Consider the following 57,671-nt stretch of genomic DNA (forward strand, 5'->3'; position numbering starts at 1 on the left):
ATAGTGTCTTCTTACCCCAGAGTGATCGCAGAACGCATGCTGTAGAGATCATCGACTTCTTGTTGCAGCGCTAGTACCTGCTGATTCATTACGGCAATGTCTTGCTCAACCTGCTGAATTTCAGAAGAGCTTGCTTCTTGACGCTCTAACTGGGCCACTTCTTCATATTCGGTCACTGTTTTTTGCATGTTTCGAATATCGCGTCGTAGGATCTCGATATTACTGTCGATACCGGCTAAATCGTTTTGAGCCATTTCCTGGTTTATACGTTGCTCAGCCATTTCCTGCTCTAATCGTTCGATACGTTGGCGGTCTTCGGCCATAACTTGACGGGCCGTTTCTGTGCGGGCGATAACTTTCTGAGTATCTTGCTGAATATCTTTGCTCATCATCTGTAAGCGCTCTGCTGATGAAGCATATTCATTACGCCGCTGGTCTAAATAGTAGTTAGCACCCATGGCGACGCCACAGGCACTGATGCCTGCAATAATGGCACACTGAGCTTGGTTGCTAGAGCCACTGAGCATACATCCTATAACGCCAACAGCTGCACCTGCTGCGCAGGCTTGAAAACCAGATTTATTGAAAAACTGAGCATCGTTGCCTTGCGTTAAGCGTGGATCTGCTGATTGGTTGTCAGAACTGTTGAATAAGCTACTACCGGTGCTGGCGCAACCAGATAGAGCAAGTGTGCTTGCTATTGCTGAGCCAACGAGCAGCTTCTTAAAATAAGTGGTGTAGAGCGACATGTGTTGTTCCCTTGCGTTGTTTAATAGTGGTTATTATTTTGCCATGGCTTTACAGTTCTCAAGCCAAGCCCCGGCGGTAATGCTCTGATTGTTTAAAAACTGTTGCTGATGCCCCCAGTAAGTTTGAAGATAGGGTTCAAGCTCGCTTAACTGAGCGTTAAGGGAGAGAATTTCGCTAAATACTTGCACTTGTTCTGCTAGAGAATCGGAACTATATAGAGTGGCGGATTCCACCAAACTGCTTGCGTAATAACGGCTAAGACCTTGAAGGCGCTGTTCTTGATCCTCCAGGCGGGTTTGCCGCATTCCGCAACTGGCATCAGGGTTGTCGTTTTCACAGTTAACCCGATAGTTATCCGCCAGAAAATCATAAAAAATGCCATCGTCTTCTAACTTGGTGCATAGAAAAGCACCCAAGTTGAGGCTGGCACGAATTGCCTGGTTGCGTGCTTCTTCACGACGTTGGTTGCTGGCACGCAACTGGCGCTCTAGTGACTGAAGTTCTTCTTGTAAAGCATCATCTTGTACGCCAGAGGCCAGGGCGGCCAACTGGACTGCCGTATCCGGCGTGCCATCTTCTTCCTCTCCCAGTCCAAGCGCTGCCCACTGCTCTTCGATCTCTGCGATACGCTCTCGGGAGGTAAGTGTCGGTGCTACGACAGCCAGGCGCATGCCGGTAGCACGGCCGCGGGATTGGCCTTCACCATCATAGTACGGCTCTTCACTACGTAAGGCCGTGCGAATGTCTTCACGAGGGCTTAAATAATTGCCACCGCGCACGATAACGCCACCTGCTTGGCCATGCTGGCGGTCAAGCTTGTTAAGTCGGAAGGGTTCAAACATCATTTCACTGGCGTTACCCAGTATGTCATGTAGGCCTAATGGATTAGGGGCCAATAGGCCTGTTAGCTGGAGTCGTCCATTGGAAGACTGAGCGCCTGAAAACCATTCGTAAGCATTAATTCCTTCTGGCATGAGATAACGAGAATCACGATACTCCGCCGTACTTACTTCAAGACCGCCACGTGCAGCGAACTCCCATTCAGTTTCTGTGGGTAAACGCACGAAACCTAACGCACTGTCTTCCTGAGGAAGTGCATCCACCGCATTGTCACGCAGCCACAGGTTGTAAGTATCGCCAACCTGCATGGCATCAAACCAACTAATGCCTACTTTGGGAAGACGCTTACGATTAGAGAGGCCTGGGCATGTGTTTTCCATTAGGGCTTCGTACTGTAGTTCGGTTAGCTCGTACTTGGCCATTAGGTAGTACCGGGAGGTAGCTCCTTGGTCGTCTATAAAGCTACCCGAAATATGTGCTGGACGGCTTTGCTCCACGTAACCCCATCCTGTGCCGTCTTGCCCTACTTGAACGGGAAAGTCATCGAGTGGTTTGCTGACGGGCACATGTACCTGGCGAAACGTCATTGCACCACCGCACGGCATTGGAAGCACCACATCCCCACTCGAAGGGGCTGGGTTGTAGAGTCTTTCAGGCCATTGCTCCGCTTGGGCAATACTGGAAACGCTAAGTCCGGACAATAATAAGATAAGGCAACGTTCAAGCTTCACGTAGACTCTCCGCTGGTTGAATTCCGTAGGCACGTATCACGCCGACCATGACGACCAATAGCCCTACCGAAAAAGCGAGTATTAAAGCGATCACGGCATGGAGGGGGGTAATATGGCTCACAACGCCTGAGGCTAAATGGCTCGTGGCGAGGGCACGGTTAAAAACGACGGAACCCAGCGCAAATAGGCCCAGCCCTGCCACAAAAGCGATTAGCGTTAACACGCTCACTTGAGCGGCTATATAGGTGGCGATAGCCGGGCGTTGAAAACCAAGCAAGCGTAAAACAGCATACTCACGGCGTTTTCGATCAATGTTGGCTAAAAAAGCACCACTCATGGAGGCCATGCATCCAATAATCGCTGTTACGGCAATAACACCGAAAACGAGTTCTAGAACTCTATTGATGGTGCGTACATTTTCAATATCAGCAAGCTGGCTTGCAGTATCAATACGCTGGTTCTCCAACCACTCCACTAATCCCTGTACTGAATCGCCATCCTTGGCGTAAACACGCGCCCGGGCGTATCTCAATGGGTAATCATCTCGCGCTAAGCCATTATTTATGCCTAAAAGGGGACTTGCTTGACCGTCTCGAAAGTGTTCCAACTCAATAAGCAGTGAAAGATCCACAAAAGCAGCCGGACGCGAAAAGCGGGCAGGCTCTAGTACACCCGCAATTTCTACGTTCAGGTGACCACGCTCAAGCTGTTCATCAAGCCTTCTGTTAACCGCTAAAGTAAGAGATTCGCCCTCGATGACGTCAAGGCGCCTGGCCGCTGACTCACTTAAGATGATGCGTGCCCCTTCAGGGTAGCGATCCAGGGTGTTTAGCAACGGGTCGCCAGGTGCCGAAGGAATCAATTCGATGCCCTCCAGGAAGTGCTGACGATCCTTCAGCAAATTGGCTTGAGTATTCAGTGAGCGTGTTTGCCCAATAGCGAACCCTACCTCGGGATGTTCGCGCAGTTTCGTCATCCAGTGATCGTCATAACTACCGCTTGTCAGCATGCGCACTTCGAGGTTTCGTGGGTCATCAAGTAGCTCGCTTTGAAGCTGGCTAACAACGCCATGTTTGAGTCCGAAAAGCAGCAACAGCGGCGCAATCACTGCTACTAAAGCGGCCGCGATACATAACGATACTTGGCGATCATGCCAAAGATCCTGCAACGCTAAACGAGTAATGAGAAAAAATCGGTTACTGCGCGAAGGCAAAACAACACCCCTCTGGCGTTAAGGAGGCTGCCAGTCTTGGCAGTTTGAACTGATCAACCAGCGTGTAGTCATGGGAGACCACGAGTGCAGCCATATCGAGCTCTTTCACAAGCGATACCATAAGGTCAAAAAGCTGAGCCCCTGCGTATGGATCAAGAGCTGCCGTGGGTTCATCGGCCAGTAATACCTGCGGCTCATGTGCCATCGCTCGCACGAAAGCAGTGCGCTGGCGCTCTCCAATGGAAAGCGCACTAGGGCGTTTATCCAACAGAGCGTCCAGGCGCAGCTTGGCACAGGCATGCTGAATGCGTTCACTACTAGCGGGTAGGCCCAATAAGCGCCGGGGGAGCGTAATATTGTCGCGTACGCTCAAGTACGGCAGCAGCCCACCGTTCTGTAGTAAGAAGCCAATGTCTTTCGAGCGAATGCTGGCCAGGGTGTTTTCGTTCCTGTTATGCAGCAAGGCGGCCACGTCGGTCTTTGCCTTCCCAAGCGAATAGCTTTGCAGCGTGCTGGGAGCGAGCAAAAGCCCTATTGCTTCTAGCAGGGTGCTTTTACCACAGCCGCTAGGGCCGACAATTGCCGCTACTTGTCCCGAGATGAGAGCAAGTTCTGGCAAATAGACTTCGTGACGCTCATCGCCCTCACCACGTGCCACACGTAATTCCTTTAGATTCAGCACAGGCTTAAGGCATCATTTCTAGTGGAATCGGATAGACATCATCTCTAGGGTCGGCGCCTTCAGCGAGAGATACCCACCTATCAACGTCTTCGTTATAGCGCTGGTAATGACGTAGTTTAGTGGCGAGGCGTCTGATAAAGCGTTCTTGCTGCAAACCATCCCAACTCAGCCAGGTTTCTTCATCAAGATTAAGCACTTCGCTTTGATAGGGGAGGTCGTCAAGGTACTCGCCCATAAGTCCTAATTCGCTTAAGTGCTGCCCTTCGCTTTGCTGTACTTGATTAGGATCCGCACCCATTGCTGCAGCCACAGAGCGGAGCCGATCAAACATGTCGGTCGGCGAAATAAGCCCAGCATTTGCTGCGTTAAGAATTTCACTGACCACGTCACTCAAATCGCTAAGCTGCCCTTTGGTAAGCAGTACGCGCACGTCGATGGTTGGCACATGTTGAGCAATGAGATCTCGGTCGCTAATCCATGCTTCAAATACGGGTGGAGCTTGGCTTCCCGTTACTTGGCCAAGGTAAGCAAGGCGCATTGCATGGCCAATGACCTGCATATCATCCATCAAACGTTGCTCACTTGGGTCTTCAGTGGGCTCGGCGTTTAAAGCGCTACCGATGGCCTCATCGCCTAAATATGCCGCTTGAACCTGGTCCGTAATCGCGGAGGCTAAAGCATCAACACGCTGTCCAAAAAGTGTTACATCGCCTGTATTAACAGGGTAATAGAGTGAGGTGCCCGTGCCTGCGAACGTAGAGAGGTTGCTGTATTGTGCTTCAGCTTTAGCATGGTCCCCGTTGCTCTCGCCGCCAGGGGTTTTTAAATGCAAGGTATAGACTGCAATACCTTGACGGGCGGCTTCCAGACGAACCTGGTCTGCACTAAACCCTGTCGACGAGCGCTCGCTATCACTGTCAATTGCACTGGCGTCAGTGATTAAAACAATGTAGCGCGCGCCAAAATTACTCCACTCAATCTCTTCGACTGCCTGCATGATGCCCGCATAAGCATCTTCCTCCCAGCCAACGGTAGAAACCTGGGCTTCGCTGAGGCTTGCCACCCGGGCCATAAAATCGTTGCCGCTTTCAATATCAGCAGGATTAGCGAACATACGGGTGACATACTCAATGCCGGGTGCTGCGTCTACGCTGTCGCGATAGGAAACCAGGCCAAATTTTACCTGGTCTGTGAGCTGTTGGTCCTCAATCCTCTGGTATATACGCTCAACGGCTTCACGGGTACGCTCAATGTAGGGTCCCATGGAAGAGGTGGAGTCAATGACAAATACAACACCGGCATTAAACTCACGTAACTGCGCTGAAGGATCCTTCTGGGTATCATCCTGCTGGCCTTCTTCAGCCGCCTCACTGACAGAAGCAACACGCAGCAAGCGTGTCATAAAGCCAGCCTCAGTCATGATCTCTTCGCCTTCAAGAATAGGCAGTAAATAAAACTGTTCTTGAAGATCGACAAAGTACTCAGGCTCTTGGGCGACGATCCCCGAAGCCTCACCATCACGGCGTAGCTGAGCACGTAAGGGAGCTACTTTTCCGGAAGGCTCAAAGTCGTCAAAAATTTGCATCAGTCCGTCACGTTCTTTAAAGAACATCAGACGTTCACGATTAGCAGGATTGGTAAATGACAGTGTGAGCTGCATTTTCCAATCGACCGTACAGGATTCAGGCAGCCAGCCAATGGCGCTGCCATAACTATCGGGGCCCACCTTTAGCCAGTTTTCGCCACTCTTCTCGCTCAACTGATACACATAAAAACGGCTAAAGGCAGGTTGGAGCTCGCCCCCTGCACCGCCTGCATCTTGCACGAGGTGACAGCCTGGCGTTGTCAAAACGCGTTGGTAAAGTGTTTCCTTTCCTTCTTGTAATAAAGGTCGGTCGTCAGCGAGCGCTTGAGTAGCTGCCAACATGCCTACCGTCAGGCTCAGCAGTATCCTGTGCAGTGTCATGGCTGAAGTTCCTCAAGTCGCTGATTAGCTTCTGGATTTGTGGCGTCAATGCCTTGGGCGGTCTCGTACCAGAAGATAGCGGTTTCAGCATCCGCTTCTGGGAAGCAGGTACTGGATGCATGCTGTTCAGGATCAAATTGGCGGGCATAGCCAAGCGCGGCGTCAATATCGCCATTAAGCGCCTCATGGGCGTAAAGACGACGTGCTATGCCGCAACGCTCATTCGCTAGCGCGTCGTCAATCACGCTCAGCATGACGTCAGAATCAATCCCAGCAGAGGTGCAGCTCTGAATAAACTCAAGTTCGCCCTGTTCGGTCATACGCTGAAGAGAGCAGGGAGCGGCAATCCCTTCTGCCGGGCCCTCTTCACCGACCGGAGCTATTTCAGCTTCAGGTTCAGATTCAGGTTCAGGTTCAGGTTCTGGGGCAGCAGGCTCTTCTTCCAACGGCTGTTCAGGCTGACTTTCCTCCTGCTCTGCTTCGCTGGCAGCGTCTGAAGGCGCATTGCGCATCGCTAGGCCGAACCAGGCGGCGGCTGCAAGAAGTGCCAAAAGCACAATAGCCAGTACTATCCAAAGCCATCGCTTATTGCCCTTTTTTGCTGTCTGGGGCGCTTCTGGCGCTGGCGTTGTAACCTCGGCGGGTGATGGCTCAACCGGTATGGGGTCAGGCTCTGGTTCGGGTTCTGGCGCCGCCGGTGAATGTAGGGCCGCTCCTGCGGCTAATGAGGGCGTACTGCCACTGGCGCCGGATGGCATCAGGTCACGGGCTAGCTTTAAACGTGCGCGCCCCAACTCCGTGCCATCAGCAGCGTAAAACCGAACCATATTGGTGGCATGCGGATTTTCGATTAGTGGGTCAACGATCTGCTCATCGACCACAGCCGTCGAGTGGCCGTCCGCATTGGTTTGCAGCGTTGGCAGCGTGAATTTAAAAGAGTGGCTTCCCCACTTTCCATCGGCTTGTAAAAAGTGTTCATCCTGGTTGCGCTGAATGTCTACCGACAGACCTTCGCTCGGAGGAGTGCCACCGATCATTACTAGCTGGGCATAACCGGGTTTAAGATCAGACAGGGGGCGAAGCTCAACTTTACGCATACGCCTTCTCCTTGGTAGTGAATAACGCAAGTACCTCACCGAGGCGCTCATTCTGCTCAATGGTGATTTCGCGACCGCCGCTATGCCCGGCATTTTCTTGAGTCATGAGATAAAGTCCGGATAGCCAGTTGCCAAAATACACCTGCGCTTGATTGACGGGCTGGTCAGGTAGTTGCGGTAATTCGCCGTTGGGTAGGTGGTCACGCTGATAGCCAAATAGGGGACCTTTTCTACCCACAAGGCTTGCAGGCCGCTGATCCACAGGAAGGTAGTGAAAACCGAGCCAGGCAATGAAATCACGCAGCACGAGCTGGGCCGTCAATACTTGCCGTGACACGAGCCGATCCCGGCGGGCGCCGCTTTGAATGCGTTGCAGCAGGGCTTCTTGCAGTTTCTCTTGTACCTTTGACCGGCTGGCACCTGTAATCAGTTCATCGGCCAATAGCTTCATCAAATCACGATCCAGCCCCAGCATGCGTAACAGCCCTTGGCGCTGGGGAAACTCACGCAAGTGACCTACCCAGGCGTGATAGACGGCCTTGGCAAAGCGGTGATCAGCACTTTGCAGCACGGGCGCTCTTGGTGCCTGGGCGGGTATATCGGTTGGTTCGCCAGGACTGTCGCCAAAAGGAAGCGCTCCAAAGTCAGCTTCCAGGCCAGCACTACTGCTGCCATATAGCCCACCATTGTCGACGCTAGCGTCGTCGTCATCTTCTGTGGATGATGACAGGCTGTCTTCGCTGTCACTGAGGTAGAGGTCGCGAACGGTTTCGTCGGGCAGTTCCAGGTGATATTGCAGCTCTCCCATTGATTGCCAGCGCACCTGAAGCTCTTTCCAGAAACGGCCTGCAATGGCGCGCTTCTGCTCTACTTCACCATCGGCGTCATTGAAGTGCCAAGTAGCAAGACGATCCGTGACCAGCGTACGATATGTTTCCTTGAGCTGGCTTTCGATCCGGCCTAATTTGTACTCCAAGCCTGCAATGCGGCCCAGGTAGTCGCCAACGTGGGCCATGCCACCATCATCTAGCGTCAGCATTGCTTGCCAGGCATCGGCGGGTTGCTGAACGTGCTGCTGTACCGTCGGGCTTTCAATGAAGGTATTTTGCATGCTTGCCAAGGCTGCTTGTGTTGCTTCGTTTATGGCAACTTCCCGGCCTTCTTCACTTACCAGGAACGGCACAGGCAAACGCGGTTTGCGCACCAAGAAAGTATTATTAAACGCTTGGCCGGGTGACCACTCCTGCATCCACTCAAAGCTTCCGAAACGCTCCAGCATGGTCATTTTGATCAGACCTTCCCAGCCTTCACGCAACTGGCTTTCGGTTTGTTGCAACGCGCCGGAAATACGCTTATCGAACATGGTGAGCGCCCAGATCAGCCCAGGATCGCGCTGGCCGCGTTCGGCGGCTGTTTCGCCTTGGGTTTTTTCGATCCAGCGGGTTAAGACCGGGCCAACGCTTGTCACATCGCTCTGCTTGTCTGAACTTGTACAGACCACCAAGCCGTTCATTTCCTGGCTGTCCGTGTAGCGCTCGAACAGGTAGGCCACCTTGCCACGCAGCAAGAGTTGAGAAAGGCCTTCCTGGCTTCCTGATTCACCAATATTACGTAGGCTTAAACGGCCGCGATAACCGGGGAAGTCCAGCAGGTCCACCTGCTCTACCCGCGGGTCACGGGTAGGCTCGATCAGAGGAAAGGTCAGTTCCGCCGTGAGTGCTGCGAGTTGGGCAACCGATAAACTAACCGGCGCGGCCAGGGTATCGCCAATTGAGGGGCAAACCTCAAGCGTATAATCCTTTGCGGTACCCAGGCGCTCCAGTATGTCGACGTTCATGATGCTGTCGCGCTGACTAAAGCCGTCTCCATCGCTCACTACCAGGCAGCGAAGCGGGGCATAAACGCGAGCGGCGTGGCCCAAGGCATCCAGGGTCTGGGCGAGTTGGCGATAAAGGTGGGTAAGTTCGGGTTGTTCGCCCCATAAAATGGAGAACAGCTCAGCCCGTTGGTGGCTGGTAAGTTGCGGGGCAAGCTTGACTACCTGCGGCCAGTAGCGGGCGTTGAGTTTGCTGACGGATTTAGGAAAGCTCGCCTGTAGGTAGTCCCAAAGCTCTACCACATTTTCGGGCGTTACACCTTTCGGCGTTATCCCTGATTGGCGCTTTTCATCAGATTCAGCAGCGTAAAGCGACAGCAGGCGCGCGACTTTGCTTTCATCAATTTCGTAAACGTCTTCGCGTTCGTGGTCGAAGTCGTTGAACCAGGCATTCGCCAATACTTTCGCTACTTCCACTTCGCTGAACAGCTTGAGTTCAACCGGGAATTCGCTGGGGCCGGAGCTTGCCGTGCGGCTAAATCGTGTGACCAGGCCGGTCGCTTCCTTACCACCACCGACAGGGTTGATGTGTTCGATAAAGTCTAAACGAGCCGAGCCATAACGCGTTTCCAATTTGCCGTTTTCGCCAGCCGCCAGTGCGGATATAAGATACGACTTACCCGCTTGAGAGAGCCCAAAAAAGCCGACGGTCATTGGTGTCGTGGCGGCATGCGATAAGCTTTTCGCAAGGTTACGGGATCGATAAAGGGCAAGCCCCAGCGTGTCTGCTTCACTGTCGAGGCTAGGGGCGCTTTGGCGCACTGAGTCAATCCACTCCAGGGCTTCACCTGCGCCCTGATAAAAGGACTTCCAGCCTTCGCTGAGCTGTTTCTGTTCTGGCGTCAGCTGTCCTGGTGACAACTGTTCGGGTGTCAACTGGTTCATGTGCGTTTTACGCTCCCGCTGTCCAGCCAGTAGTTGGTATCGCCCAGTCCGGCATCATTAAGTGTATTGAGCTGCAGCTTCAGGTCACGTGAGCTAAAGCTGCCTTCACCGCTCGTTTCAACGCTGGCGATCTTCAGGCGATCACTGATCAGGCTGCCTTTGCTGGCCCGTTCATCCACCGCTAAACGTACCTTCAATATGAAAGCGTGGCCCGTATTGGCTTTGGCTTTTTCGAACTTCTCCGTCCCGGTCGGGGTAAACGTCAGCGTATAGAGCGGAGACGCTGACCAACGCTGAGCGGCTAGCTGGCGAAAGCCGATTCGAAGTGCACCGCGCATTTCGATTGCGGGCGTTTCCCCTGTTTCATCTTCTTGCAGATGAATCATGGTGCCGTCTTCGGAGGTTGTTATATCGCGATAGGTGATATCGGCATCAGGGATCGTATTATTGTTATCAATCAAACCAATATGACGAATCGTTGAATAGGGTTTCAGCTTCGCAGCATCGAAAAAGAAGTTGGACAGATCATGGCGGGTGCACAGTGAGCACAACATCGCGCCTACGGAAGCCGTGGTTTTAGGATCGTCTATACGGCCGTTGCGATGGAAGGGGTACCAACTGCCTGTGCGGTAACCCTGCAGTGGCAGGATGCGCCCCGGTGGTAGTGGCAGCATTTTGCGCAAATAGGCTTGGACACCCGGTAAACGTGATGGGCGGCCGGTAATCAAGAGCATGTCGCACTGATATTGGAAAACCACTTCACACAGCGATGCCAGGGTTTTGCAGATGTTGAAGCGATCTTGCAAAAAGGCACGATGAACGTCCAGCAAGTTGAACGTAAGCGGAATGCTCATCAAATCAAACGTAAGGTCCATGCCCAGCTCGTGCCTTAGTGCCGTTTCGACATAACGGTGCACCGATGTGCTTACCTTGTGCTCGCCTAAGCGTTCACCGTAGGTGAGTGTCTCTGAGCCACAAGGCTGCTCGGGGTTAAAGCTTTCATAGGCCTCAAGTAGCGCTAGGCCGAGCGGGGTGAAAACCTGCAGGTTAAGCTGTTGGCGTAGAACCTGATTCTGGGCATTAGCGTTGTCCTGCCCGCATAGTTGCGACATCATCGAGTCAGGCGATGCTACTCCTGCCTGCTTGAGCGCGGCCTCAAAACTGGGAAGTACGAACAGCTGAATGACATCAAGCAGGATGTCATCTCCGGCGACGCGGAAACCGTCACGAAAGCGCTGCTGTGGTACGACGGAGACATTACTGCCTCCGCTCGTTGATCCACTGCGGTCAAGATGGTAGTCGGTAATGACCAGGTCCGTGGTGCCGCCACCAATATCAATAGTGGCAAGGCTGACCTGCTCACGATGGGGTTTATCAGGGCGTGCAAGCGTTGCGAAGAACTCTTCTGGATGCCCGGCAAAGTTCTCCTTGATTTCCGTATAGAGGTAAACCAACTGGCCGCAGGAGGCTTCGTCCCACTCTACACGCAAGCTCGGCATCGGGACGCGTAAGGTGCCGTCAGCTTCTGCTTCAAACGGATTACTCTCTTCTTCACCGTGATCCCAGCCCAGGCTTTTCCAGATCAGGGCAACCGCTTGCTCAAGCCGTGATACCAGCAGGCTGCGTTCTGCCTGTGGCAGCGCTGGAGGCACTGTCAGGGTGATAGAGCGTAGCTGGCGAGGGCGGTTGGTATGCCCTTGCCGGGCACGCTGAGCGGGGCTGTTCATCTGCATCAATGCTTGTGCCAGCACTTCTGACAGCATGAAGGTCATCAGCGAGCTGCGCGAGTAGTGCGGCTTGAAGACAGGTAGCTGATCTTCTTCATCCAGCGTGTAGAGCGCATCCCCCAGCTCGTTAATCAGATGAGAGAAGGGGGCGGCGGTGGCATGTGGCTCCGTGTCGGTACGCACATACGCACTGTTAAAGCGCCAACCGTGGTGATATGTCTCATCGTCCCACAGGTAACGTTTGGGGCTGGATAGACCTGTGGAGCCTTCGGTGCCCCGCCGCCGTCCGGCCAAACGTCCTGCTTCCACGCCAACCCGGGCGATGGTAGGCCATAAGAAAGCGTCATGACGGCCACTCTTGACGGATAAGTGGTCTTTGCCAAAAAAGGTCTGTGAGAATTCAATACGACTATCAAACGGGTCTCTATAAACCCGCTCAGGATCGACAAGGTCACGCAGCTCAAGCACATAGTTGTGTCTCAGCCCCATGCCCGACTGGCCGTGATCTTCTATCAGAATCCCGCACGTACGCGAGTTGCCGACATCGAGCACTAGGTCGACGGGAATTACCCCTTCTTTCTGGGCGATAACCTTGATGTCAGGAATATGAACGCGTTTGCCCTGCTTGCTGTGCTCTTCTTCGATAGGCTGGCGCAGCAGGCTAAGTACGTTCAGGTAATGTGCAAAATGCTGGCACTCTTCAAGAGCGTCACGCATTTCCTGGCTATCAAGCTTGGGATTGGCTTCGCGGAAAAGCTCTTCAAGCCATTCTCTTACCCAGGATTGGTCAAGAAACCAGCGCATGTTCGACGTGCTGGTGGCCAGGCGGAAGTTGGTGCCTGAGTTGACGTCATCCGTCGTTGGGCAAAGGTATGCGGTGTTATCACGACGCGGCAGCGTTTGTGTATCAAAGGCTAACGTCAGGCGATGAGTATGGCCGTCGATATCGGGCTCATCCAAGGCCGTCAAGCGCATGCGGGCCCAGTTGGCAGGGCCTTCATCAAACTTGCTTGGCGGCCGAAAACGGAAAAAGGGGAGCGGGAGCCAGGCTTTATCCAACTGCTCAAGACTTGTCGACATCGCCATGTCGAATTGAGGGCGTTTAACGATTTCAAACTCGCCAGGCTCTACTTCATGAAATAAAGAGCCATCTTCTTCATTAACCAGCAGGCGAGTCAGCATCTTGTCCGTAGTGGCCAGATACATGAACTCCCCAGCTGGCTCCTTGCGAGGCTCCAGTGTTAAACCAAAGTCCAGGAACTGAACGCCGGAGTGGCTAACCAGAGTTGCCACCTCTTCGAAATTAATAATCTCAGGTAACATAATCCGTTTACCGTCCTATTCGCTGGCTTTCTGAAGCCGCATGGGAAAAGGTTCATCGTCATAGCTGGCTGCGCAGTCGGCCATTTCGCCCTCGTTTTGATGGCACTCTACGCGCGGCATTTCGTAATTACTGCCGTCTTCACAGCGAGCACGCTCTTGGGCTTCAACCTGGAGTTCACCACTTTGCATCACGGCAGTCACAGGACCTGAACACATCACACCAGCCTGCCCACCGCGGCGAATAAACATCTGTCCTTCGCCTTGGTTGAATGCGTAGCGTACTTGAAGAGGCTGACCACTCTGGCTATCCATTACGCCTGCGCCTTGCCAATTACCGTCGAGAAAAGCAGCTGTTCCATCTGGCGTGTTGGCAGGAAGGTTTAGTGGCTCAGGGAGGGCTGTTGGGCTCTGGGCTGTATTGGCTCTGCCTGCTGGCGGCTCTGTGGCACTGGGTGATAACGCGTTGACGGGCAGCTCACTGACAGGTGGCAATGGCTCAGAAAGCGCTAAATCCATATTTGATTGAGATGGCATCGTGTTTGCCAAGCTGTTATCAGATAACGCTATAGCAGGCGTTCCAGTTGAGCTTCCCTGGGCTGGCATGCTGGCTCCAGCGTTTAACCCAAAAACGCCATTTGGCAGCGCAAGATTTTTAGGGCCGATACTAAAAGGCCAAGTATTCAAGCCCTGCGAGGGCAGTTGAGGAACAGCAAAAGAAGGCGTTTGGACCGTCGGTAGACTTAGCTCAACCTTGGGTTCTAGCGGCGGTGTAGAACAGCGTTTCAATCCCAGCAGCAACAGCAAGCCTAAAAGTAAAGCCAAGGGCAATAGCCACCATAAACGGCGCCACCAAGGGCGCGGTTTCACAGCAGTGGGCTCATTGCTAGGCACGGCAGCCGCTAGTGGAGCTAGAGGCGGGGATATGGGCGCAGGAGCCTGTGCTGGCTCAGTCTCGGGATAGAGGCACTGCAAAGGATTAGCGTGCCGGTCGGCTTCAGGATGTATAAAGCCCCAAAAGGTGAGTACCGGAGTGCCGTCCACCAAATAAACATGGTTTTCATCTGGGAAGTGACAAGACCATTTGACTAAGCGTGCGAATACTTCGTGGTCACCGCCCTGGCCGTCACCGGGCATTTCGACAGCTTGAATCTCTTTTTTAAAAGATTCCAACTGAATACGCGCGTCCTCTCGTTCACCTTCAGTAGCATTCTTCCAAGGCACTACGTCACCGGGGATGCCACTGTACCAATCGACGCCTTCTCCCTGCTGGTCGCGTTGTGGTATAGCAAGGTGGCGCTCTTTTCCTTTTAGGCGGCGTGCAATAGTTTTACGTAATTGAAGCGCAGAGTGAAAAACCGGCTGCCCCGTCTCGCCAAGGGCGCGATATTGGTCTGTCTTACCGCTATGCAGCAACAGAGATGTCATGCCTATACCTTACTTTGAGGAACCACTCATTGACTGGTTCAGATAAGCCAGCGTTAAAAAAGTGGTTTCAATAAAGCAAGATCAAAAGAAGCTTGGCATGGAAGTGAAGTTGAATTTTTCAAAACCAGCGTTCCCTAACGAATTTTAATCGATTTGATTAGTTTTCTAAGCATCTTAACAAGGTTAATTTAGTAAAAAAAGGAAAGTTAGATTGGCAAGCGAGATGCTTTCTAAAAAGCCTGTTAATAGCGGATTTTAGATAGGATTTTTTTCGGGAAGGAAAACGCTGAAACGTGCACCAAAATCTCTTTTGCGTCATGTTTTTGAAACAAATTTTTAAGAGCCTTGGATTGGAAATAGACCATAAAATTCGCCCTTCTTGAGGACCATGAAGGGCGATAGTTCTTTATATCAACTTTTAGCAGTAAGTCGGTCGACATACCGCCACATACCGGTGTGCCGGTGCACGGTGCAAATGCGGGGTCGAGCCTATCAATACCTGCGCGGCCGAAAAACTGCACTTAAGCCAGTTAGCGCTCAGCCATGCACTAAAGCGGCTTCGCGAGGCGCTGACTAGCGAGTACTTACGAGTTAGTGAATAAAGCGAACATAAATATAGCCCAGTGACAGAAGCGCCAGGGTAGCGATTGCTAGCCAGCTCCAGGCATTAATCAGGCGTGAAGGGCGCTGGGACACCGGCACGGTTGAGCCGTTTGCCGTCAGGTGGTTGAGGGTAGCCAGCACCGGGCTTATCAAAAACGCCACGACCATGACAAAGTCCATAAACAGCCGGAAGCTGCCCATCAAGGTATACAGAATCACCACGGCCAGTAGTGATAAGCCCACCATGCATACAAAAAATGCGCGGCTGCCCTCAATCGTACGGCTCTCTTCCGTGGCGCCTTCCGGGCGTGTAAACGTATAGTAAGAGGCCGTGATCATGCGTGGAAAGCCATCCAGCACGGTCAGCAGTGTGGTGAGCATGACGGTAAACGCGGAAATACCCACGACCACGCCGCTCCACTCGCCCAAGGTGTTGGTATAAAGGCCAATCACTTGGCTTGCAAAAGCGACGGCGCCATCGGCGGGCGTTATTGCTTGGCTGTGCATCACGCCAGCGCCCATTACGACAAAACAGGCCGCCAGAACGGCCGCGCCGATATAGCCGATATTGAAGTCGATTTTTTCGGCGGCAGTGCCACTGCGCACGCCCTGATTTTTATTACGCGCCTCTGACCACAGTGAGTTCATCACCGCGAGCGTAATATCAGATGGCATCAAGCCAAGCACCGCTACCAGGGTAATAAAGGTGGCTGTGCTAAAAAGCGGAGAGACGGCTGTCGCGGGGTAGAAGGTCCAGTCGACCAGGGGCACGGCCACCAGGGCGGCCAACAGGGTGGTGACGCTTAAGATGACAATAAAGACTTTATTGACCCAATCCAGTAGCTTGTAACCGCCTGCAAATGTCAGCACGCAGCACAGGGCAATCAGTATCACGGCGATGGCTGGCGGGCTTAACGTCATAGGCACGATACTGCCGGCAAGACCTGCCGTGGTAATCGCAATGGCGGCAATAATAATCGCCGAGACAGGTATTTGGACCAGCGCAAACAGCGCCACCACGGATTTACCAAAGGTCTGGCGGTAGCCCTCAACCAGCGACTTGCCTGTGACGCTGACATAAAATGGCCCGAAGAAAAAAGACGGATACTTAAGCAGTATGGCAAGTAAAATAAAGACCAGTAAGCCGATGCCATACTCCGCCCCAGCACGCGTTGATTGAACAACGTGAGACGTGCCAATGGCTGCCCCCGCAAATAAAAAGCCGGGGCCAAGCGCGGCCAGGTATTTGGCATACATGGATGTGACCGGAGGAGAAGCCGTCAGCGTGCTGGATTCTTGAGGGGGCATGGTGGGCTCCTTGTGAGCGAGATTTTATTGAAATGTCATTATTGTTTTAAGCGATTCTGATCGCGGGCCGCTATGTTAGCTCAGTCTTTGATGGCTTTCATGCGCTATGCGCTGTATGACGCTACTCACGTATAGCAAAATCGTTAAGGCTGGCTAAATGGCGAAGGTGTTACGCTAGCCGGGTTTGCTTGCACTGGGTCAGCCTTTAAGCTGATATGTATTTATCGTAACGTTCTGAGTCTGTACTGAAACGGCAGTGCAAGGCAGAATTCAAAAACGCACAGATGGCGAGCAGGACATTCGTTAACCAGACGTCAGGCTGTTAGGGTAATAAAACGTTTAAGAGGCGCGCTACTATGCTGACTGTTTTCATTTATTTTATGATTTTTATAGGTGTCACGGCCGCTTTATACCAGGTGTATGAGGTTAACTATAATATTAATTTTGCCAATGACTTGAAGCTTTCAAGCGGCGATAAAGTGCGCTTAAGCGAGCTTTCTCATAAAGCATTGTTGGCGAAGCAAACAGGCGGGTCAGCCGATTTTGACCAAGCGGTCGCCCACACATTTGGGCCTCAGATGAATCATCATATGGCGCTCCTGGCGTTTACAGAGGAAAAAGCGGGCACCTATGCCATTCCTCTTCTACGCCGCAGGGGGCAGCTTGATGTCAGCGGCGAATTGCGCGTGCGGCATTTGTCATTCTGTAAAACCCGGCTGCCAACATGGGATGCCCGCGTGCTGATGATTTCACTGGTGATTGTGAACAGCATGCTGGCGCAGTTCCTGGGTGGAATGAGCATCTATACGCTGCTATACCCCTTTTCATCGGCCGCCTTTACCTGGCTGAATGAACCCCCGGTGCTGATGCTATTAACCTTCGTGTTGATCGCCATCTCTCACGGCATTTTCCGGCTTGATATGTATCTGCACGACCTGTATCAAATTGGAAAGCTTGCCCGGTTAACATCGGCAGACAACCGTCATCTGCATAGCCAAAAGGCGTAAGTCGCTAAAACGAGCGCCTGAAAATGAACACCTGAAAAGCAGCGCTTAACAAGATGCCAGCATTGCTCTTAGCTGCTCGCCCAAAAACGCCATGGCCTCTTCGCTGCGCGGTGTCCATGGGTGGCCATAGCTTAAGCGGGCGCAGTTTTGATACCCCTGCGTGGCAGAGAAGATAGGCCCAGGTGCAATGCTGATCCCTTGCGCCAGGGCTATTTGAAACAGGCGCAGCGAGTCCACCGGCTTGGGAAATTCAAACCACAGAAAGTATCCGCCAGCCGGGCGTGTTGCGCGGGTATCCTTGGGAAAGTAGCGTGCCGCCGCCGAGAGCATACGGGTTTGCTGAAATTCCAGTGCCAGGCGCAGTTTGCGCAAATGGCGGTCGTAGCCGCCGTGCTGAAGGTAATCTGCAATGGCTACCTGAGCGGGCACCGAGGGTGAAATTGTCGTCATCAGTTTCAGCCGGGAAATGCTTTCGGCGTAGCGCCCTCCGGCTACCCAGCCGACCCGATAACCGGGCGCCAGGCACTTTGAAAACGACCCGCAGTGAATCACCAATCCTTCATCATCAAAGTGCTTAACGGGTACGGGGGGCTTGGAGCCAAAATAGAGCTCGGCATACACATCATCTTCGATCAGCGGCACCTGATGCTGCTTCAACAGCCCATACAGCGCCTGCTTTTTGGCCGTACTCAAGCTCGCCCCAAGCGGGTTTTGCAAATGGCTCATCAGCCAACAGGCTTTAATCGGGTACTTGGCAAGGCTGTCTGCCAGCTTGTCCAGGTCGATTCCTTCCCGCGGATGAACAGGAATCTCGACTGCCCTTAACTTCAAACGCTCCAATACCTGAAGGCTTGCGTAAAAGGCCGGTGACTCGATGGCGACAAGATCACCAGGTTCGGTCACGCACTGAAATCCCAGGTTCAGGGCTTCCATGGCGCCATTGGTAATCACCAGTTCCTGGGGCGGTAGGTGCACGCCAGCCAACCGGTAACGCAGAGCGATCTGGCGGCGCAGTGCCGTATCGCCTGCGGTCATATCTGTGATGATGGCGTTGGGAGAAAGCTCGCGTAGCCCTTTGGCCATGCTGCGCGCCAAGCGGGGAAGCGGAAACAGCTCAGGGCTTGGAAAGGCCGAGCCAAAAGGCACCGTATCGACATTTTGAAGCGACCCCAGCACCGAAAAAACCAGTTCACTTACCGCAATGTCGGCCGTTTCAGGGTGGCCTTGGGTCATTTCGGGCTCGTTGAGAAACTGCTGCGCCTGTTCGCGGACAAAGTAGCCCGAGCGTGGCCGCGACACGATTAGCCCCTGCTTCTCCATCAGGTAGTACGCCTGAAACACCGTCGATGGGCTAATGGCGTAGTGGCGGCTGGCCTGGCGAACTGAGGGTACACGCTCCCCTGGCGCCAGCACACCACTGCGGATAAGTTCGGATATTTCCTCGGCAAAGCGTTCGTAGCGTTTCATGTTCTTCCACCGCTAAAAGCAGGCCAAGAGGATACGCGAACGGCGGTTAAAAGCCGACGGCCAGGCGCTACATCTGACTGATAATCAGCGCCGCGTTGACGCCGCCAAAACCAAACCCGTTGCACAGCACATGCGGGGAGGGCTGGGTGCGCGTTGTTAACGGGATGAAGTCCAGGTCCCGCATATCTTCATCGCAGTGCGTCAGGTTAAGTGTGGGCGGCAGCTGGCCCGTCGTGGCAGAAAGCGCTGAAAATATACTCTCAACACCGCCCGCCGCCCCCAGCAAATGGCCCGTTGCCGATTTGGTGGAAGAGATCGGAATGTGTGGCAGTTTGCTACCAAACACACGCCGTAAGGCGGCAATTTCTGCCCGGTCGCCCACGGGCGTGGAGGTGGCGTGAGCATTGATATAGCCAATCTCATCCGCGTTAAGCCCCGCCATTTTCAGCGCCGAATGAATCGCCGCGGCGGCGCCGTTACCGTCCTCTGGCCCGGCAGTAATATGGTAGGCATCGGCACTGGTGCCGTAGCCGCTAATGACGGCCAGCGGCGTGGCGCCGCGCGCTTGTGCATGTTCAAGTGTTTCAATCACCAGCAGGCCCGCACCTTCGCCCATCACAAAACCGTTGCGGGTGCTGTCGAAGGGACGCGACGCACTTTCAGGCTGCTCATGCTCGGTGGAAAGCGCTTTGAGCGCGTTGAAGCTCGCTAATGATAGTGGGTCAATACACGCCTCGGCGCCGCCCACTAACGCCACGTCGGCTTCACCGCTACGGATTAGACGCATGCCGTCGCCAATCGCTTGCAGGCCCGCCGCACACGCCGTCACCGGACAGCCCAGCGGGCCCTGAAAACCGTAGCGAATCGACAGATTGCCCGCCGCCATATTGGCCAGAAACGCGGGTACGGTAAACGGCGACACCCGACGGTAACCTTTCTGCTGTAGCGTTTGCTGGGCCTCGGTAATCGTGGGGAACCCGCCAATGCCGGAACCGATAATGGTCGCCGTGGCGCGGCGTTGTGCTTCGTCCGTTGGCTGCCAGCCAGCCTGCTCAAGCGCCTCTTTTGCCGCTGCCATGGCGTAAAGGCTGAACAGGTCCAACTTGCGGCGCTCTTTGGCATCCGCGATATCATCCAGACAAAGCCCCGCCTGCGGGTCATCAGTTGAGTGGGCAACCGCACCGGCAATTTTGATAGGCGTTTGAGCGGTATCAAAGCGGGTAATCTGGCGAATCCCTGAACGGCCTTGCAGCAGAGTGTCCCAACTTGTCTTGACGTTATATCCCAGCGGGCTGACCATGCCCATGCCGGTGATAACAATAGGTGAGTGCATAGCGGCTCCTCAGTGCTTTAAATACGGCTACGCTAGCAGTACGCATTATATGATCAAGATAATATTTAGCAGGATTATTTAGCCAAACAATTTAGCCGAACGATTTAGCAGTACATAACGAGGTCAACATGCCTTATCCCAAAAGCCATAAGGCCAAAACCAGAGAGCGTATCCTGGCGTCAGCCACTGAACTGTTCAGCCGATACGGCTTTAATAAAGTCTCCATCGGTCAGGTCATGAAGCTGGCCAGAATGACCCACGGGGCTTTTTATTCCCACTTCGCCTCCAAAGAGGCGTTGTATGATGCCTCTGTGCGTAAAGCGCTGGATGGCAGCCGGGCGGCACGCTTGGTAAAAGGGCCGCTCTCCTTGCAGCACCTAACGGAGCTGGTCTCTAACTACTGGAATCTCCAGGAGCTTGAGCGTAAGCAACAGCCAGGGCCGGAAGCGGTGCTGTTTAATGAAATAGGCAGCGAGAAAGCCGAGATTCGTACCATGTTTGAGGCGTCTTACCTGCGGATGAAAAAGATGCTTGAAATGCGCTTGCTTGCCTTGAGCAAGCTAAAAAAACTCCCCTTTGCCCACGACCGCGAAGTGATTGCCGGTAAGTCGCGGGTTATTCTGGCAGCGCTGGTGGGGGCCGTGGCCATTGCCAAAAGCCTACCCGGTGAGGAAGAGCGTCAGCATGTGTTATTGGCGACCCAGCGCCAGATTTTGTTAATGCTGGGGGTGAGCGAAACGGAAGCAGAAGGGATGCTGCAACGCGTTATGTCGGCCTAGGCCCGCCAGTGGGCAGGGAGAGTCTCGGTGAGAAACTGCTGAAACGCCAGGACCTTGGGCGTTAATTCACGCCGATGCCGGACACAAAGATAAAACTCTAGTGGGTCAACCTCCAGGGGCTCATCAGCCGCAAACGGCGGCGTAAACAGTGCGACGAGCTTGCCCTGCGCAATTAACGGTTCTGCAATAAACGCCGCTAACCGTGTGATGCCGCCACCTTCAATGGCCATCTGGGCCAGTGCATCAATGTCGTCGCTGATCATACGTGCCTTCACCGGCACATCGAAACGTATGCCGTTGCGTACCGCACCCCAGCCGAGATAGCGCCCATCCAAAGGAAACCGAAATACCAGGCAGTCATGCTCCTTAAGCTGCTCCAGAGTGTGCGGGTATCCGGCCTGCTCAAGATAGCGAGGTGCTGCGCAGAAGATGGATGGCACCCGCGCAATAGGACGCGCCACCAACCCCTCTTCCAGCGCATGACGAATGCGAATGCTGGCGTCAACCGATTCGGCGATATGGTCCACGTGGCGGTCGGCAATGCTGAGCTCGACCGTGATGTCGGGATAACGGCGATTAAAGGCTGGGATCATGGGGGCCAATAGGTGCCGGGCAAAGGCACCGGTTGAAGCGATGTGCAAACGCCCTCTGGGTGCGTCATGCAGCGCGCTGACGGCCTGACCGGCAAGCTCCAATTCCTGTACCAGTTCACGCACTTTTGCGTAATAGGTAGCACCGCTTTCCGTCGGCGCTAAACGGCGCGTAGTGCGGGTGAGCAAGCGCACCCCCAAGTGGGTTTCCAGGCGGCTGATGTTTTGGCTGGCGGCTGCCGCGCTAATACCCAAACGGCGCGCGCCGCCCGCAATGCTGCCGGCTTCAACTGCTTTCACAAAACTCTCGATACCGCGTAACGCAACCATAAGCCATACCTTAATCTTTAGCGCCATTCGTAATATTAACTTATGGCTGTGCTTATCGTGAACCTGCTTCTGAATTGGTTCAAGTCACTGTAGAGTGCGCAAACACGTTTGATAGATAAGGTAATTCACCCATGACAACCCGCCGCTACCCAGAACAGCGCCTGCTGGCAGCGCGCAAGCTGCACCCACGTTTTACGCCGGTCATATTTGCATTATACATGTCGACGATTATGGCGTTCTTAATGACCCTGATTATTACCGCCGTTAATGCGGGAGTGAGTGATCACTATTTTAGCCAGGTATGGCACGCCTATCGGGTAGCCATGCCCAGCGCCTTTGTGTGCATTTTGGTAGTACGGCCACTGGTTGCCCGTCTTGTACAGCTTACGATCAGGTCGCATTGAGGTAATTATGCCGCTTGATTTTTGCGCATACTGCTCCTGCCGGTGACGATGTTTGGAAAAGCTCATGTCATGCATCAAAGGTTGAATGGCTTTATTAAAACGCAACATGAGAGTCTGTAACGTTTTATAAAGATGTGGTGGTCGAAACCAACTGCCGTCAAGCGGGCTGTACTTGGCATCAAAACAAACCATGACAGCTTATTGTCGGCTTTCAAACCGTAGGGAGTACCCGTGTGAGAATAGGCGCACCTAAGGAAACGAGTCGGGGAGAAGCACGTGTGGCGCTTACCCCTGAAAGCGCAAAGCAGATCCAAAAGCTGGGCCACGAGTGTCTGATTGAAACAGGCGCTGGTCTTGCGGCGGGCTTTAATGACAACGCTTATCGTGATGCTGGCGTTACCGTAGTGGATAGTGCTGACGCTCTTTGGCAGGGCGCTGAGGTGGTCATTAAAGTCCGCGAGCCTTCTGATGAAGAAGCGGCACGACTACGAGAAGGACAAACGCTGATTGCGTTTTTCTGGCCCGCTCAAAACGAAGCGCTGCTTGAGAAGTGCCGTGCCCAGGGCGCCACCGTGATTGCGATGGATATGGTGCCGCGCATTTCTCGTGCCCAGAAGATGGACGCGCTCTCCTCCATGGCCAATATCGCCGGTTACCGCGCGGTAATAGAGGCAGGCAATAACTTTGGCCGCTTCTTTACCGGCCAGGTAACTGCTGCGGGCAAAGTGCCTCCGGCTAAGGTGCTGGTAATTGGCGCAGGCGTTGCCGGGCTTGCGGCCATTGGTACCGCCACCAGCCTGGGTGCTGTGGTGCGTGCCTTTGATGTGCGTCCGGAAGTCTCCGAGCAGATCGAGTCGATGGGAGCTGAGTTCCTGTTCCTGGATTTTGCAGACAGCGAAGACAGCCAGGATGGCTCGGCAAGCGGCGGTTATGCCTCGCCTTCAAGCCCCGAGTTTCGCGAAAAACAGCTGGCTTGTTTCCGCGAACAGGCGCCTGATGTGGATATTGTCATCACCACCGCACTGATCCCCGGGCGCCTGGCGCCCAAGCTGTGGCTTGAAGATATGGTCGCGGCCATGAAGCCCGGCTCGGTGATTGTCGATCTTGCGGCTGAAAAAGGCGGCAACTGCGATTTAACCCAGCCCGATGAGCGTATCGTCTCCGATAACGGTGTGATTGTGGTCGGCTATACCGACTTCCCCTCACGCATGGCGACCCAGTCATCCTTGCTGTATGCCACTAATATTCGCCATATGCTGACCGATTTAACGCCTGAGAAAGATGGCGTGATCAATCACAATATGGATGATGACGTGATTCGTGGCGCGACGGTGACTTACCAGAACGAAGTGACCTTTCCGCCGCCTCCGCCCAAAGTAAAAGCGATTGCTGCGGCCAAACCGAAGAAGAAAGAAAAAGAGCCGACGCCTGAAGAGAAAAAAGCCACAGAAGCGGCGGCGTTTAAGTCCCAGACCAAACGCCAGGTCGGCATATTGGCGATCGGTGGTGCGCTGATGCTGTTGCTCGGTCAGGTCGCGCCCGCCTCTTTTATGCAGCACTTTATTGTCTTCGTGCTGGCGTGCTTTATCGGCTTCCAGGTGATCTGGAAAGTTAGCCACTCGCTGCATACGCCGCTGATGGCGGTGACCAATGCGATCTCCGGCATCATTATTTTGGGGGCGATTTTGCAGATTGGCTCAGGCAGCGCGGTGGTTAGCGTGCTGGCGGCTATTTCGGTACTCATCGCAACGATCAATATTGTGGGTGGCTTCCTGGTGACACGCCGGATGCTGGCCATGTTCCAAAAATCCTGAGCGGCGGAGAGACGATATGTTAGGTCAAGGATTCGTATCTGCCGCGGCGATTGCGGCAAGCGTACTGTTTATTTTATCGCTGGGTGGGCTTAGTAATCAGGAAAAAGCCAAGCGCGCTGTGTGGTACGGCATTGTAGGGATGGCCGTTGCGGTGTTTTTCACCGCCTTTGGGCCGGGCATTGGCGGCTACTGGTGGTTGATCCCGATGATGATTATCGGTGCAGGCATCGGTACCTATATGGCGGGTAAGGTCGAAATGACCGAAATGCCCCAGCTGGTTGCCGCCCTGCACAGCTTTGTGGGTTTGGCTGCCGTGTTTGTGGCATGGAGTGCGGACCTGGAGCGCCGCCGAGTGCTGGCTGCCCGTGCGGCTGATGGTGCCATGCAAGAGTTTTCGGCGTTTGCCGCGCTGGTGGCTACCAAGGCCCCCGATGAGCTGACGTTTTTGCAGATTGAGGTCGTGCTGGGCATCTTTATCGGTGCGATCACCTTTACAGGCTCCGTGATCGCCTTTGGCAAGCTGGCGGGCAAGGTGGATGGCAAGCCGCGCCAACTGCCAGGCGGGCATCTGCTGAATGCTGGGGCGGCAGTGCTTTCACTGTTGTTGGCGGTGCTTTATCTCAACGGTGCAGGCTTCTGGACGTTGATTTTGCTGGCCGCACTGGCTTTCTTCATCGGTTATCACCTGATCATGGGGATTGGCGGTGCGGACATGCCGGTGGTGGTGTCGATGCTCAACAGCTATTCCGGCTGGGCGGCGGCGGCTATCGGTTTCACGCTCTCTAATGATCTGTTGATCGTGACCGGCGCGCTGGTCGGCTCCTCCGGGGCGATTCTCTCTTACATCATGTGTAAAGCGATGAACCGCAACTTCGTTAACGTGATTCTGGGCGGCTTTGGCGGAAGTACTGGGCCAGCGGCAGAGATCGAAGGCGAACAGGTGGCGATTGATGCAGGTGGCGTGGCCAGTGCCCTTAACGATGCCGATAGCGTGGTGATCGTGCCGGGTTACGGTATGGCTGTCGCGCAAGCTCAAGGTGCGGTCAGCGACCTGGTGCGCAAGCTGCGCGCGGCAGGTAAGAACGTACGCTTTGGCATTCACCCGGTGGCGGGCCGTTTGCCGGGGCACATGAATGTGTTGCTGGCCGAGGCCAAGGTGCCTTACGACATTGTATTGGAGATGGATGAAATCAATGACGATTTCGCTAGCACCGATGTGGTGATCGTGATTGGCTCCAACGATATCGTCAATCCGGCCGCTGAAGAAGATCCGAACAGCCCCATTGCCGGTATGCCAGTCTTGAAGGTCTGGGAGGCCAAGCAGGTGTTTATCTCCAAGCGTGGCCAGGGCACCGGCTACTCGGGCATCGAAAACCCGTTGTTCTTCAAGGAGAACAGCCGGATGTTCTACGGCGATGCCCGCGATAGCCTGACCGCATTGCTACCGCTGGTCGATTAACGCTCCACAACGCAGTGCAACCCAATGAACAGGGCGCCCAAGGGCGCCCTGTTCGCGTTTAATCGGCACGTCTCGATCACTGTCATGGTTACCGGGAAAGGGCCTTGTTGCTTGTGGATTAAAAATTACTATCACGTTATTTGCTAAATGCAAGTTGTAGCTATAGCTAATGTGCTTTAAAACAGTCTCATGTCAATGAGTCACCCGCTCGCGCGTTTTGAAGGCGTCATGCCGAGAGACGTCATTGGGTGTTCCTCTGGTTACGCCAGGGGGAAGAGCAATAAGGGGAGATGAACGCATGAGTGGTAAATGCCCGGTAATGCACGGCGGTAACACAGCCGCCAGCAAGTCCAACACCGACTGGTGGCCTTGCGCCCTGAACCTGGACATCCTGCACCAGCACGATACAAAAACGAACCCGCTGGGTGAAGATTTTAACTATCGCGAAGCGCTGGAAACGTTGGATGTAGAGGCACTGAAAGCGGACCTTCGCGAACTGATTACCCAGAGCCAGGAGTGGTGGCCAGCGGACTGGGGCAGCTACGTAGGCATGTTTGCCCGGGTGGCCTGGCATGCAGCAGGTTCTTATCGCCTGGCGGATGGCCGTGGCGGTGGTGGTACCGGCAATCAGCGTTTTGCACCACTGAACTCCTGGCCGGATAATGCCAATACCGATAAAGGCCGCCGCCTGCTGTGGCCGATCAAGAAGAAGTACGGCAACAAGGTTTCCTGGGCCGATTTGATGATTCTCTCCGGCACCATGGCCTATGAAGTCGCGGGTTTGAAAACCTTCGGCTTCGCGTTTGGTCGCGAGGATATCTGGCACCCGGAAAAGGACACCTACTGGGGCGCTGAAAAAGAGTGGCTGGCACCTTCGGACGGCCGCTATGGCGACGTGGCAAAGCCCGACACCATGCATAACCCGCTGGCCGCCGTGCAGATGGGCTTGATCTACGTGAACCCGGAAGGCGTGAACGGCCAGCCTGACCCATTCAAGACGGCCGCCCAGGTGCGTGAAACCTTCAAACGCATGGCGATGAATGATGAAGAGACGGTGGCCCTGACGGCGGGTGGCCACACTATCGGCAAGTGCCATGGTAACGGCACGCCCAGCGATCTAAGCCCGGAACCCGAAGCGGCTGGCCCCGAGCTTCAGGGCCTTGGCTGGATGAAAACCAAGGGTCGTGGGATTGGCCGTGACACCCTGGTAAGCGGTATTGAGGGCGCCTGGACCAAGAACCCGACGCAGTGGGACATGGGCTACTTCGAGATGCTGTTTGGTCACGAATGGGAGTTGAAGAAATCCCCCGCCGGGGCTTGGCAGTGGGAGCCTGTCGACATTAAGGAAGAGGACATGCCGGTAGACGTGGAAGATCCTTCCATCCGCTGCATGCCGATAATGACCGATGCCGATATGGCCATGAAGGTCGACCCAATTTACAACGAGATCTGCCAGCGCTTCATGGCGGACCCGGCGTACTTTGATGATGTCTTCGCCCGCGCCTGGTTCAAGCTGACCCACCGTGACATGGGTCCGAAAGTGCGCTACGCAGGCCCAGATGTGCCTCAAGAAGACCTGATCTGGCAAGACCCGGTGCCCGCTGGGCCGGCCGATTACGACGTTGACGCCCTGAAAGCGCGTATCGCCGCTAGTGGTTTGAGTATCAGCGACATGGTTAACACCGCCTGGGACAGCGCACGCACTTATCGTGGCTCTGACATGCGCGGTGGCGCCAACGGCGCACGCATTCGCCTGGCGCCCCAGAATCAATGGGAAGGTAATGAGCCCGAGCGCTTGGCCCGCGTGCTGGCAGTGCTTGAACCTATCGCCCAGGAAAGCGGCGCAAGCCTTGCCGATACCATCGTGCTGGCGGGTAACGTAGGTATCGAACAGGCAATAAAAGCTGCTGGCTTACGCGCCACGGTGCCCTTTGCCCCCGGCCGTGGTGATGCAACGGATGAAATGACCGATGCCGAGTCGTTTGAGGCGCTTGAGCCTTTGGCGGATGGCTTCCGCAACTGGCAGAAAGATGCCTACGTGGTTAGCCCCGAAGAGATGCTGCTGGACCGCACGCAGTTGCTCGGCCTAACGGCTGCTGAAATGACCGCACTGATCGGTGGTATGCGCGTATTAGGCACCAACCACGCAGGCACCCAGCATGGCGTGTTCACCGAGCGCGAAGGCGCATTGACCAACGACTTCTTCGTGAACCTGGTGGATATGGCTAATACCTGGCATCCGGCGGGCGACCATTATGAGATTCGTGATCGTCAAACGGGTCAGGTGAAGTGGACAGCCAGCCGTGTTGATCTGGTGTTCGGCTCCAACTCGATTCTGCGTGCCTATGCCGAAATCTACGCCCAGGATGATCACGTCGAGAAGTTTGCCAGCGACTTTATTGCCGCTTGGACAAAAGTAATGAACGCTGATCGGTTTGATTTAGCGTAATGCCATGCGTCCCATAAGGGGCGCGTGAGCAGTCATTGTTATTGGTGTACCCCCTCTTGCCCGCATCGAAAGATGCGGGCTTTTTTTATTGCCTGAGAAAGCATTAGTTATGCAATTAGTCTTCAGGAGACGTACACAAGATGCAGGCAAATCGCTACTCTGACAAACCCGGGCAGTGCGTTGGAGTGGCTTATAAACCATAGTGGCGCTGCATACGTCTTCTCCCAGCTTTGACAACCCAAGGTGAACCGTGAAACGAGGCAAGTGGATAGTGGCCGTTTGGCTAGTGGTACTGCTCAGTTGCGTAGTGCCCTACACCCTTCTAACAAATACCGCGGCCTGGTATGGCAGCTTTCTTTTCTGGGCGTGTGCTGGGCTCGTGGTGATTGCTCTCAATATCTTTATTACCCAAGATTTTAAGGAACACGATCGTGACTGAGGCGATGATCTGGGGGGCTATTGCCCTTTATCTACTGGTAGCGGTCGGGATTGCGGTTCTCTCGCGGCAGGGGGCTGCGAACAGTATGTCGGGCTATTTCCTGGGTAATCGGCAGATGAATGGGTTTGTCTCGGCGCTAAGCTACAGCGCAACCACGTATAGCGCCTTTATGATGGTGGGGCTGGCGGGGCTAACCTACGCCGGTGGTGTCGGTGCACTAGGCTTTGAAATTATCTATTTTGCGGGTGTTTCTTTGGTGGCTGTTTTCGGTCCGCGTTTTTGGGCTGTCGGCAAAAAATTTGGCTTTGTTACTCCCAGCGAAATGTTGGGGTATCGTTATCACAGTAAGCCTGTCGCCATGGCCGTTGCTATCACCAGCTGTATCTTTCTGATCCCTTACTCTGCTGTGCAGCTGGCCGGCGTGGGCTATCTGCTGGAAGGCATGACGGATGGCGCCATCACGTTTACCGCCGGGGTGGTAATGGCGACGTTAATCGCCGTTTTCTTTTCCTATATTGCGGGTATTCGTTCGGTGATGTGGACCGACTCGTTACAGGCGCTGATGATGATTGTCGCCTCAACGCTGGTCGCATTGTTGGTAATCCAAGGGCTGGGCGGTTTCAGCGGCCTGTTTGGCACGCTTGAGGCGGAGCATCCTGCGGCCCTCACCGTTCCTGGCACGGGGCTTTTTAGCCTGGTGACCTTTTTGGGGCTGAGTATTCCCTGGTTCTTTTTTAGCCTTTCCAACCCGCAGGTCAGCCAGCGTCTGTTTATGCCTGCGTCGTTGCGCGCCATGCGCCAAATGCTGATTGGCTTTTTGGTGTTTGGCTTTCTCTATACGCTGGTGTCCGTGCTGTGGGGATTCTCGGCACTGGCAGCGTTTCCTGATCTTGCGCGGGCTGATCTCGCTACACCCACACTGCTGGCTTCTGACTTTGTGCCCCCCGTGTTGGGAGTGATCGTGATGGTGGGCATTATGGCGGCAGCGGTCTCAACGATTGATTCCATCATGTTAACCCTCGCCGCCATGTTTTCTCGGGATGTTTACGCCAACGCCAAACCCGGCGTAAATGAAAAGCGCCAACTGCTGGTGGGCAAGATCGTTGTGCCGGTTATTGCTCTGCTGGCGCTTGGGTTTGCTGAGCTGCAGCTGGATTTAATTGCGGTACTCTCCGTGGCAGCTTCGTCAGGGTTGGTCGCCATGGTGCCCGCGATTATCGGCGCTTTTTACTGGAAGCGAGGCACCGCGGCGGGGGCGTTGGCAAGTATCGTGGGGACCAGCGTTTTTGTGCTGTTAATGTACGCCACGGGTAATTCGCTGCTGGGGTTGCCGGCCGGTATTTGGGGCATCGTGGTCGCGGCAGCGCTTTTTGTGGGCGTAAGCTTCATCACCACCCCTCATGCCGCCTCAAGGGATGCTTTTTTGGCGGCAATCACAGAAGTGCTGGAGCGCAATAAGCGTGTGAAGGTTGACGCATCCTCGGCGTAAAAGTATCTGCCCAGGTATAAGCCCGGTGATTAACGCCATTCTGCCAACTGCTGGCGATGGCTCACCTGAGCCTGGGTAGCGCTAACCGGCTGTAGCCACACCTCGGTGCCGGGCAGGCACTGGGAGAGCAGGGCACAGGCGCTGGGGGTAATCGCGCCCATGCGTGGGTAGCCACCAATGGTCTGGCGATCATTCATCAAAATGATCGGCTGGCCATCGGGCGGTACCTGTACAGCTCCCAGTGGGATGCCTTCTGAGATCACGCCGCTTACTTTACTTTCAAGCGCTTGCCCAGTAAGTCGAATGCCCATCCGGTCAGCGCGCTGATCAACGCGCCAGGGCTGATTAAATAATTGATAGAGGCTGCGGCCCGCAAAGAGGGCCGCCTGGGCACCTAGTACCATTGGCAGCCAACAGCGACCGTTGGGAATCGGCAACTGAGCGCTTGCTGGAAGTCGGCGTGGCGTCACGGACGCGCCCTGCCAATACAAGCGGTCATTGAGCTGTAAGGGTCTGCCATCCTCATAAAGCCCGCCCAGCTGCTCTCGGGCCGTGCAGGCGCGGCTACCCAATACGACTGGCGCCTCAAGCCCACCGGGGAAGGCGAGGTAGGCACGCAGCCCGGCACGTGGCTGGCGAAACGTGAGTGCTTGCCCAGGGCGTAGAGTGAAGGGCGCGTTAACTGCCAGCGGCTTATCATCAATACGCGCGTCAAGGTCGGCACCGGCCAACGCCAGGCACACGCTTGCGTCGGTTTCCAATGTCAGGTTGCCGCCCATCACAATCTCTAGCGCGGCGCTCTCAAGCGGATTGCCCAGCAGCCAGTTGGCCCAGCGAAAGGAGATCCAGTCGGCGGCGCCGCTTTGGGTAACGCCCAGGTGGCCGACGCCGAAGCGCCCGTTATCCTGAATAAGCGCAAGGGGGCCTGCCTGCTTTACGGTGATGCTAGCTTGGCTCATACGCGCTCCTCTAGCGGGGTCGTATCACCACCGGCAGCTTCAAATTCGGCTTGAGAGATGGCCTTGAAGCGTACCTTATCGCCGGGTCGCAACAGCGGTTCGCCGCGTTTTGCGTACTCAAAAAGCGGTACCGCCGTGCGGCCGAGAATATTCCAGCCGCCAGGCGAAAGCAGCGGGTAAATCGCCGTTTGGCGCTCGGCGATGCCTACGCTCCCGGCTGTCACCCGGCGTCGCGGGGTTTTCAGGCGAGGGGTGGCCAGGTCTTCATCCACCAGCCCCATAAAGCCGTAACCCGGTGCAAAACCAAGCGCAAAAACGCAGTAGTCGTGACCGCAGTGACGCGCAATCAACTGCTCAATACTTAACCCGGCGCCTTGGGCCACTGCCGGTAGTTCAGGCCCCACGCTTACGTCGTACCACACCGGGATCTCATGCAGTTGACCCTGCTGTGTATCGGCAGGCTGAAGACCCTTGAGAGCTTCGCGGATTCGTGACGTTGCCTCAACGAAGGTCATGCGTTGGCAGTCGTAGTGAACGAGCAGGGTCGTATAAGAAGGAATGAGATCGATCAGCGCATCGCTAAAGGCGTGGCGCAGGGCAGTGTCTGCGGCCATGATCCAGCCCATATTGCGCTCATCAATCTCATCAAAAAGACGCACCGTGAGGGCGTCCATGGCAGCGGTTTCCAGACGCAGTTTCACGCGATCTCCAACACCTTGAAGGCTTCACGGATCGCACGTACGGCGGCAATCGACTCGGGGTTGTCACCATGAACACAGAGCGTGTCGCAGGGAAGTCGCAGCGATGAGCAGTCGCGGGCCGTTAGAGCGTCGCCTTTAGCAAGCGCTATGGCCTGGGCCACGATAGTCGATTGGTCGTGGTGAACGGCACCCTGCAGGCGTCGCGATGCCAAGTGGCCGTTAGGCTCATAGGCGCGGTCGGCGAATGTCTCAAACCACAGTGTCACGCCCATGCTGGTGGCCAGTTCACGAAAGGGTTCAGGCATGGCCGTTGCCATGACCACTATCGGTAGGCGGGCATCAAAGGCTCGCACGGCGCGCATTGCACCTTCCAGCAATTCAGGGTTGGCGGCTATGTCGTTATACATCGCCCCGTGGGGTTTGATGTAGGAAAGCTCAGCGCCTTCCGCACGGCAAATACCGGCCAGTGCGCCGACCTGGTAGAGCATCATATCTTCAACTTCTGCCGCCGAGCAGGCCATGGAGCGTCGTCCAAAGCCGATTAAATCCGGATAGCCTGGGTGCGCGCCGATCCGCACCCCATGCTGAACAGCCAATGCCACGGTACGACGCATTACGTGAGGGTCGGAGGCGTGGTAGCCACAGGCGATATTGGCGCAGTCAACAAAAGGCATGACCTCAGCATCCAGCCCAAGTGTCCAGTTACCGAAGCTTTCACCCATGTCGCAGTTGAGCGTGGGGAGCTTTTTATCGGTCATTATTGACTCTCCTGGTGAGCGGTCGATCAGCATGGCGTGTTGGGCAAGGCCATCGTTTGGTAGCACTGATAAGCGCTTAAAATAGTTTCGTACTGCACTTGATGTGCCATTACGAAGTCGTCGCCATAAATCGTTTCGTCGGGATACTCGGTAATCAGTTGCAAAGGGGTTAACTGCTGCTCGTCACGTGTCAGTAAATAAGGAATATGGCGACGCGTGGAAAATTCCAGAGGACCAGCATGGGCTTCAAAAGCCTTAATCTGTCGTTGGTTATAGGCGACAAGACCCGGTACGTTTGCCAAGTGAGCGGTTACGCTCTCAAGCAGTGCGTTGGCTTGGGTTTCCCACTTTTGATGATAGCGAATGACCAGGAAGAACCCTTTCGGAATGGACCATAGTTCAAAGTTACGCGGCACGTAGCCGGTCAATGGGCGAGTCCACTCGTGGGCGGGATAGCCGTGCAGGTTAATGTGCAGGTAAGCATCACTTAATGCTTTGGCACGCTCGCGGATAGCTAGCTCAAACTCGCCGTTGGCGGGCTGTGCCTGGAGGTCGTTGCCAAAGGCGGTATATCGAGCAGCATGATGCATATGGGTCGGTTGCTCGGCGACCAGGCGCTGTTGCAAGCGATAGCCATCAGGGTTCTCAAGCGGTGAAAGTACAAAGTGCGCCTCAGCCTGCTGCGCCAGGTCGCGCCCGGCCCGAAGTGCGCCAACAATACCAGACGGCTCGTTGGCGTGCTGCGCTGCGCTAATCATTACTGCACGATCGCTGCCTTGACGGTAACGTGCAGAGAGTTGTCGTCCGCTGCGGCTTTTTGTGTGGATTGCTTCGCCGTCTAAAGCCTCCAACTGTGCGCTGATTTGGCCAACGCTCAGTGGGTGGGAGGCCGTATCGAGCTCAACCTCTGCCTTGGCGGGTGCCTCTGTGGTATTCAGCGGGCGCAGGGTAATGTTCAGGGAAGGAGATGCGTCCGGGCGAGTCTTGATTTCAGGCACAATTTGGCCCGGCTGAATTGAACGGTCGCCGAGCGGTAAGCCTGCAAGATGCTGATAATACTCAAGAAGAGAAAAGTATAATTCCTCATGCAGAGCCTCGGCCAAGCTGATGTGCTCTAGCCCAAAGGGTAAGCGTGTATCCTGGCTTGGCAGCGTGACACTGATATTTAGCTCTTCAAAGAACGGTTGCTCGGTGGGCCAATCAGTTCGGGTGACAGCTTCTATCGCCGCCTCAAACAGCTTGGCGTAGTCACAGGCGTAAAAAGCGCTTTCGGTGTTGCCATCGCCAGTGCTCCACTCGACCCAGCCGCAAGGAGAGAGTTGCCAGGTATTGATGTGGTCCAGATGGTGGCGGTTAGGGGCCGCGACACGGACCTGTTCCTGTGTGCCATCGCTGTCGGTAAGTGTCAGTTCGTAGTGGTAACGTCGGGTTTGCGTGTCACATGCTACGGGTTCCCAGTTGAGTGCTACGTTGGCATCAAGCAGTCCTGCCAGCGGGTAGGCTTCCAGCAAAAAACGCTGAGGCGTTTCCAAAGGTGCTGGGTAGCGGATATGAATAGCCCGTAGCGACCGTTTGGGCAGTACCTCAATAACATAGTGCACCAAGGGCTTATAGGCGCTATAGAAGTGCGCCTTAATACCATGTTGGGCAAGTGTTTGCTCAGCCTGCTGACGTGCGGCGAGGTCATCAAATACCCAAGCGTTAAGCGTATCGCCTGACGACAGCACTGCCTGGTATTGTGAAACGATGGCATCTACGCTGCGCTCAAACGAAGTCTCCAGTAATGTGATCATCGTGATGTCCGCCCAGTAGGATCAAGGGTATCGCGTAGCCAGTCTCCCAGTAGATTGAGACCCAGCACGGTGAGCAAAATCGCCACACCAGGAAATACGCTGACCCACCATGCGGTTTGCAGATAAGTACGGCCCTCTGCCAGCATGCCACCCCAGCTAGGAATAACGGGGTCAACTCCTAAGCCAAGAAAGGTCAGGCTGCTCTCCAGAAGAATGTTATTGGCGACGTTAAGTGTCATTAGTACAACAACCGGGCCAAGTAAGTTCGGCAGCAAGTGTTGAAAGAGAATTCGCCAGTCGCGCACGCCAATGGCCTGTGCCGAGAGAATAAATTCGCGATCTTTAAGTGATAGCACCGAGCCGCGTACCAAACGAGCGTACTGCACCCACTGTGAGATGATGAGCAGAATGATCATGTTGGTCAGCCCACCACCGATGACGGCGATGAACGTAATGGCGAGCAGAATAAAGGGCAGCGCAAGCTGCACATCGGCAAAGCGCTTTCGGTGTTGCCATCGCCAGTGCTCCACTCGACCCAGCCGCAAGGAGAGAGTTGCCAGGTATTGATGTGGTCCAGATGGTGGCGGTTAGGGGCCGCGACACGGACCTGCTCTTGTGCGCCATCGCTATCGGTAAGTGTCAGTTCGTAGTGGTAACGTCGGGTTTGCGTGTCACATGCTACGGGTTCCCAGCTGAGTGCTACGTTGGCATCAAGCAGTCCTGCCAGCGGGTAGGCTTCCAACAAAAAACGCTGGGGCGTTTCCAAAGGTGCTGGGTAGCGGATATGAATAGCCCGTAGCGACCGCTCGGGCAGTACCTCAATAACATAGTGCACCAAGGGCTTATAGGCGCTGTAGAAGTGCGCCTTAATGCCATGTTGTGCAAGTGTTTGCTCAGCCTGCTGACGTGCGGCGAGGTCATCAAATACCCAAGCGTTAAGCGTATCGCCAGACGACAGCACTGTCTGGTATTGTGAAACGATGGCATCTACGCTGCGCTCAAACGAAGTCTCCAGTAATGTGATCATCGTGATGTCCGCCCAGTAGGATCAAGGGTATCGCGTAGCCAGTCTCCCAATAGATTGAGACCCAGCACGGTGAGCAAAATCGCCACACCAGGAAATACGCTGACCCACCACGCGGTTTGCAGATAAGTACGGCCCTCTGCCAGCATGCCACCCCAGCTAGGAATAACGGGGTCAACTCCCAAGCCCAGGAAGGTTAGGCTGCTCTCCAGAAGAATGTTGTTGGCGACGTTAAGTGTCATCAGTACAACAACCGGGCCAAGCAAGTTCGGCAGCAAGTGCTGAAAGAGAATTCGCCAGTCACGCACACCAATGGCCTGTGCCGAGAGAATAAATTCGCGATCTTTAAGTGATAGCACCGAGCCGCGTACCAAACGAGCGTACTGCACCCACTGTGAGATGATGAGCAGAATGATCATGTTGGTCAGCCCACCACCGATGACGGCGATGAACGTAATGGCGAGCAGAATAAAGGGCAGCGCAAGCTGCACATCGGCAAAGCGCATCACGAGCATATCGACAATGCCGCCATAATAGCCCGATAAAAGCCCCATAATAATACCCAGCACTACAGCACCTAACGCGGAGTAAAAGCCGACCTTAAGCGATATTTCACCACCGATGACCACGCGTGCTAATACATCGCGTCCCAGTGGGTCAGTACCTAACGGAAAGCTACCGTCGACCAAGGGAGGCGTGAGGCGCATGGCGAGATTGATACCGCTGCCGCCGTCTGGAAATAGCCAGCCTGATAGCAGAACGGCCAAGGTGATGCCGCCCACCAACAGGGCGCCCATGATAAATTCAATACTTTTAAAATGTCTTAGATCCAGAGAGTTTGCCGACATAATGATACCTAGCTCTTGCGCACGCGGGGATCAACAAAGCCATAGGCGATATCGACCAGCAGGTTGATTGAGATAATCATCAGCGAGAGGACGGTGATAACGCCCTGCAGTACGGGGTAGTCGCGGGCAGCAACAGCATCAAAGGCCAGCGTACCCAGCCCAGGCCAGTTGAAAACACGCTCAACCACAACAATACCGCCCAGTAGGCCGCCGAATTGCAGGCCGAAGTAGGTAATCAATGGAATAGAGCAGTTGCGCAGTGCGTGCTTATAGAGCACTACAGAATTGGATAGGCCTTTAGCACGCGCCACCATGATGTACTGAGAGCGTAGGGTTTCCAGCATGGTTGTTCTGACCAGACGCACGTTGGTTGCGGTAAGAATAATGCCCATGGTCGCCGCCGGCATAATGAAACTCTGCCAGCCCTCCATACCGCTGGGGGGCAGCAGATTAAAGGTAATGGAGAACACTAATACCAGCATGATAGCTAGCCAAAAGTTGGGGAAGGAGAGCCCCACCAGCGAAACAATCCGAATGACCTGATCGGGCCATTTACCGCGTGAAACAGCGGCCTTTACTCCTAAAGGAATCGACAGCGCAATTGAGATGAAAAGGGATGCAAAGGCCAGCGCCAGGGTGGCTGGTAGGGCGCGGCTAATCAGCTCGCTTACGGATGTGCCGCCCATAAAGCTGCGTCCCATGTCACCTGTAAACAAACCTTTTAAAAATTCCAGGTACTGCACTAAAAACGGTTGGTTGAGTCCAAGAGCCTCGCGAATACGCTCCAGGTCTGCTTCGGTAATGCTGCCTGCACCTTGGGCGAGCATAACGGCCGGGTCGCCGGTGAGGCGAATCGCAAACGACACGATCAACGTGACGGCTACAAGCACAAACAGCGCCTGTAGCAGTCGGTAGAAAAGAAACTTGGCCACGTGGCCTCCCCACTCAAAATAGGCACCGCCGCCCACAAGGACGACGGCGAATTAGGCTTACTCGCTGACGTCGACGTTAGTGAGACGTATCCGGTTGTCAGGGGCTGGCTCAAAGTTCGTCACACGGCTACCCACGCCGTACAGCGCATTTTGGCTATACAGAGGCATCTCCAAGGCACGCTCTTTGGTATAACGTGCGATGAACTGAAGCAGGGTTTCGCGCTCTTCGCGGTTAGTAATGCCGCGTTGAGTGTTCAGCATCTCATCCAACTGGGCATCGCTGTCGTAGGGGTTCCAACGTTCGCCAGTGTGGTACATCAAATACGCAGTGTTATCGAAGTCAAACGTCCAGCCTCCCCACTTTTGCTGGAACATTGCGCCGGTACGTCCCGCTGGAATAATGTCATTAAGCAATACGTTGGTTTCGTAAGGTTGGATAGAGACATTAAGCCCAACGCCTTGCAGGTAGGAAGCTACTACTTGAGCGACTTCGGAAAAGGTAGAGTCGTTTCCGCGTACATCAATCTGCAGTGAGGTGCCAGGTTCAACACCCGCTTCGGCGAGCAGTTGCTGGGCGCGCTGCGGATCGAAGGGGTAGGGGTCAAGCGAGGGATCAAAGCCAAACGACTGGCTGCCTTGGAAGCTGGCGATAACATTGCCTTCACCTGCGAGTACGGCGTCGACGATCGCCTGACGGTCAACCGCCATGATAATCGCCTGACGTACTCGCTCATCGGCGGTAATGCCTGACTGGGTATTAAAACGCAGAGCTTCTACCGTAGGAGAAGCGACGCTGACAATCTCCGCATTAGGATGATTATTGATGGATTCGATCATGCCGATCGGAATAGTGGGCGGTAGTACCAAGTCGACTCGGCCGGACTGTAGCTCGGCAACGGCAGTGGAAGGCTCAGAGATAAAACGGTAAGTCACACTGTCGAGCTTGGGTGCGCCACCCCAGTGATCCGCAAACGCTTCCAGCTTCACATCAGAGCGTGGTGTGTAGTCGACTAATTTAAAAGGACCGGTACCGACAGGATGAGTATTAAAGTGGTCGTCACCATGCTCTTCAATATAGCCAGGCGGTACGATCATCGCGCCATACCCGGCCAACTTGGTGAGCAGCACGGGATCCGCATTATATAAGAAGAAATCAACGGTATAGTCGTCAATGATCTCTACATGAGAAATAGCCGTGTAGTTAGAGCGTTGTGGCCCGCGTGAGCCCTCTTCTCCGAGCAGACGGTCGAAGGTGAACTTAACCGATTCAGCATTGAACGGTTCATCATTATGGAAGACCACGCCTTCACGCAGCGTAAAGCGGATGCGCTTACCATCATCCAGCTCTTCCCAACTGGTGGCCAAGCCTGGTACTAACTCAAGGTCGGGGCCTCGGTAGGTCAGACCATCGAAGATGTTAGTGGCCACTGAGGCCCAGTTCACCAAAAAGGTGTCAATCGGATCCCAACTGCCCGGATCCTGCGGTGAGGCTATAGTGATTGAGCCCGCGTAGCTGGTGCTTGCAGCAGCCATGGCAGCAGCCAGGGTGCATGCTTGGAACAGTTTTGTCTTTTTCATTAGTATCATTCTCCAAGGGCTTGTTATTTGTGTTAACAAAACGAGCAATTACAGGCGGGACGACGTGCCGCTACGCGACACAAAATGTCCTGCCGCTACTTCATCCAACGGGTAAATGGCGGGCTCGTCGCCTACTTTACGGATGGGACTTGGGATATCACCCTCCAATAACAGATGCTTACGGTGGTGAAGTGGATCCGCTACCGGGACGGCAGAAAGTAATTTTTGGGTATAAGTATGCTTGGGGGAGTCAAACACCTGTTGGCGTGACCCCATTTCAACAATTTGGCCCAGGTGTAGTACGGCAACGCGATGACTCATCTTTTCTACTACGGCCATATCATGGCTGATAAAGAGATATGCCAACCCCTCTTCACGCTGTAGTTGCATCATGAGATGAATAATTTGTGCCTGGATAGAGACGTCCAGTGCTGAGAGCGCTTCATCGGCAATAATAAGCTTGGGTTTAGACGCTAGCGCCCTAGCGATACAGATGCGCTGGCGCTGGCCGCCGGAAAACTCATGCGGATAGCGCTTGGCATGCTCTGGCTTAAGGCCAACCCGTTCGAGAAGCTCACTCACCCGTTGCTTAATACGTTTGCTATCACTTATTAAATAGTGGGTGTGGATGGGTTCAGCAATGGAGAAGCCTACCGTTTTGCGCGGATCTAGCGATGCAAAGGGGTCTTGGAAAATATACTGTACTTGCTGACGAAGCGTCATTTTCTCGCTGCGGGACATCTGTGAGACAGGCTTCCCAGAGAAAATAATGTCACCACTGTTGCTCTTTTGTAACTGCTGGATAGTGCGGCCAATGGTCGACTTTCCTGAGCCAGACTCACCTACCAGCGCCAGTGTTTCGCCTGGAGAGATAGCGAAGCTAACGTTCTCTACGGCATGGACGCGATGGCTAACGCCTCCAAAAAAGCCCTTATTGATATCGAAGCGCGTTACCAGATTTTCGACGCGTACTATCGGTTCCTCCTGAACACGAACCGTATCCTGAACGGTAGGTTCACCGTGGGTAACGATCTCTGTGCCGTCAAAGATAACGAGTGGGTCAGCGCACGGGAGCGCTTGTCCTTTCATGCTGCCCAGCGTAGGCACAGCCGCTAGAAGGGCGCGGGTGTAGGCTTCTTGAGGATGCTTAAAAAGAGGTTCAACATCCGCTTCTTCAACCTTTTCTCCATCACGCATGACAACTACATGATCGGCAATTTCAGCGACCACGCCCATGTCATGGGTGATGAAAATCACTGCCATGCCCAGTTCTTTTTGCAGGTCGCGAATAATCGTTAGAATTTGTGCTTGGATCGTGACATCCAGTGCTGTCGTCGGTTCATCGGCGACCAGTACCTTGGGCTTACAAGCGAGTGCCATTGCAATCATAACGCGTTGCCGCATGCCGCCAGATAGTTGGTGGGGGTAGCGCTTTAGCAAGGACTCGGCATCGGCCAATCGCACTAAGCGTAATAGTCGCAGTGCTTCTTCTTGTGCTGATGCTCGCGTGTAATCACCGTGAAGTAGCAAAACTTCGGTGATTTGATCACCAATCGTGTAAACCGGATTAAGCGATGTCATCGGCTCTTGAAAGATCATGGAAATATCCTTCCCACGGATCTTGCGCATCTGGCGATCAGATAACTGGGTCAGGTCGACAGGTGTGCTATCGACGTTTTTTTGAAAAAGAATACTGCCGTTGGCAATGGTGGCATTGAGATAGTGAACCAGACCCATGATAGCCAGTGAGGTCATGGATTTACCTGACCCGGACTCTCCTACGATCGCAAGCGTTTGACCGGGGTAGAGATCGAAAGATAGGTTCTTGACGACTCGGTTTGAGCCGAAGGCGATATCTAACGAATTAACGGATAGCAGCGGGTAGGGCGGTTGTGATGGCACAGAGTGTTTACCTGTATTTTTTATGTAATTTATATAGAAATTATCCGTAAGATGTCTGCGTGTCAATCGTGCAGTGTTTATCCCTTTCCTATTCTGTAAGCAACCCCGGCATTGATAACAAGTTGCCAAACATCCGAAACTACGTAGAGTATGGTTCCCTAGCGAGCGATCAAGCAGCGTAAATATATGTTTACGAACAAAGACAATGGATATGTTAGCGATGATAGAATCAAGCCAGACAGTAGTCAGTAGTCGAGAGCCGATCGTCTCTTCGGAGCACTTATCTCATAAGGCTCACGAACTCTCGGAATTTGAATTTGGCGTTATTATTTCGAGCCATGCGTTTAATCGTTGGATGGTGCGTTGCATGGCGGCGACCGGATACCCTGAATTGAGCGCTCTGGATGTCCTGGTGTTGCATCGGGTGAACCATCGAGGGAGAGCCAAGCGCCAATCTGATATCTGCCTGGTACTTAACGTGGAAGATACGCATACCGTTACTTACGCGCTTAAAAAGCTAACCAAACTTGGCTTGGTGATAGGCGAAAAGCAGGGTAAAGAGACGTATTTCAGTACAACTGAACAAGGAGGCGGTGTGTGTAGCCGTTATGCTGAAATACGAGAAACATGCTTGATTGACTCACTCGCTTCCATGGGAATTGAACGGGCCGAAATCAGCCGCGTGGCAGGTATTTTGCGCGCCATGTCAGGTCTTTATGATCAGGCCGCGCGAGCCGCTGCTTCTTTATGAATACACTTTTATGATCACGTAGCGGTTAAAATCAACTTCAATTAGGCCCACTTTTATCGATCGCTGATATCTAATGCTTTATTTTATTGCTGTTTATTTGAAATGTTTCGTCGACGAGAAAAGATAAGGGTGAAAATAACAATATACTTAAAAAACAGGTCGCTTAATCACGGCCTGTTTTTTTAGCATGGGTCAAAATGCGGTTTATCTATTTTTTATGCTTGCGTACTAGCCCTGATCGCTTGGCATCAAGAGAAGCATCCCGTCGGATACGCTCTTTGGGACTGGTGTTGTCATTGGGGTAGCGCAATGAGATTAACGCTTGTTTTTGGGCTTCTAGTTGAGAACCAAGCGTCAGCGTGTGCTGAAAGAGCAGTTGATGAGCTTCCGCCAACAGGGCCGTGCTATCGACCTCTATGGGCGTATTCATGTTCATCGCGTTGGCAATCAGGCTGGTCTGATGCTGAACATTATAAAGCACTTCGTCGAGCTGCAGCGTATCGGCATAGCTAACGGTCTTGAGTTGATATAACAAGGCCGCCAGTTGAGATGCTGGGTTGTTGGATAGCCAGGCATCGGCAATGGGTCCTGACAAACGAAGGCAGAGAAGTGCTTTATCACTGACTAAAAAGCTTTCATGGCTTTGGCGTATGGCCATTGCCGCGTGATTGGACATTCCCCATTTAGAGGCTAGCCAAGCGCCAACCAGTGTATGGTCGCAGCCAAAGCAGCGTTGCTCTGCTTGCGTTATCTCAGCATGCGATAAGGAAGTATCGGTATAGAGTTTGTCGGCTTCTTCAGGGTAGGCTGCCTGTAACGCTAATATGCCAATATCCTGTAGTAGCGCCTGTGTAAATATGCTGCCACTTTCGTCAGGGCATAGCTGCTCAGCCAAATAGCGGGCTACCAGGGCCGCAGTGATGGTGCGTTGCCAAGCCTGATGACGATTAGGCGCTTCTTGAAACAAACTAAACCCTAATATAACGGGCAGCGTTGCGTTTATACCAAGGCGCTGCATGGCTTCAATACAGGTTTGAACAGGTGGCGCTGAGCGCGTGTAATAGGCGCTATTCGCGAGCGCAATGAGGCGCAGTGTTAACGCTGGATCGTGCTCAATCGCTTTGGCGTAATCGCTCAAGGTTGAACTTGATGAACGGGCTATATCAAGCACTTTAAGCGCTACAGACGGTAGCGTTGGTAGGCTCTTGCACTGTAAAAGTGATTGGCTCAAAAACGCTGGCAGTTCATCAGTCAGTGTTATGTAGAGCGTATCGACTGATACTAAAGGGCCCGTCATGGGATAATCTCCTTGTGTGTTGTCAGCGTAGCGGGCAGCGGCTGTCAGTACTTTCGTTAATCATATACCCCGTAGGCGTCGACGTCTTCCATGCTGATGCAATGAACAGCGCTTGTACAGCGGGTGAGTAACAACGAATGGCTTGCGGTTGTCATCTTTTTGCCATGATTCGTGGCATATCCTACGCGCCGTCAATCCGCGACGATAGGAGTGCTTTATGCGGCTGGCCTTGTTTGACCTTGATGATACTCTCTTGGATGGAGATTGTAGCGACCGCTGGAATTTATGGATGTTCGAGCAGGGTTGGATCAGCAACGCCGAGACCTTTCTCGCCCGGGCTGAGCAGATGCAGCAGGCTTATCATGCGGGTCAATTAAAGCTGGAAGAGTACCTGACGATGACGCTGGCGCCACTTAAGAACAGGCTCGTTACTGACGTCGAAAAAGAAGTAGAGCGTTTTGTTGCGACGCATATCCAGCCGCGTATATTCGCTCAAGCCTTGGCCTGCCTGGCGGCTCATCGTCAGGCGGGCGATACGTTAGTGCTGATTTCTGCCTCATCGCACCACTTGGTCGCACCCATTGCCAAGATGCTGGGTATCGCCCACGTGCTGGCGGTGGACCTAAGCATTGATAAAGAGGCAGAAAAAGCGCGTTATACCGGCGAGAGTGAGGGCATTTTCTCTTACCGCGGCGGTAAAGTGTTGCGTTTGCAGCAGTGGCTAACGGAGCAACAAATTACGCCCAGCCACACGGTGTTTTACTCGGACTCCCGCAACGATCTACCGCTACTGCAATATGTCGATTGCCCCGTGGTCGTTAATCCCGACCCGGTACTGGCTGAGGTCGCAAGCCTTGAAGGATGGCAACGGTTGGACTGGCGAACTTGGCCGCTACAAAGCAGCCGGTTGTAAAGACCCTCTGCGCAAACGTCGTATTGGAAGACGTTTATCTCTTAAGGCGCTAATGCCTGCCAAATCAAATTAACACCCACTAGGAACATGGCCAGTATTACCAGGCGATAAAACAACTGCTCATTAACCCGGCTTTGTAGCCAAAGGCCGCTACGTACGCCTACCCACGCGACTGGCACCAGGAGTAGCGATGCCCAGGCACTGGCCATATTGATTTCGCCAAGCCACAGGTACGGGCCTAGCTTAATCACGTTAACCGCGGTAAAGGTGACAACGCAGGTGGCGATAAAGGTCTCTTTAGGCAGTTTTCGTGGTAGTAGGTAAAGATTGAGTGGTGGGGCGCCTGCATGGGCAATAAAGCTTGTGAAGCCACACACGCTGGCGGCAGGCAGCGCCCAATGCGTTGAGATAGGCTTGGCGGCCAATGGCTTTAACAGCATATACGCAGCAAACACCACTGAGATCGCACCCAATACCAGGCGAACGCCCTGTTCGCTCAGGCTGCCAAAGAGCAGCGTGCCCACCGCAACACCGACGAAGAGCCCTGGCAAAAATCGCCATACTTCGGCCATGTCATGCTTGCCCCACCATGCTTTCACTGCCAATACGTCCATTACCAGCAGTAGCGGCAGCAATAGGCCTGCGGCCTGCGTGGGACTAATCACCAGTGCCATCAGCGGCACCGAAAGCGTGCCAAAACCACCAGCAAAGCCGCCTTTTGAGACGCCCGTCAGATACACCGAAAATCCGATCAATAGCCAAGCGATAATGGAGTAGTCCGGCAGCATGGCAATTCCTAAAAAGCCTGAAGTTGAAACGCCTAGCGGGAAAAAACGCGTGGGCGGGGCTTGGAGTTAGCGAAAATGTTTTGCGGTCTCTTATGTACTTTCACCGATTTGAAGCGTGAAGCCTACATCGTGTTGTCGGCGATAAACATGTTTACCGCGAAGTCTGCGAATGAGCTCCTGTGCGGCCAGACGGCCCATGTCTTCGCGTGGGGAGAGAATGGTAGTGAGTTTCGGCGTGATATGTTGACCTAACGGTAAGCCGTTGAAGCCTGCAATGGCAATATCATCTGGCACAAGAAGATTTTGGCGTTGGGCGGCCAGCAAGGCACCTGCGGCAAGATCATCGTTGGCAAAATGGATGGCCTGCGTGGCGGGGTAGCCTTTCAAAACCTGGGCTAGGCTTTCCGCGCCCGCCTGCAGGCTGCCCAAAGTGTCCAGTTCTAGCAAGGGGGCTTCAAGCCCCTTTGCCTCCAGTACTTCTTTATGCCCTAGGTAGCGCATTCCCGCGCGATAATCGTGGGAGAGCCGTGCGCCAACATACACAATTCGCTGGTAGCCTCTGTCGATAAGATGGCTGGCCATGCACCGGCCGGCAGCTAAATGATCCAGCCCCACGTTGAGATCTATGCCTTTACCGAGCTCCATCACTTCCATAATCGGATGGCCCCAGTTAGCTAATAGCGTCCGACACGCATCGTTATGGCGTAGCCCGGCGGTGACCAAAGCCGAACATGACCAGCCTAAAAACGTACGCACCAGTTGATACTCACGGTCCAGATCGTAATCAGTATTGCCGAGCAGGATCTGATACCCCTGCGCTTCTAGTGTTTCCTGCAGGCCCTTTATGACTTCCACAAACACGCTGTTGATCAGCGACGGCACGATGATGGCAATCAGCCGGGAGCGGGAAGATGCCAGGCTACCCGCTACTAGGTTGGGCACATAGCCCAAACGCTCTACGCTTTCCAAAACGCTTTGGCGGGTACTGTCGCTCACCTTGTCGGGGTGGTTCAGTGCCCGCGATGCCGTAATCGGGGAAACCCCTGCGGCCTGCGCCACCTGACTGAGCGTGATTTGATCGGAGCGACGGCGTGACTTGTTAGCGGCCGAGAGGTCTTTAGACATTAGTCGCACGTCCTTGATGTTCAACTTGTCGATACGCTGAGAGTAATCTAGAAGTAATGGTAGCGCTATCATGACAGCGCTACCATTTTCCTTGTCATGATAGGCAATAAGAGAAGACCCAAGGAAAAAATAAGGCATCGCAACGCTAGTAACCCACACAACAACAGCGAGGTGTCGACCGGTGAGTCAACACGATAAGCAATCACGTCAAGTAGGCGTTATTGGCCTGGGTGCGATGGGAATGGGCACCGCTACTGCCTTACATCACCAGGGATTTAACGTAACTGGATGTGATATTGCCGCTGAGGCACGCGATGCCTTTATAGCAGCTGGGGGCAAGAGTGTGGCAACGCCGATGGAGCTTGCTCACTGTCATATTGTGCTGGTAGTGGTCGTCAACGGTAGCCAGGTTGAGCAGGTGTTGTTTGGTGAGCAGGGCGTGGTGGGCCATCTAGCGCCAAGCAGCCTGATTATACAGTGCGCCACGGTGGCGCCCAGTCAGGCGAAACAGCTTGGTGAGCGCGTGGCAGCAGAGGGATTGATGATGCTGGACGCACCGATTAGCGGCGGTGCTGCAAAAGCCAAAAGCGGTGAGCTATCAGTTATGGCATCGGGCGCCGCGGAGGCATTTAGCTACGCAAGTGACGTGCTTGATGGCATGGCCGCCAAGGTTTATCGCCTGGGCGATGACCCCGGCGTGGGGTCCAGTATGAAGCTGGTCAATCAACTGTTGGCAGGCGTACATATCGCGACGGCCGCTGAAGCCATGGCGTTGGGTATCCGGATGGGGCTTGACCCCGAGGTTATCTTTGGGGTGATTACCCACTCGGCGGGCAACTCCTGGATGTTCGAGAATCGTGTGCCCCATATTCTCAAAGGTGACTACACGCCGCTTTCAGCGGTGGATATCTTTATTAAAGACCTCAATATCGTGCACCAGACCGGGCGCGAGCTTTCGATGGCAACGCCGGTTGCTGCCAGCGCGTTGCAGCAGTTCACCTCGGCCAGTGGGGCAGGCTTTGGTCGAGAAGATGATTCTGCGGTTATCAAAGTCTACCAGCGGCTATCAGGCATTACGTTGCCTGAAGCGGCGAACGATGCTCAGGAAACCTAATCATGAGCACAGTGCAGAGCATAGCCCTTGAAAAGACAGCCCTTGGAAACATAGCCCTTGAAAGCATAGTCCTTGGAGCTATCGCCGACGACTTTACCGGGGCAACCGATCTTGCCAATAACTTGGTGCGCGGTGGCATGCGCTGCCTGCAGGTGATCGGCGTGCCGCAGGAGACGATTGATCTCCAGGACGTTGATGCGGTGGTGATAGCTTTGAAATCGCGCTCCTGCCCGGTTGATGAAGCCATCACGGATTCTCTCACGGCTCTTGAGTGGCTGCGTGGGCAGGGTGCTCGACAGCTATTCTTTAAATATTGCTCTACTTTCGATTCTACGGATAAAGGCAATATCGGGCCCGTGGCCGATGCGCTGCTGGATCGCCTGGGTGCCTCTCAAACGGTGATGGTACCGGCGTTTCCAATTAATGGTCGTACGGTTTATCAGGGCCATCTGTTTGTGGGTGATCGCCTGCTTAACGATAGCGGTATGCAGCATCATCCGCTCAACCCGATGCAGGACGCCGATCTGGTGCGGGTCTTATCCCGCCAAACACCCTTCCCGGTAGGCTTGCTCGGTCACTCGGTAATAGCCAAAGGCGCCGGCGCCGCTTTTGACCACTTATCCGCACTTGCCGAGCAGGGCACTCGCCATGTGATTTGCGACACGCTTGATGAGCAGAATCTGGATATATTGGCAGAAGCTACCGTGCTGATGCCGTTGGTGACCGGTGGCTCCGGCTTGGGGCAGGCTTTACCCGTCCAGTACCGTGCCCAAGGCTGGCTTAAGCCCATTACGGAACCGGGGCGTTTACAGCCTGCATCAGGCAGCGTGTTGGTGCTGTCCGGGAGCTGTTCTACAGCAACCCTGGCACAAGTAGCCGATTTTCTGGCTTGCCATCCTAACAGCGGTTTTGCGCTAGACCCTTTGTCGCTTGCCGAAAGTGACCGACAGTTGGAGCAGGCGCTGGTCTTTGCGCGACAGCGGCTCTCAGAACAGACCCCGGTATTGATTTACGCCTCGGCGGATCTAGAGAAAGTCAGCGCTGCCCAGCAAGCATTGGGTGTTGCGCGTGCGGGGGCGCTGGTCGAAGAGGCACTGAGCCAATTGGCGGTAACGCTGGTTAACGAAGGCGTTGGTCAGTTGCTGGTCGCCGGGGGCGAAACCTCGGGGGCAGTGGTCTCGGCGCTGGGAATTTCCACCCTACGTATAGGTGAGCAGATTGATCCCGGCGTGCCCTGGACCCAGGCTCCGCTGGAAGGTCGTGAAGCGCCGCTCTCGCTGGCGCTGAAGTCGGGCAACTTTGGCGGTGTCGATTTCTTTACCCGAGCCTTTGAGGTGTTGGCATGAGCGTCCACTTACGCCACCATCATCAAAACAGCCTGCGCGAGCAGATCAGCACGCTTGGCAAGTCGCTGTTTGATCGCGGCCTGACCATGGGGTCCAGCGGCAACATTAGCGTGCGCCTGGATGACGGTGGCTGGCTGATGACGCCCACCAACGCCTGCCTGGGGCGGCTGGACCCGGCGCGAATCGCCCATCTGGATGATAACGGCCAGCTACTTGGTGGCGATAAGCCTACTAAAGAGCAGTCCCTGCATATGGCGATGTATGCAGAGCGCCCTCGGTCGGGCGCTATTGTGCACCTTCACTCTACCCACTCGGTGGCGGTTTCGTGTTTGCCGGACGTGAACCCTTGCGACTGCATTCCGCCGCTCACCGCCTACTATGTCATGCGGGTGGGCAAACTGCCGATTGTGCCCTATCACATCCCCGGTGACCCAAAACTGGGCGAAGCGGTACGGGGCCTGGCGGGTAAACACAGCGCTGTGCTGCTTGCCAACCACGGTCCGGTAGTGGCAGGCAAGAATCTGGAAGCGGCGGTGTACGCCACCGAAGAGCTTGAAGAGACGGCCAAACTGTTTCTGCTACTGCGCGGCGAAAACCCACGGGGGCTAACGCCTGAACAGGTCGCGGAGCTTGAGGCGCGGTTTCCTCGGGATTAGCCCGCATTGCGATAAAAACAAAGAGGCACCGATACACCATGATTCGATTAGCCGCCAACCTCAGTATGCTGTTTAACGAGCACGATTTTATGGGCCGCTTTTCAGCGGCGGCTGATGCGGGGTTTAAAGGGGTTGAATACCTGTTTCCCTACGCCTATAGCGCTGCAGAGCTACGCCAGGCGCTTGACGAAACACAGTTGGAACAAGTGTTGTTTAACTTGCCGCCGGGTGATTGGGAAAAAGGTGAAAGAGGGCTTGCCAGCCTGCCTGGGCGCGAAGCCGAGTTTCGTGATTCGGTTATCGAGGCGCTACGTTATGCTGAGACGCTTAACTGCCCACACGTTCACGCCATGGCGGGATTACTACCTGAGGATGCCGATGCGACGACCCTGGCCGATCATCAGGCTACTTACCTACGTAACCTGCACTTCGCTGCTACTGAGGCCGCCAAACTGGGCAAGGGCATATTGATCGAGCCCATCAATACCCGTGATATGCCCCATTACTTCTTGTCGGGACAAGCGCAAGCCATGGCGGTATTGAAAGCGCTGGGGGCGAACAATCTTAAGCTGCAGTTTGATCTCTACCACTGTCAGATCATGGAGGGGGACCTTATTCGCCATCTTGAGCGACAGTTCAGCGCTATCGGTCATGTTCAAGTGGCGGGAGTGCCGGAACGGCACGAGCCCGATGTTGGCGAGATCAACTACCCCGCACTATTTGCCAGGCTAGAAGCGCTGGGCTATAGCGGCTGGGTTGGCTGTGAATACAGGCCAGCTGGCGATACGCGCCAAGGTCTGGGCTGGGGTCGACATTATGGGCTTCACTCATGATCGAGTAGCCAAAACATGGTCTCAAACGCTAACAACCTACAATAAAGCGAGGACACCTTAATCATGCATATCTTAATCACGGGCGCCGCTGGGTTTTTGGGAAAGCGTCTTTTACATCGACTGATTAGCCGCAAAGAGCTGTGCGGTCAGCCGATCACCCACTTAACGCTGGTCGATCAAACCCAAGCTGCCGTACCCGACGCGCCTGATATAACGATCCGCAACGATGCTGTGGATATTACTGCTCCAGATGCGCTGGGCAGTGCGCTTGATCGAAAGCCCGATGTCATCTTCCACTTGGCTGCGGTCGTAAGCTCTGCGGCTGAGGCTGATCTGGACCTAGGCATGGCGGTCAATTTTGATGCTACTCGCGCCTTGCTGGAAGGTTGCCGTGCCCGGCAGTTGAATAAGACACGCTTAGTCATGGCAAGCTCCGTGGCGGCTTACGGCGGGGATCTGCCTGATGTGCTGGATGACATGACGGCTTCGCAGCCGCAAACATCCTATGGCACGCAAAAAGCAATGTGTGAGCTTCTCATCAACGACTACAGCCGACGCGGCCTGATTGACGGCAGGGTACTGCGTTTGCCGACCATTGTGATTCGTCCTGGGCGGCCGAATGCCGCGGCGTCGAGCTTTGCGTCCAGCATTTTGCGCGAACCCTTAAACGGGGAGGAGGCCATTTGTCCCGTACCGTTGGATCAGGCGCTTTTCGTTATGTCGCCTGATAAGGTGATCGAAGCGTTGATACATGGCGCCGAAGTGCAGGAAGAAGCGTTGGGTAAGTTTCGCGCATTTATTCTGCCGGGCATCACGACCGATGTTTCCGAAATGCTTGAGGCGTTGCGTGAGGTGGCGGGCGCAGAAGCGGTGGCGCGTGTACGTCATGAGCCAGACCCGCGTATCGAACCCTTGGTGGCAAGCTGGCCCGCGCGCTTTGAAACTGCTAAAGCGAACCAGCTGGGTTTTGTCGGTGACCGAGATTTCAAACAGATTATCGATGCCTATGTGGCAGAGCATCGCTAATGGATCTTCGCCTGCCTGACGGGCGAGCAATAAGGGGCTACTACTCCCCATCGTTCTTACCAATAAATATAATTAGGAGTATCACCATGACCACTCGTTTCGCTCGGCGTACGCTTGCGACCGCTATTGGCACCGCTACCACGCTGGCCCTGGCCGGCTTGGCATTTCAGGCTCAGGCCGCTACAGAGGTAAGCGTTGGCTACGCCATTTCCAGCGACTCCCACTATGGCGCTGGTTCCCGCGCCTTTAAAGAGACGCTTGAAAGCCTTTCTGATGGTGCTTTTACCGTGACGGATCATCCCAGTGGCTCGCTTGGCGGAGAGCGGGCCATGATTGAAGGGCTGCAGATCGGCACCGTCGATATAGTGATCACCTCTTCCGGACCCTTGGGTAACTTTGTCCCCGAGACCTATGTTCTCGATCTACCGTTTTTGTTCACCAGTTACGAACAAGCCCGCTGCGTACTTGACGGAGAGATCGGTCAGGAACTGCTCGATAAGATGGGCGACCACGACCTGGTCGGCCTCTCCTGGTCGGAAAACGGTTTCCGCCATATCACCAACAGCCAAAAAGCCATTGAAAAGCCAGAAGACGTTAGTGGCTTAAAAATTCGCACCATGGAGAACCGTATTCATCAGCAGGCCTTTGAAGGGCTAGGGGCCAGCCCGACGCCCATGGCCATGCCGGAGCTGTTTACCGCCCTGCAGCAGGGTACGGTGGACGGTCAGGAAAACCCCATTACGGTGATTGTGGCTGCGAACCTCTATGAGGTCCAGGATCAACTATCGCTGACCGGCCATGTGTACTCGCCTGCCATTGTGCTCGGCTCACCGGTGCTAATTGATGGGCTGAGCGAGGAGGAGCGTGAATGGTTTAATGAGGCCGCTCAAGCTGCTACCGAAGCCACCCGCGCTGAGGTTACACGTTTGGAAGAGGAGGGCGTGGCTTTCCTGCAAGAACAGGGTATGACGGTCACTGATAATATCGATCCAGCACCGTTCCAGGAAGCAGTAGAGGCCGTTCATGCTGACTTTATTGAGCAGTATGGCGAGGAGATGCTAGAGCGCATTCGTAACAGTAGCTGCTGAACCCATCCCGTGGCGCCCTCTGGGCGCCACTTGCCCATAACCTGACGGGGTGAGGTGATTTATGGTGTCCTGGTTTCTGCGTGTCGAACATGTGTTGACTCGGTTAGCGCTGGCGATTGCTATTTTGATGTTGATCGTTTCAGTGTCGTTGGGATTCTATCAAGTGCTTACACGATTTCTCTTCAATGCACCCTCGACGTGGTCGGAGACGTTGTCACGGGCGACGATGATCTGGTGTGTGTTTATGGCCTCTGCCGCCACGTTCCGCGGCGGCTTTATGATGGCCGTAGAGGTTATCTACAAGCTCGTGCCCAAGCCCACCCTGCTGGCGCTTGAATGGTTTATCGGTCTGTGCTGTCTTCTGGTGCTCTCTGTATTGGTATTCTACGGCATCCAAATGACCCAGCGGGTTAGCAATCAGACGCTGTCCGCGCTTGAGGTCTCGATGTCCTGGGCATATGCGGCTATTCCAGTGGGCAGTGCCTTTGCGATGCTGGCCGTTATTGCGCGGCTGCTGGCCCAAAGTTGCGGTCTTGAAACTTTAGGGCCAATGCATGATGAGACAGTCGAGAAAGAGGCTGCAGCAACGTCCGGCATGCCGCCTGCTACCCCGAGTGAGCCGCGCTTATGAACTTAGCCATTGGTCTTTCTCTGTTGATTTTGTTCGCCACCGGCGTGCCGATCGCAATCTCCATTCTGCTGGCATCGATCATCGGCATTGAGTTTTTTTCGCGCTTTCCCTTGATGATGGTGCCTCAACAGCTGTTTGTAGGGCTGGATAACTTCCCGCTGATGGCGATTCCTTTTTTCATCTTGGCGGGCAACCTGATGGCAGCCGGTGGTATCTCTAGCCGACTGGTTGATCTGGCCAAGTCAATCGTGGGTGGCGTTCAGGGTGGGTTGGCGATGACCTGCGTACTGACCTGCATGATGTTTGCGGCAGTATCAGGCTCCAGTGTGGCGACGACCTTTGCTATCGGTGCGATTCTTATTCCAGCAATGGTCAAGCACGGCTATCCCAAACCCTTGGCCGCCTCCATCCAGGCTTCATCGGCAGAGCTGGGGGTGCTGATTCCGCCCTCTATTCCCTTGATTCTATTTGGGGTAAGTACCAATACCTCGATTGGCCAGCTGTTCATTGCAGGCATTGGTCCAGGGTTATTGGTTGGTGGTGCGCTGCTGGTCTTTGTTTATATTTTCTGCAAGCTGCGCGGTTTTGGTCTTCAAGATCGCAATGACCGCACTCGCTTTACGACGGCCTTCCAGCGTGCCTGGGCGGCAATGCTGATGCCGGTGGTGGTCATCGGCGGCATCTATGGCGGAATTTTCACACCCACTGAAGCCTCGGCGGTGGCGGTGTTTTATGCCTTGGTGGTCGGTGCTTGCTACCGAGAGCTTAAGCTGGTCGACCTAATTCCCGTACTGCGTCAAAGCGTTGTGTCTACCGCTGCGGTGATGCTGATTATCTCAGCGGCCGCTCTGTTTAGTTTCCTGATTAGCCGTTCCGGCCTTCCCGCCCAAGTCGCCGCTGGAGTCACGGCGATGTTCGAAAGCCCCTGGGCTTTTTTGCTGGCCGTCAACGCCCTGCTGCTTGTGGTGGGGATGTTTATCGAGACCGGCGCGGCGATCCTGGTACTGGCACCGATCCTTACGCCGATCGCCATGCAGTTTGGCGTTCATCCGGTACATTTCGGACTGATCATGGTGGTTAATTTGGCCCTGGGAATGATTACTCCGCCGCTGGGCGTAAACCTGTTTGCCGCGTGTGCAGTGGCGAAGATTTCCATTGATCAGATGCTGCCCTGGCTGGTGCGATTTGTGCTGGTGGTGCTGACGTGTCTGATGGCAATTACCTATATGCCCTGGATCTCGATGGGCCTGGTTAACCTGCTGTATGGCTAAGGAGTATGTTGATGATTGATTTGCCCGAATTTCCACCCCAGGCGGCGCTAATAGGCAATATCTGGGTTGATACCGGCGCGACGCTACCCGTAGAGGCGCCCGCTCGTGGCGAAGTCGTCACGCATATCGCCCGCTGCACGCCGGAGCATGTCGATGATGCCGTCGCCACAGCGCGGCGCGCCTTTTCAGGTGAGCTGGGAGAGTGGGCGCAGTGGAGTGCCCGCCAACGCAGCGCTTGGCTATTTGACTTTGCTGATGCCATCGAGGCCAACCATGAGCATTTATCGGCTTTAGAATGCCTGGACACTGGAAAGCCCTTAACCCAAGCGCGTGCGGATATTAAAGCCTGCGCGCATTACTTTCGCTTTTACGGCGGTGGCGCCGATAAATTACATGGCGAGACCCTGCCTTATGAAGAGGGCTACACCGTCATGACATTGCGTGAGCCGTATGGTGTTTGCGCGCAGATTATTCCCTGGAATTACCCGTCACAGATATTTGGCCGCTGCGTGGCAGCCGCCTTGGCTGTTGGCAATACTATCGTTCTTAAGCCTGCCGAAGATGCCTGTTTGAGCGTCTTGAGCTTGGCAAAGCTGGCGATAGCCTGCGGTCTGCCAGCCGGAGTGCTCAATGTGGTGCCGGGACTTGGGCGTGAAGCCGGTGCTGCCCTGGCCGCGCATCCGGGGATTGATCATCTCTCATTCACTGGTTCTCCTGAGACCGGCACCCATGTAACCCAGGCGGCGGCAAAGCATCACGTGCCCGTCACGCTAGAGCTGGGTGGCAAGTCGCCGCAGATTGTCTTTGCAGATGCCGATCTAGATGCGGCTTTCGACGCAGTGGTGCGTGGGATTATTCAGAATGCCGGGCAAACCTGCTCGGCGGGCAGTCGCCTGTTAGTACAGCGCGATATATCGGAAATGTTTACGGATCGTCTGATAAAGCGCTTCTCGGCGCTACAGTGTGCATCGGGCGAGGAAGATGCCGACTGCGGCCCGCTGATCAATGCCCGTCAAAAATCGCAGCTCGATAATCGGCTAGCCATGGCCGAAGCGGACGGTATTCGAGTTGCGGCAAGAGGGCAGCTCGCTAAAAATGCCTCACCGGCCGGGCATTTCGTCGTCCCGCATCTGCTTACGGACATTCCCGATGAACATGACGTGCTGCACGAAGAGCTGTTTGGCCCCGTGCTGGCCGTGCAGATATTCGACGATGAAGCACAAGCGTTGCGCTTGGCCAATGCAACCGACTTCGGGCTGTGCGCCGGTGTCTGGACGCGCGACGGTGGTCGTCAATTGCGCTTGGCGAGAGGCATTCGCAGCGGCCAGGTTTTTATCAATAACTACGGTGCGGGCGGCGGTATTGAACTGCCTTTCGGCGGTGTCGGGCGTTCCGGGCACGGGCGGGAAAAAGGCTTCGAGGGGCTGCGCAGCTATACCCGGATAAAAACGGTCGCTATTCGCCATGGCTAGAACAAAATCGTAACTACATTAGGCTAGGAGCTTATTCATGAATCAATCCGTTCGTACAGAGCATCGCATCGGCATGGTGGGTGTAGGGTTAATGGGCCACGGCATTGCCAAGAACATTCTCAACGCGGGGTATTCCCTGGCCTTTCTGGACCACCCTGGGAACCAGCCCGTGGACGATCTACTGGCGGCAGGCGCCGTGTCGTGCTCAAGCGCGTGGGAAGTGGCCGAAAAAGCCGACGTGGTATTGCTGTGCGTAACGGGATCACCCCAAGTAGAGGCCGTGCTGTTTGAGCCGGATGGCGTGCTGGAGGGGCTCGCCCAGGGTTCCATCGTGGTGGACTGCTCTACCTCGTTGCCAAGTTCCACGGCTAAGGTTGCCGCCAGGGTAGCAGAAGCGGGTGGCCACCTGGTCGATGCGGCGATGACACGCACGCCCAAGGAAGCTGAGGAGGGGCGGTTGAACCTTATCGTCGGTGCATCCGAAACGCTGTTTGAAGCGTTGCGCCCGCTACTCGAAAGTTTCGCTGAGGTCATTACCCACGCGGGAGGCGTAGGCTCAGGGCATACTCTTAAGCTACTGCATAACTACGTGTCGTTGGGATTTTCAGCCGTACTGGCCGAGGCGACTGCGGCTTCCCGGCGGGCGGGTATCGATGACCACGCTTTTCTGGAGGTTTTGACCAAGGGCGGCGGGGGCGGCGTGGTGCTGGAACGGTTACGTCCCTTTATTGAATCAGGCGATGCTTCGGGGTTTCGCTTTAGCGTGGCGAACGCGCATAAAGATCTCGGCTACTACCACACCATGACCGATGAGCTTAATACGACAAGAGGCGTCGCCGGCGCGGTAGCGGCGCTGTACGCAGGCGTGGAGGATCAGACCATGGCGGTGCCGGAGTTGATTCGTTTGCTAGAGGAGCACTGAATCCTGACCACGGTGATGAATGGTGGATAGTAGTTATATGAGGAGTCATCGATAAGGGCAAAACTCAATGAGCTTTGCCCTTATGTTTCAAGTGCGGTGGCGGAATGCTTTAGTCCCTCGGAAACCGGGCTTCCAATTCAGCAACCTGTTCAGGCGTCAGCACACGCGGGTTTTCGCCGCGCAACAGCAGAAACAGCTTGGCCGTTTCTTCGAGCTCTTCGGTGGCATACACCGCCGCTTCAAGGTTTTTACCGGCGACAACCGGGCCGTGGTTGGCGAGTAGCACGGCGCTGTGCTTGCCTGCTAGGCCGCGTACCGCTTCGCCCAGCTGTTGGTCGCCCGGGATGTGGTAAGGCACCAGGGGAAGCTTGCCTACGCGCATGGCGTAATAGGCGGTGAGCGGCGGAATGCAGTCGCAAGGGTTGATACCCGGCAGGCAGGAAACCGCCACCGAATGCGTGGAGTGCAGGTGCACGATAGCGCCGGACTGAGGGCGCTCATCGTACATCGCCATATGCAGAAACTGCTCTTTGGTGGGCTTATCACCGCTGATTAGCTGGCCTTGGGTATCCAGGTGCGAGATGCGTGCAGGGTCCAGACGCCCAAGGCAAGCGTTGGTAGGCGTCATCAGCCAGCCGCCGTCATCCAGGCGCAGGCTGATATTGCCACTGGAGCCCATGGTCAGGCCTCGATCGAACAGCGATTTCCCCAGCGTGCTGATCTGTTCACGCAGGCAGTTCTGGTCGTGAGTACTCATGCCAATACCTCAAACGCGCGTGTGAAGAAATCCACACTGCCAAAGTTGCCCGACTTGAGTGCCAGAGAAAGTGGGGCCTCGCGGTTGGCAAGTGCCGCCTGTGTCCAGGGCACGCCGGGATCGATCTGCTCGCCGATACGTAGCGCTGAAATGCCCAGGGCAGACACCACCGCACCTGAAGTTTCGCCACCGGCAACTACCAGTCGGCCAACGCCTTCATTGACCAGAGTAACGGCAAGCTGGCTTAGCGCTTTTTCGACGATGAGGCCGGCCTTATCGACGCCCAGTTCCACCTGAGCAGCCTTGACCTTTTCAGGATCAGCTGAGGCATAGATCAAGGCAGGTGCATCTTGTTCAAGACGCTCGAACGCGAAGGCCAGGGCTTGCTCCCATTGTTTGTCGTCTTTCGCCAGAGCCTGCGGGTCAAGCGCAAAACCAGCGCCAGGATGGTGTTCGAGGAAATCAGCAACCTGGGCAAGCGTTGCCCGTGAGCAGCTGCCAGACAGTGCCAGCATGTTACCCGAGGCGGGTTGAAGACGCCCGGGCTCGGCTATCTCGGCAAGCCAACCCTGTTTGCGGTACTGGGCAGGCAGGGCTTGGCCTAGCCCCGAACCGCCGGTTACCAAGGGCATCGTTACCGTTGCCTCCGCCAAGACGTCCAGATCGCTATCATCGACGGTATCGCAAATCACGTGGCGTACGTTTTTAGCCGCCAGAGCGTCAAAGTGTTGGCGAGTGGCTTCGGCCCCTTTGGCTAGCGTGGAGCGGCTGGCCAAGCCAACGGCGTGGGAAGTCTGGCGCGAAAGCACGCGTACAAGATCCGCATCGGTCATGGGCGTCAGCGGGTGGTGCTGCATGCCGCTATCGTTAAGCAGGCGATCGCCAACGAACAGATGCCCTTGATATACCGTCCGGCCATTAATCGGAAATGCCGGGACCATCACGGTTCGCGAGACGCCGAGTCGATCAAGTAGTGCATCGGCAACTGGGCCGATGTTGCCCTTATCGGTTGAATCAAAGGTCGAGCAGTATTTAAAAAATATCTGCCGGGCACCCTGTTCACGTAACCAGTCAAGTGCTGCCAGTGAATCGCTAGTGGCCTCTTCAACCGGGCAGGAGCGCGATTTAAGCGCCACTATCACGGCATCCACGTTGCTTAAATCGGGCGAGGTGGTCGGCACGCCAATCACTTGAACGCAG

General features: G+C 54.8%; 48 protein-coding genes and 2 pseudogenes (2 of these 50 running past the window's edge). 20 read left to right on the forward strand and 30 right to left on the reverse strand.

Annotated elements, in window-relative coordinates; translation table 11 throughout:
* From ACT3RU_RS02130 to ACT3RU_RS02185, 12 genes and pseudogenes are all read right to left on the reverse strand, one after another.
* Positions 1-2 carry a 2-nt sliver of a hypothetical protein gene (locus ACT3RU_RS02130; RefSeq protein WP_225733913.1) on the reverse strand. It extends 499 nt beyond the left edge of the window, so just 2 of its 501 coding nucleotides fall inside the window; its start codon straddles the left edge of the window (only 2 of its three bases are visible, at positions 1-2); its stop codon lies off the left edge, out of view.
* A 9-nt stretch (positions 3-11) separates the two neighbouring features.
* Entirely contained in the window at positions 12-749 is a 738-nt protein-coding gene (locus ACT3RU_RS02135; RefSeq protein ID WP_192528422.1) for a coiled-coil domain-containing protein, read from the reverse strand.
* 33 nt (positions 750-782) lie between these two features.
* Complete coding sequence (locus ACT3RU_RS02140; protein WP_319643847.1) at positions 783-2,321, reverse strand: SUMF1/EgtB/PvdO family nonheme iron enzyme; 1,539 nt, start codon at positions 2,319-2,321, stop codon at positions 783-785.
* Complete coding sequence (locus ACT3RU_RS02145) at positions 2,311-3,534, reverse strand: ABC transporter permease (protein ID WP_225733911.1); 1,224 nt, start codon at positions 3,532-3,534, stop codon at positions 2,311-2,313. The genes ACT3RU_RS02140 and ACT3RU_RS02145 overlap by 11 nt, the downstream gene beginning before the upstream one ends.
* Positions 3,518-4,192, reverse strand: coding sequence for an ABC transporter ATP-binding protein (locus ACT3RU_RS02150; protein WP_287076923.1), 675 nt, complete (start codon positions 4,190-4,192; stop codon positions 3,518-3,520). Before ACT3RU_RS02150 ends, ACT3RU_RS02145 begins: the two co-directional genes overlap by 17 nt.
* Before the next feature lie 28 nt (positions 4,193-4,220).
* On the reverse strand, positions 4,221-6,182 hold the full coding sequence (locus ACT3RU_RS02155) for a vWA domain-containing protein (RefSeq protein WP_192528420.1): 1,962 nt from the start codon (positions 6,180-6,182) through the stop codon (positions 4,221-4,223).
* Positions 6,179-7,279 (reverse strand): hypothetical protein, encoded by a 1,101-nt coding sequence (locus tag ACT3RU_RS02160; protein ID WP_192528419.1) that lies wholly within the window; start codon positions 7,277-7,279, stop codon positions 6,179-6,181. The genes ACT3RU_RS02155 and ACT3RU_RS02160 overlap by 4 nt, the downstream gene beginning before the upstream one ends.
* Positions 7,272-10,040 carry a putative virulence factor gene (locus ACT3RU_RS02165; protein WP_192528418.1) on the reverse strand — a complete coding sequence of 923 codons (2,769 nt, stop codon included), beginning with the start codon at positions 10,038-10,040 and terminating at the stop codon, positions 7,272-7,274. The genes ACT3RU_RS02160 and ACT3RU_RS02165 overlap by 8 nt, the downstream gene beginning before the upstream one ends.
* Positions 10,037-13,090 carry a virulence factor SrfB gene (locus ACT3RU_RS02170; RefSeq protein WP_192528417.1) on the reverse strand — a complete coding sequence of 1,018 codons (3,054 nt, stop codon included), beginning with the start codon at positions 13,088-13,090 and terminating at the stop codon, positions 10,037-10,039. Before ACT3RU_RS02170 ends, ACT3RU_RS02165 begins: the two co-directional genes overlap by 4 nt.
* A gap of 15 nt (positions 13,091-13,105) precedes the next feature.
* Positions 13,106-14,515, reverse strand: coding sequence for an SrfA family protein (locus tag ACT3RU_RS02175; RefSeq protein WP_192528416.1), 1,410 nt, complete (start codon positions 14,513-14,515; stop codon positions 13,106-13,108).
* Between the two features lie 413 nt (positions 14,516-14,928).
* Positions 14,929-15,012, reverse strand: a pseudogene (locus ACT3RU_RS02180) (arginase family protein); the annotation flags it as partial.
* A gap of 94 nt (positions 15,013-15,106) precedes the next feature.
* A complete protein-coding gene (locus tag ACT3RU_RS02185) occupies positions 15,107-16,426 on the reverse strand; it encodes an NRAMP family divalent metal transporter (RefSeq protein ID WP_192528415.1) in 1,320 nt (439 codons plus the stop codon).
* Positions 16,427-16,782: 356 nt separating this feature from the next.
* On the opposite strand from ACT3RU_RS02185, the gene ACT3RU_RS02190 reads away from it, so the two are divergent.
* A complete protein-coding gene (locus ACT3RU_RS02190) occupies positions 16,783-17,433 on the forward strand; it encodes a hypothetical protein (protein WP_192528414.1) in 651 nt (216 codons plus the stop codon).
* A gap of 45 nt (positions 17,434-17,478) precedes the next feature.
* On the opposite strand, the gene mapR is transcribed toward ACT3RU_RS02190, so the two are convergent.
* Both mapR and fabF read right to left on the reverse strand, forming a co-directional pair.
* A complete protein-coding gene (gene mapR / locus ACT3RU_RS02195; RefSeq protein WP_087110820.1) occupies positions 17,479-18,900 on the reverse strand; it encodes a GntR family transcriptional regulator MpaR in 1,422 nt (473 codons plus the stop codon).
* A 67-nt stretch (positions 18,901-18,967) separates the two neighbouring features.
* Positions 18,968-20,233, reverse strand: a complete 1,266-nt coding sequence (fabF, locus tag ACT3RU_RS02200; RefSeq protein WP_192528413.1) for a beta-ketoacyl-ACP synthase II — start codon at positions 20,231-20,233, stop codon at positions 18,968-18,970.
* A 128-nt stretch (positions 20,234-20,361) separates the two neighbouring features.
* Between fabF and ACT3RU_RS02205 the strand changes: the two genes are divergently transcribed.
* Positions 20,362-21,012: a TetR/AcrR family transcriptional regulator gene (locus ACT3RU_RS02205; RefSeq protein WP_192528412.1), complete on the forward strand. Its 651-nt coding sequence runs from the start codon at positions 20,362-20,364 to the stop codon at positions 21,010-21,012.
* On the opposite strand, the gene ACT3RU_RS02210 is transcribed toward ACT3RU_RS02205, so the two are convergent.
* Positions 21,009-21,932, reverse strand: a complete 924-nt coding sequence (locus ACT3RU_RS02210; RefSeq protein WP_192528411.1) for a LysR family transcriptional regulator — start codon at positions 21,930-21,932, stop codon at positions 21,009-21,011. The genes ACT3RU_RS02205 and ACT3RU_RS02210 overlap by 4 nt on opposite strands.
* 131 nt (positions 21,933-22,063) lie before the next feature.
* On the opposite strand from ACT3RU_RS02210, the gene ACT3RU_RS02215 reads away from it, so the two are divergent.
* The 6 genes from ACT3RU_RS02215 to ACT3RU_RS02240 all read left to right on the forward strand — a co-directional run bounded on the left by ACT3RU_RS02215 (position 22,064) and on the right by ACT3RU_RS02240 (position 29,986).
* Positions 22,064-22,336 carry a DUF2798 domain-containing protein gene (locus ACT3RU_RS02215; RefSeq protein ID WP_172117817.1) on the forward strand — a complete coding sequence of 91 codons (273 nt, stop codon included), beginning with the start codon at positions 22,064-22,066 and terminating at the stop codon, positions 22,334-22,336.
* Positions 22,337-22,569: 233 nt separating this feature from the next.
* On the forward strand, positions 22,570-24,150 hold the full coding sequence (locus ACT3RU_RS02220; protein WP_192528410.1) for a Re/Si-specific NAD(P)(+) transhydrogenase subunit alpha: 1,581 nt from the start codon (positions 22,570-22,572) through the stop codon (positions 24,148-24,150).
* Between the two features lie 16 nt (positions 24,151-24,166).
* Entirely contained in the window at positions 24,167-25,609 is a 1,443-nt protein-coding gene (locus ACT3RU_RS02225) for an NAD(P)(+) transhydrogenase (Re/Si-specific) subunit beta (RefSeq protein ID WP_192528409.1), read from the forward strand.
* A 298-nt stretch (positions 25,610-25,907) separates the two neighbouring features.
* A complete protein-coding gene (katG, locus tag ACT3RU_RS02230) occupies positions 25,908-28,058 on the forward strand; it encodes a catalase/peroxidase HPI (RefSeq protein WP_192528408.1) in 2,151 nt (716 codons plus the stop codon).
* Positions 28,059-28,308: 250 nt separating this feature from the next.
* Complete coding sequence (locus ACT3RU_RS02235; protein WP_192528407.1) at positions 28,309-28,497, forward strand: hypothetical protein; 189 nt, start codon at positions 28,309-28,311, stop codon at positions 28,495-28,497.
* Positions 28,490-29,986 carry a sodium:solute symporter family protein gene (locus ACT3RU_RS02240; RefSeq protein ID WP_192528406.1) on the forward strand — a complete coding sequence of 499 codons (1,497 nt, stop codon included), beginning with the start codon at positions 28,490-28,492 and terminating at the stop codon, positions 29,984-29,986. The genes ACT3RU_RS02235 and ACT3RU_RS02240 overlap by 8 nt, the downstream gene beginning before the upstream one ends.
* A 29-nt stretch (positions 29,987-30,015) precedes the next feature.
* Here ACT3RU_RS02240 and ACT3RU_RS02245 read toward each other — a convergent pair whose 3' ends face one another.
* From ACT3RU_RS02245 to ACT3RU_RS02290, 10 genes and pseudogenes are all read right to left on the reverse strand, one after another.
* A complete protein-coding gene (locus ACT3RU_RS02245; RefSeq protein ID WP_192528405.1) occupies positions 30,016-30,945 on the reverse strand; it encodes a 5-oxoprolinase subunit C family protein in 930 nt (309 codons plus the stop codon).
* Positions 30,942-31,646, reverse strand: a complete 705-nt coding sequence (gene pxpB / locus ACT3RU_RS02250) for a 5-oxoprolinase subunit PxpB (RefSeq protein ID WP_192528404.1) — start codon at positions 31,644-31,646, stop codon at positions 30,942-30,944. The genes ACT3RU_RS02245 and pxpB overlap by 4 nt, the downstream gene beginning before the upstream one ends.
* Positions 31,643-32,404: a 5-oxoprolinase subunit PxpA gene (locus tag ACT3RU_RS02255; RefSeq protein WP_192528403.1), complete on the reverse strand. Its 762-nt coding sequence runs from the start codon at positions 32,402-32,404 to the stop codon at positions 31,643-31,645. Before ACT3RU_RS02255 ends, pxpB begins: the two co-directional genes overlap by 4 nt.
* A gap of 26 nt (positions 32,405-32,430) precedes the next feature.
* The gene (locus ACT3RU_RS02260) at positions 32,431-34,197 is read right to left on the reverse strand and encodes a M14 family metallopeptidase (protein ID WP_483392490.1); all 1,767 of its coding nucleotides are present in this window, start codon (positions 34,195-34,197) and stop codon (positions 32,431-32,433) included.
* Positions 34,194-34,697, reverse strand: a pseudogene (locus ACT3RU_RS02265) (ABC transporter permease); the annotation flags it as partial. The pseudogene ACT3RU_RS02265 and the gene ACT3RU_RS02260, both read right to left, overlap by 4 nt.
* Positions 34,619-35,224, reverse strand: coding sequence for a hypothetical protein (locus ACT3RU_RS02270; protein ID WP_192528705.1), 606 nt, complete (start codon positions 35,222-35,224; stop codon positions 34,619-34,621). The pseudogene ACT3RU_RS02265 and the gene ACT3RU_RS02270, both read right to left, overlap by 79 nt.
* Complete coding sequence (locus ACT3RU_RS02275) at positions 35,221-36,069, reverse strand: ABC transporter permease (protein WP_172117826.1); 849 nt, start codon at positions 36,067-36,069, stop codon at positions 35,221-35,223. The genes ACT3RU_RS02270 and ACT3RU_RS02275 overlap by 4 nt, the downstream gene beginning before the upstream one ends.
* A gap of 8 nt (positions 36,070-36,077) precedes the next feature.
* Positions 36,078-37,001 carry an ABC transporter permease gene (locus ACT3RU_RS02280; protein WP_172117827.1) on the reverse strand — a complete coding sequence of 308 codons (924 nt, stop codon included), beginning with the start codon at positions 36,999-37,001 and terminating at the stop codon, positions 36,078-36,080.
* A 57-nt stretch (positions 37,002-37,058) separates the two neighbouring features.
* Positions 37,059-38,579, reverse strand: a complete 1,521-nt coding sequence (locus ACT3RU_RS02285; protein ID WP_172117828.1) for an ABC transporter substrate-binding protein — start codon at positions 38,577-38,579, stop codon at positions 37,059-37,061.
* A 48-nt stretch (positions 38,580-38,627) separates the two neighbouring features.
* Positions 38,628-40,481 carry an ABC transporter ATP-binding protein gene (locus ACT3RU_RS02290; protein WP_192528279.1) on the reverse strand — a complete coding sequence of 618 codons (1,854 nt, stop codon included), beginning with the start codon at positions 40,479-40,481 and terminating at the stop codon, positions 38,628-38,630.
* A 211-nt stretch (positions 40,482-40,692) separates the two neighbouring features.
* Between ACT3RU_RS02290 and ACT3RU_RS02295 the strand changes: the two genes are divergently transcribed.
* Positions 40,693-41,232, forward strand: coding sequence for a winged helix DNA-binding protein (locus tag ACT3RU_RS02295; protein WP_225733898.1), 540 nt, complete (start codon positions 40,693-40,695; stop codon positions 41,230-41,232).
* Between the two features lie 208 nt (positions 41,233-41,440).
* Here the strand turns inward: ACT3RU_RS02295 and ACT3RU_RS02300 are convergent, their stop codons facing one another.
* On the reverse strand, positions 41,441-42,529 hold the full coding sequence (locus tag ACT3RU_RS02300; RefSeq protein WP_192528278.1) for an HDOD domain-containing protein: 1,089 nt from the start codon (positions 42,527-42,529) through the stop codon (positions 41,441-41,443).
* Positions 42,530-42,746: 217 nt separating this feature from the next.
* Between ACT3RU_RS02300 and ACT3RU_RS02305 the strand changes: the two genes are divergently transcribed.
* On the forward strand, positions 42,747-43,442 hold the full coding sequence (locus ACT3RU_RS02305) for an HAD family hydrolase (RefSeq protein WP_483392491.1): 696 nt from the start codon (positions 42,747-42,749) through the stop codon (positions 43,440-43,442).
* Positions 43,443-43,483: 41 nt separating this feature from the next.
* Here ACT3RU_RS02305 and ACT3RU_RS02310 read toward each other — a convergent pair whose 3' ends face one another.
* Together ACT3RU_RS02310 and ACT3RU_RS02315 are read right to left on the reverse strand one after the other, a co-directional pair.
* Positions 43,484-44,230, reverse strand: coding sequence for a sulfite exporter TauE/SafE family protein (locus ACT3RU_RS02310; RefSeq protein WP_444640124.1), 747 nt, complete (start codon positions 44,228-44,230; stop codon positions 43,484-43,486).
* Between the two features lie 90 nt (positions 44,231-44,320).
* Entirely contained in the window at positions 44,321-45,355 is a 1,035-nt protein-coding gene (locus ACT3RU_RS02315) for a LacI family DNA-binding transcriptional regulator (protein ID WP_444640123.1), read from the reverse strand.
* Between the two features lie 181 nt (positions 45,356-45,536).
* On the opposite strand from ACT3RU_RS02315, the gene ltnD reads away from it, so the two are divergent.
* From ltnD to ACT3RU_RS02365, 10 genes are all read left to right on the forward strand, one after another.
* Entirely contained in the window at positions 45,537-46,469 is a 933-nt protein-coding gene (ltnD, locus tag ACT3RU_RS02320) for an L-threonate dehydrogenase (RefSeq protein WP_444640122.1), read from the forward strand.
* Between the two features lie 2 nt (positions 46,470-46,471).
* Positions 46,472-47,815, forward strand: coding sequence for a 3-oxo-tetronate kinase (gene otnK, locus ACT3RU_RS02325; protein ID WP_444679995.1), 1,344 nt, complete (start codon positions 46,472-46,474; stop codon positions 47,813-47,815).
* Positions 47,812-48,471, forward strand: a complete 660-nt coding sequence (otnC, locus tag ACT3RU_RS02330) for a 3-oxo-tetronate 4-phosphate decarboxylase (RefSeq protein ID WP_444640120.1) — start codon at positions 47,812-47,814, stop codon at positions 48,469-48,471. The genes otnK (ACT3RU_RS02325) and otnC (ACT3RU_RS02330) overlap by 4 nt, the downstream gene beginning before the upstream one ends.
* A 38-nt stretch (positions 48,472-48,509) precedes the next feature.
* A complete protein-coding gene (gene otnI / locus ACT3RU_RS02335) occupies positions 48,510-49,304 on the forward strand; it encodes a 2-oxo-tetronate isomerase (protein ID WP_444640119.1) in 795 nt (264 codons plus the stop codon).
* A gap of 63 nt (positions 49,305-49,367) precedes the next feature.
* Positions 49,368-50,330 carry a D-erythronate dehydrogenase gene (denD, locus tag ACT3RU_RS02340; protein ID WP_444640118.1) on the forward strand — a complete coding sequence of 321 codons (963 nt, stop codon included), beginning with the start codon at positions 49,368-49,370 and terminating at the stop codon, positions 50,328-50,330.
* Between the two features lie 86 nt (positions 50,331-50,416).
* Positions 50,417-51,418 (forward strand): TRAP transporter substrate-binding protein, encoded by a 1,002-nt coding sequence (locus ACT3RU_RS02345; protein ID WP_192528270.1) that lies wholly within the window; start codon positions 50,417-50,419, stop codon positions 51,416-51,418.
* A 61-nt stretch (positions 51,419-51,479) separates the two neighbouring features.
* Complete coding sequence (locus ACT3RU_RS02350) at positions 51,480-52,049, forward strand: TRAP transporter small permease (protein WP_444640117.1); 570 nt, start codon at positions 51,480-51,482, stop codon at positions 52,047-52,049.
* On the forward strand, positions 52,046-53,320 hold the full coding sequence (locus ACT3RU_RS02355; RefSeq protein ID WP_192528268.1) for a TRAP transporter large permease: 1,275 nt from the start codon (positions 52,046-52,048) through the stop codon (positions 53,318-53,320). The genes ACT3RU_RS02350 and ACT3RU_RS02355 overlap by 4 nt, the downstream gene beginning before the upstream one ends.
* Positions 53,321-53,331: 11 nt before the next feature.
* Entirely contained in the window at positions 53,332-54,792 is a 1,461-nt protein-coding gene (locus tag ACT3RU_RS02360) for an aldehyde dehydrogenase family protein (RefSeq protein ID WP_444640116.1), read from the forward strand.
* Between the two features lie 37 nt (positions 54,793-54,829).
* A complete protein-coding gene (locus tag ACT3RU_RS02365; RefSeq protein ID WP_444640115.1) occupies positions 54,830-55,714 on the forward strand; it encodes an NAD(P)-dependent oxidoreductase in 885 nt (294 codons plus the stop codon).
* Positions 55,715-55,823: 109 nt separating this feature from the next.
* On the opposite strand, the gene otnC (ACT3RU_RS02370) is transcribed toward ACT3RU_RS02365, so the two are convergent.
* Together otnC (ACT3RU_RS02370) and otnK (ACT3RU_RS02375) are read right to left on the reverse strand one after the other, a co-directional pair.
* Positions 55,824-56,471, reverse strand: coding sequence for a 3-oxo-tetronate 4-phosphate decarboxylase (gene otnC, locus ACT3RU_RS02370; protein ID WP_444640114.1), 648 nt, complete (start codon positions 56,469-56,471; stop codon positions 55,824-55,826).
* Positions 56,468-57,671, reverse strand: the 3' portion of a protein-coding gene (gene otnK / locus ACT3RU_RS02375; RefSeq protein WP_444621598.1) for a 3-oxo-tetronate kinase. It continues 83 nt past the right edge of the window; only the last 1,204 of its 1,287 coding nucleotides appear in the window; its start codon lies beyond the right edge, outside the window; its stop codon occupies positions 56,468-56,470. Before otnK (ACT3RU_RS02375) ends, otnC (ACT3RU_RS02370) begins: the two co-directional genes overlap by 4 nt.

The organism is Halomonas sp. TP35, assembly GCF_052375975.1.
GTDB lineage: Bacteria > Pseudomonadota > Gammaproteobacteria > Pseudomonadales > Halomonadaceae > Vreelandella > Vreelandella citrativorans.

Bases quoted from the DNA above. Each gene is read 5' to 3' on its own strand.
- ACT3RU_RS02135 (WP_192528422.1), bottom strand. From the start codon at position 749: ATGTCGCTCTACACCACTTATTTTAAGAAGCTGCTCGTTGGCTCAGCA.
- ACT3RU_RS02155 (WP_192528420.1), bottom strand. From the start codon at position 6,182: ATGACACTGCACAGGATACTGCTGAGCCTGACGGTAGGCATGTTGGCA.
- ACT3RU_RS02160 (WP_192528419.1), bottom strand. From the start codon at position 7,279: ATGCGTAAAGTTGAGCTTCGCCCCCTGTCTGATCTTAAACCCGGTTAT.
- ACT3RU_RS02165 (WP_192528418.1), bottom strand. From the start codon at position 10,040: ATGAACCAGTTGACACCCGAACAGTTGTCACCAGGACAGCTGACGCCA.
- ACT3RU_RS02170 (WP_192528417.1), bottom strand. From the start codon at position 13,090: ATGTTACCTGAGATTATTAATTTCGAAGAGGTGGCAACTCTGGTTAGC.
- ACT3RU_RS02175 (WP_192528416.1), bottom strand. From the start codon at position 14,515: ATGACATCTCTGTTGCTGCATAGCGGTAAGACAGACCAATATCGCGCC.
- ACT3RU_RS02185 (WP_192528415.1), bottom strand. From the start codon at position 16,426: ATGCCCCCTCAAGAATCCAGCACGCTGACGGCTTCTCCTCCGGTCACA.
- ACT3RU_RS02190 (WP_192528414.1), top strand. From the start codon at position 16,783: ATGCTGACTGTTTTCATTTATTTTATGATTTTTATAGGTGTCACGGCC.
- mapR (WP_087110820.1), bottom strand. From the start codon at position 18,900: ATGAAACGCTACGAACGCTTTGCCGAGGAAATATCCGAACTTATCCGC.
- fabF (WP_192528413.1), bottom strand. From the start codon at position 20,233: ATGCACTCACCTATTGTTATCACCGGCATGGGCATGGTCAGCCCGCTG.
- ACT3RU_RS02205 (WP_192528412.1), top strand. From the start codon at position 20,362: ATGCCTTATCCCAAAAGCCATAAGGCCAAAACCAGAGAGCGTATCCTG.
- ACT3RU_RS02210 (WP_192528411.1), bottom strand. From the start codon at position 21,932: ATGGTTGCGTTACGCGGTATCGAGAGTTTTGTGAAAGCAGTTGAAGCC.
- ACT3RU_RS02215 (WP_172117817.1), top strand. From the start codon at position 22,064: ATGACAACCCGCCGCTACCCAGAACAGCGCCTGCTGGCAGCGCGCAAG.
- ACT3RU_RS02225 (WP_192528409.1), top strand. From the start codon at position 24,167: ATGTTAGGTCAAGGATTCGTATCTGCCGCGGCGATTGCGGCAAGCGTA.
- katG (WP_192528408.1), top strand. From the start codon at position 25,908: ATGAGTGGTAAATGCCCGGTAATGCACGGCGGTAACACAGCCGCCAGC.
- ACT3RU_RS02245 (WP_192528405.1), bottom strand. From the start codon at position 30,945: ATGAGCCAAGCTAGCATCACCGTAAAGCAGGCAGGCCCCCTTGCGCTT.
- ACT3RU_RS02255 (WP_192528403.1), bottom strand. From the start codon at position 32,404: ATGACCGATAAAAAGCTCCCCACGCTCAACTGCGACATGGGTGAAAGC.
- ACT3RU_RS02260 (WP_483392490.1), bottom strand. From the start codon at position 34,197: ATGATCACATTACTGGAGACTTCGTTTGAGCGCAGCGTAGATGCCATC.
- ACT3RU_RS02270 (WP_192528705.1), bottom strand. From the start codon at position 35,224: ATGATCACATTACTGGAGACTTCGTTTGAGCGCAGCGTAGATGCCATC.
- ACT3RU_RS02275 (WP_172117826.1), bottom strand. From the start codon at position 36,069: ATGTCGGCAAACTCTCTGGATCTAAGACATTTTAAAAGTATTGAATTT.
- ACT3RU_RS02285 (WP_172117828.1), bottom strand. From the start codon at position 38,579: ATGAAAAAGACAAAACTGTTCCAAGCATGCACCCTGGCTGCTGCCATG.
- ACT3RU_RS02295 (WP_225733898.1), top strand. From the start codon at position 40,693: ATGTTAGCGATGATAGAATCAAGCCAGACAGTAGTCAGTAGTCGAGAG.
- ACT3RU_RS02300 (WP_192528278.1), bottom strand. From the start codon at position 42,529: ATGACGGGCCCTTTAGTATCAGTCGATACGCTCTACATAACACTGACT.
- ACT3RU_RS02305 (WP_483392491.1), top strand. From the start codon at position 42,747: ATGCGGCTGGCCTTGTTTGACCTTGATGATACTCTCTTGGATGGAGAT.
- ACT3RU_RS02310 (WP_444640124.1), bottom strand. From the start codon at position 44,230: ATGCTGCCGGACTACTCCATTATCGCTTGGCTATTGATCGGATTTTCG.
- ACT3RU_RS02315 (WP_444640123.1), bottom strand. From the start codon at position 45,355: ATGTCTAAAGACCTCTCGGCCGCTAACAAGTCACGCCGTCGCTCCGAT.
- otnK (WP_444679995.1), top strand. From the start codon at position 46,472: ATGAGCACAGTGCAGAGCATAGCCCTTGAAAAGACAGCCCTTGGAAAC.
- otnC (WP_444640120.1), top strand. From the start codon at position 47,812: ATGAGCGTCCACTTACGCCACCATCATCAAAACAGCCTGCGCGAGCAG.
- otnI (WP_444640119.1), top strand. From the start codon at position 48,510: ATGATTCGATTAGCCGCCAACCTCAGTATGCTGTTTAACGAGCACGAT.
- denD (WP_444640118.1), top strand. From the start codon at position 49,368: ATGCATATCTTAATCACGGGCGCCGCTGGGTTTTTGGGAAAGCGTCTT.
- ACT3RU_RS02345 (WP_192528270.1), top strand. From the start codon at position 50,417: ATGACCACTCGTTTCGCTCGGCGTACGCTTGCGACCGCTATTGGCACC.
- ACT3RU_RS02350 (WP_444640117.1), top strand. From the start codon at position 51,480: ATGGTGTCCTGGTTTCTGCGTGTCGAACATGTGTTGACTCGGTTAGCG.
- ACT3RU_RS02355 (WP_192528268.1), top strand. From the start codon at position 52,046: ATGAACTTAGCCATTGGTCTTTCTCTGTTGATTTTGTTCGCCACCGGC.
- ACT3RU_RS02360 (WP_444640116.1), top strand. From the start codon at position 53,332: ATGATTGATTTGCCCGAATTTCCACCCCAGGCGGCGCTAATAGGCAAT.
- ACT3RU_RS02365 (WP_444640115.1), top strand. From the start codon at position 54,830: ATGAATCAATCCGTTCGTACAGAGCATCGCATCGGCATGGTGGGTGTA.
- otnC (WP_444640114.1), bottom strand. From the start codon at position 56,471: ATGAGTACTCACGACCAGAACTGCCTGCGTGAACAGATCAGCACGCTG.